Raw genomic sequence first — 55,033 nt, 5'->3', positions numbered from 1 at the left:
CTCGGACGGGTCGTCGGTGTTGTTGTTCGAGGTCGCGCCGAGCGTCACCACGGTGCCGAGCACGGCGGCCAGGAGCGCGCCCGCGCCCGCGGCCGCCAGGTTGCGCCGGGTGCCGCTGACCAGCCGACCCGCGACGCCCGCGACGCCCGCGCGCTTCGACGCGGGACCCGGTTCGGCCCGATGGGTGACCAGCGTCGAGGGCTCACCGCCCGGCTCCTGGAGGGCGAACGCGGACGGTACGCCACCGGGCGGCGACGCCGACTCCTCGTGCCGTGCGTCGGGCACCTCCTCGCCCGCCGCCGTACGGCCGCCCGGCAGCAGCCCGCCGGGCAGCACCGCTCCGGAGCGGTCGGCGACCAGCGCGAGGGCGCGGCGGCCCGCCACGGTGCCGCGCTTGTCGGCGAGGGCGCCGCGCAGCCCGATGGAGGCCTCCAGCTCGGCGCGGGCCCGGTCCAGCTGGCCGCCGCAGAGCGCGAGGATGCCCAACTCGTGGTGGAAGTAGGCCTGTTCGCCGACCTCACCGGCGAGCCGGGAGGCCTCGGCGCCGAAGCGCAGCGCACGCTCCCAGACGCCCCAGTTCAGGCCGGCGGCGAACGCGGGCGCGGCCGTGCGGGCCAGCTGCACGGCGAGGGTCTCGTCCTGCTCGTCGACCGGAGCCGTGGTGAGCGGGACCAGGACGGCGAGCGCGGCGAGCAGGGCGTCGGCCTCGGCGCAGACCCGCTCCGGGGTGACCGAGGGATGTCCGGCCCACCAGGTGTAGTGCTGGGCCGCGGCGCGCGCCTGTTCCGCCAGGTCGTCGGCATAGCCGGCGGCCTCCAGCTGGGCCTGCACACCGGCCGCGAGCCGGTAGCGGGAGCCGACCGGCGAGACCAGCGCGCAGCTCGCCAGCTCGGCGAGCGCGGCGTCGGCGTGGGTGTCGTCCACGAGGGCGGGCAGATGGGTCTGGTGCGGCACCTCGCCGCCCAGCGCGACCGCGAACCGCAGGGTGGCGCGGGCCGACTCGCTGAGCCGGGACGCGAGCAGCGAGGCGGGTGCGGCGCCCTCGGCGAGCGAGGGCAGCGGCACCTCGGGGCCGTCCACGGCGTCGAAGGGCGCGTCCACCGGCATATCGAAGGGCGCGTCCGCGAAGAGGCCGTACTCGTCGACGGCGTTCAACTCGACGCGCTGCTGGTCGCGCTGCCGCAGCAGCGCCCCGGCCTGTACGAAGCGCAGCGGAAGTCCCTCGGACTCGAACCAGAGGTCGGCCGCCCAGTTCGACTCCTCCTCGGTGAGGACGCGTCCGACGGCCCGCTCGAGCAGTTCGAGACCACCGCTGCGGTCGAGTCCGCCGAGGAAGACCTCCTCGAGGAGCGAGTCGGCCGACGGGGCGGGCACGTCGGGTGTCGCGGCGATGACGAAGGCACACTCGGGCGTGGCGTCGAGGAGTTCGTCGAGCGCGCTGCCGCCGATCTCCACGTCGTCGAGGACGACGACCGCGCCGATGCCGTGGACGAATTCGAGCAGTTCGTCCCGATCCGGCCGGTAGAGCGGCGCATTGTGGACGGCGGCGAAGAGGTCGTGGAGCAGGTCGCTCGCCGTGCGCCCGTACCCGCTGAGGCGTACGACACCGTCGGGTGCGAGGTCCGCGCAGTCGTCGGCGACGGCGTCGAGCAGGCTGGTGCGGCCCGAGCCCGCGGGGCCGGTGAGGCGTACGGAGCGCCCGCGCGCCAGGAGGCGGACGAGCCGCTCGCGCTCCTCCTCGCGCTCCAGGAGCGGCAGTCGGGACTGGGCCGGTCCCGGCGGTACGGGCGGGCGGGTGGCGCGGTTCAGTTCGGCGCGCTCGGCGGCGTTGAACTTCGTGGGCCGTGGCGGGCGCTCCCCCGGCGGGCAGACCTCGATCTCACTGCCGTCGACGGGGTTGACGGTGAGCAGGTAGTCGCCCGACACGAGTTGGACGGTGCGGGCGAGTGCGGGTGTGTTCGGGCCCAGGTCGGCCGTGAGCGGGTCGCGCGGCGGGCGCGAGCGGGGCGCCTGGCCGTCGTCGTCATGGCCGTACTCTTCGGGTCCCCGGTTGTTCGGGTCCATGTTCCAAGCCCCCCAAAAGCGTCGTGTGCGGGTGCTGTCGCCGGACTCGCGGCAGACGGGAGTCCGGCGACAGTATCCAGGCCCCTCCCGGCCTTGCTGCACACTGCGCTGTCGCTTCTGGTCCGGTGCCCGCTCGTAGGGTTTCGGGCGGCGGGCAGCCGAACCCTAAACCTTCGCACAGTATCTATGAACGGGCGGGGTGCCGCGCCGTCCGAGACGTCACAGCTTCGTGAGGATTGTGCGTGAGGTGTGTTTGGTACGCCGCTGTGGGCGCGTACGCGGTCACACCCTGGGCAGTGATTCGACCCCGATGCCGCCCTCGATGGCCAGGATCCGGTGCAGTCGGGTGGCCACCAGCAGGCGCTGCATCTGTGGTGGTACGCCGCGCAGCACGAGCCTTCGGCCGCACCGCCCGGCCCGTCGGTGGGCTCCCATGATGACACCGAGGCCGGTGGCGTCCCAGGAGTCCAGTTCGGACAGGTCGAGCACCAGGTCGCCGGCTCCGTCGTCGACGGCCGAGTGCAGGACCGTACGGGCGTCCGCCGCGCTGCGTACGTCGAGGCGGCCCCCGACGACCAGCTCGGCGTGGTCGCCCCTGATGTACATATGCGCTCCCCGAGAGTGCTTCTCGTACTCCGTGTCTGTGGATGTGCAAGGACTGACTGCCTGAGTGGCGGTCAGGTTGCCGTCTGTAAGCGAACCGATACCGAATTCACCCCATGAGGTGACACGCGAGAGGCACGTGCGGTTTCAGTGCTTGTAGAAGCCCTGCCCGCTCTTACGCCCGATGTCACCGGCGTCAACCATCCGGCGCATCAGCTCCGGCGGGGCGAACTTCTCGTCCTGGGTTTCGGTGTAGATGTTGCCGGTGGCGTGCAGGAGGATGTCCACGCCCGTCAGGTCGGCCGTGGCGAGGGGTCCCATGGCATGGCCGAAGCCCAGCTTGCAGGCGAGGTCGATGTCCTCGGCACTCGCCACGCCGGACTCGTACAGCTTCGTCGCCTCGACGACGAGCGCGGAGATGAGGCGGGTGGTCACGAAGCCGGCCACATCACGGTTGACGACGATGCAGGTCTTGCCGACGGATTCGGCGAACTCCCGTGCGGTGGCGAGGGTTTCGTCGCTCGTCTTGTAGCCGCGCACCAGCTCGCACAGCTGCATCATCGGCACCGGCGAGAAGAAGTGCACGCCGACGACCCGCTCCGGGCGCTCGCTGGCCGCCGCGATCTTGGTGATCGGGATCGCGGAGGTGTTGGAGGCGAGCACGGTGTCATCGCGGACGATCTTGTCGAGGGCCCGGAAGATCTCGTGCTTGACCTCGAGCTTCTCGAACACCGCCTCGACGACGATGTCCGCGTCCGCGGCGGCGTCCAGGTCGGTGGTGGCGGAGATACGGGCGAGCGCGGCATCGGCGTCGTGCGCCTCCAGCTTGCCCTTGCTCACGAACTTGTCGTACGAGGCCTTGATGCCGTCGAGGCCGCGGGTCAGCGCCTCGTCGGTGACATCACGCAGAACGACGTCCCAGCCCGCCTGCGCGGACACCTGAGCGATACCGGACCCCATGAGTCCGGCTCCGATGACGGCGAGCTTCCGTGCCACTGTGCGACTCCCCTGACGCGCTGTTTATATCTGTCTCTCGGGCGGACACTAGCGCTCGTGAGGTCCGGTGTGACCGGTAAGTAATGCGCGTCACGTCTCATCTGACGGACGTCACACCGGATGGCTCACCCCTTGTCCCGCACGGCGTAGTTGAGCACCCCCTCACCCAACAGGTCGTCCGTCTCGCGGCCGATGGTGGGCGGACGGCCGGGGCGAAACTACGCTGGAGTCATGGTCAATCTGACGCGCATCTACACCAGGACCGGCGACCAGGGCACCACCGCCCTCGGGGACATGAGCCGGGTCGCCAAGACCGATCTGCGGATCTCGGCGTACGCGGACGCCAACGAGGCGAACGCGGTGATCGGGACGGCGATCGCGCTCGGCGGGCTCGACGAGGAGATCGTCTCGGTCCTCACCCGTGTGCAGAACGACCTCTTCGACGTCGGGGCGGACCTGTCGACGCCGGTGGTCGAGGACCCGAAGTTCCCACCCCTGCGCGTCGAGCAGTTCTACATCGACAAACTGGAGGCGGACTGCGACCGCTTCAACGACGAGCTGGAGAAGCTCCGCTCCTTCATCCTGCCCGGCGGCACACCCGGCGCGGCGCTGCTGCACCAGGCGTGCACGGTCGTACGACGGGCAGAGCGCTCCACGTGGGCGGCTCTCGAGGTCCACGCGGAGGCGATGAACCCCCTGACCGCGACCTACCTCAACCGCCTGTCGGACCTGCTGTTCATCCTGGCCCGCACCGCGAACAAGGAGACGGGCGACGTGCTGTGGGTGCCGGGCGGGGAGCGCTGACCCCGCCCGGCGCCTCTCAGGTACCTCCTGGAGCTCACCGTCCGCGGTGAGCTCCTGCGACCCCGTCAGGGCCTGGTCGCACCCTTCCTCGGCCTGCCGCAGGGTAGCCGTGCGGGAAGCCTCCAAGTCCGGTGTGCCCTGCCCGCACTCCGGCACCTGGGTGCGAAGACGGGGATCGCGGTGGTCACCGTCCCGGCCCGGGGCACCTCCAAACTCTGCCCCGGCTGCCTCAACACCCTCACCCACCACCCGGCCCCCGACCGGCTCGCCGAGCGCGGCTGGAAGTGGGCGCACTGCACGGGCTGCGGGCTGTCCATGGACCGCGATCACGCCGCCGCCCGCCGGATCGTCTCCCGCGGCCTGCTCGCCCAGGCCCACACCACCACCGACCGCACCACCCACGCCCGGACCATCCGCACCACCATCGACGGCACCGTGGCCCTGGTGAGGCGTCCGAAGAAGACCACCCGCCGCCTGCGCCGACAACGCCACACAGAGCACGCCCCGACCCGGCCACGCGGACCGAAGACCACCCCGGGCAAGCAGCGCCCCACCCCCAGCAGGCCGAGGAGCGCCCGGCACCGAGGTGCCCGGCGTGCTGCCCCGGCACAGGCCCCGGGCCACAAGACTTCCCGCCGTATGCCCGATGCGCGTACGGTCCCCGCCACCACCCCCGCCACGGGGGCAGTCCAGCGTCCGGCGGGGCATGACATCCAGGCACCAGCAGCATTCAGGCCGGTGCCAGGTCATGGAGTACCCGCACCCGGCCGGACCGGAGAAGACCTTCTTCGGTCCGGCCGGGTACGGCTCTCACGCAGAACCTGTCGGCGGCGCACCCGCGCCGCCGAGCGGGCCGGCTTCCACCACCTGCACGCCACCGAAGTCCACCCCCTCACCCCGAGGTTCGGACCACCGGACGGCAACCGCACACGGCCACGCCGCGCCCGAAAAGCCTGGAAACCACAGGCACACACAGAGTTCTAGAGACGCTCCGCGACGCCCTTCTCGACATCCAGCGCGGCACGGCGGAGGACAAGCACGGCTGGACGCACCAGCTGGGATGAGCTGTGCGCAGCCGATTCAACTCTCCATGAGAGATCATGAACAGCCGAGATGTTCCGGCTGAGCGAATGAACCGCCCCAGTTGTGGGTCGTTTTCGTGTCGGTCCCGTGCGCCAGGGTTGTGCGGCTACTTGAGTTCAGCGGCAGTGTAGTAGCCGCCCGTGACCAGAATTTCCTCGTAGTTGCTCTTGTCGACAGTCTCCGGCTGCAACAGGTGCGCGGGCACGACCTTCACACCGTTGTTGTAGGAGAATCTGTCGTTGAGCACCGGCCTCCTGTCGTTGAGTATGTCGTCGGCCATGGTCGAGGCCACGTTGGCGAGCTCGCGAAGGTCCTTGTAGACGGTCTGTGACTGCTGGTCCTTGATGATCGACTGCACCGAGGCCAGTTCGGCGTCCTGCCCGGTGACGATCGGTAGGGGCTTGCCGCCGGAGCCGTAGCCGTCTGACTTCAGCGCCGACAGAATGCCGAGGGAGATGCCATCGTACGGCGACAGGACCGCGTCGACCTTCTGGCCGCTGTACGACTGGGTGAGGATGCTGGTCATGCGTCTTTGCGCCGTGGGTCCGTCCCAGCGCAGCGTGGTGACCTGGTCGAGCTGGGTCTGCCCGGACTGGACGACCAGTTGCTTGCTGTCCAGGTACGGCTGCAGGAGGTGCATCGAACCCTCGTAGAAGTACCTGGTGTTGTTGTCGTCGCTTGAGCCGGCGAACAGTTCGATGTTGAAGGGGCCTTTGCCGTCCTCCAGACCGAGCTTTTCGATGATGTAGCGGGCCTGGAGTCGGCCGACCTGCTCGTTGTCGAAGGAGACGTAGTAGTCGACGTTCTTGGTACCGAGGATGAGCCGGTCGTAGGAGATCACCGGGACGTCCGCGTCGGCAGCTTGCTGGAGTACGTCGTTCAGCGACTTGTTGTCGATGGCCGCGATGATCAGTGCATCGACGCCCTGCTTGATCAGGCTCGCGATCTGTGAGGCCTGCTTCTCCGGGTTGTCCTCGCCGTAGACAAGCTTGGTCTTGTAGCCCTTGGCATGCAGATCGTCGATGATGCCCTTGCCGTCGGTGAGCCAGCGCTCGGAAGTCCGGGTCGGCATGGCGACGCCGACAGTGCCCCCCTTGGAGAGACCCTCACCCCCACTGCTCTGGGCGCAGGCGGACAGGATGAGGGCGAGTGAGGCGGATCCGGCGAGGATGGCTCTTCGGCTGTGCATGGTGATCGTTCCTTGTTTTTCTCGTCGTTGAGAGGAGGACGTATCCATTGGAAGGTGGTGAAGGGGTGGACCGGACCTCGAGCAGAGCGGTGCGCCGCTGAGGAGCGGCTCGGCGGCTTCTCGGCCTCACATGTAGCCCCCGAGGTCATCCGGGGTCCTGGTGTACATGCGCTACGGGAAGCGAACCTCCGCCGACATGCACTGAGGTGATGGGTCCTCAGGTTGTCCGCGAGGGTTCCCGAGTCTGTGCTCAGGCGGCGCGCAAGCCCGCAGATTGCCGATCATGGCGCCGATGAGGGCCGGAAGTTGGGTCTCGCCGACTCCGGTGCCCTCCTTACCAGCGTGCACCTGTGTACACGTCTGAGTGTGCTTCGGCATCTCGGCCACGCATGTGCTGATTCCGGGAATGCGCAGGACACTTGCCTCTCGGCCGTTCGAAATCGCGTTACATGATCGGCATGTTGGCGCGAGAATAGAAGGGAGCGTGTCGGGTGTCAACGGGTCGAACGGGAACGGTTTCGGCGAAGAGCCGGGGAGGGCGCGGCCGCCCGGCTCCTTCCGTCCTCGGCGGTCTACGCCGTTGCGACCTGGTCGGTGATCCAGGTGTTGGTGTCTGTCCGGTTGGCGTCGATGGCCGTGGTGCATGGGGCGCAGCCTGCTCTCTGGAGCTGACCGACGAGATCACCGCCGAGCTGACCGTTGTGGCGGGCTTCGACCAGGACCTCGCAGCCGAGGCCACCCGCACCTCCAACCGGATGTGCGGCCTGCTTACCCGGTTCCCCCCTCGCTGGAGCGCGTGCTCGGGCCGCGGCTGGCCCACCAGGCCGTGACCTGGCTGCTGGAACGCTACGACTCCCCGACCGTGCTGCGAAAGGCCGTCTACGCCCAGCGCATCCCGATCGCGGACGACTGCTCCACGCGCTCCGGCGCCAGCGTCGCGGCCCTGCTCCGCTGGTTACCGATCCAGGTCCCGAGCCTGGTGGCCCGCTCCTCCTGGTCCTCGCAGCACGGCCGCTGCGATCTCCCGCACGCGGTCCAGGGTGATCCCCGTGCGCTGTTCGACGGCGAGGGGATGGTCGGTGGGCTCGAGCTCGACGCGGGGGCGCTCACCGACCGGGCGGGTGTGGACATGCGTCTTCAGGTTGAGAGTCGTGGTCGAGTAGACCGGCAGGTCGGTGGTGAGCCAGCCGAAGTACGGCTTCTCAGCCTCACGGATGGGCCTGTCCCAAAGGTCCGCCGCCCGGGAGAAGTTCTCGCGGCTGAGCGAGACCCAGACGCCCCAGGAGAACACGTCGTCGCTGCCGATGACCGGTATCTCGATCAGGCCCTTGACGAAGTAGTGCTGCCCGCGGATCACGCACTGGTCCGACGAGAGCATGCAGTCGTCGGCGCCGGCGAAGGCCGGATCCCACACGGCCGGGGCCTCGGCCGTGTAGTTCATCGGCAGCTCAGGGTGGCGGGCCCCGCAGCACGTGCAGGTGAATCCGGGATCGCTGGTCATGGTGCTGGAGCCTAGTGACGGGCTCCGCTACCACCTCGGGCGGGAGCCCCTGCCGTCCGCTGCCTGGCGGGCCATCTGCTCAGGCGGAGCCGCCCCGGTGCTCCCAGAACCTAACGGCCGACAGTGCTCCAGTCGGCGGGGGCTGGCGGCACCGAGCGGCCTGCGGCGTGATCGTGGAGGCGCCGGGTCAGTTCCGGCAGGTCGGAGGCTGGGAAGCTCACCTGGAGCAGTTGCAGGCGGAACCGCGACGGGAGGTCCTCCTTGAACATGGCCGCGTCCATCGGCTTGATCGTCACGTCCCACGCGTCCGGGGCCGCCCAGTGCGTCATCCGCACGTAGAACGCGTCGCGCGGGCCGGCGTTCGCCACGGCGGAGAGGAAGGCGAGTCCGCTGTCGACCGGGAAGTCGATGAGCATCCAGCCGCGTCGGGACTCCACCCACTCCGCCATGTGCGGCAGCTTCTTTGGCCAGTCCGCGTTGCTCTCCGCGAGGTCCTGACAGCAGGTGAAGGTGTCGAAGCCGCACTCCCAGGCCGCCTGGATCGCGGGTGCGAGTTGTTCGTCGATCTGGGCGTGGCGCTCACCCACCCGGACGAGAACGGTGGGGTGCGTGCCTTCGTAAGATGTCATCGCAGGAGCATAGAAGCGGGGTACGACATTGAGGCAGGCGGCGCCTTTCCGGCCTCCCTGGGGCGCTCACCCGGCCAGTCAGACGCTCACCGACCAACAAGCGTGCTCAGCAGGCACTGTCTGCCAGATGTGGTGAACGGGAAGCGGTGGCACGGCCGGCGCAAGCAGAGCCGTGCACGAGCCCTACAAGGGTTCGCTCCATCCGTGCCTAACCGGGGCTCCTTCCAGCGGCAGGTGGCCGCGGGCACAGTAGTACTCGGACTCCAACCACTGCTCGATCATGAAGAGGGGGCGTGACAGAAGCGCGTCTGCGATCTGCTGGACCCGCAGAAGGAGCCCGAGATCGGTCAGGGCGAGGGAGTGGTCGGGGGTGTACGCCAGGCAGTTGCCGTGCTCGGCAGCGTGATCGAGCAGGTACTGGTGCGCCTGCTCGGGATCACGGCCTGCCAGCGCAAAGCCCGCCAGGAAGACCTGCGGGCCGGTGACGGCATCCAAGGCCACGCATGCCAGTTTGCCCTCGTCGTAGAAAACCTTCACTCCACCGGCGAAGTCTTCCTGCGCATACGGACCACCCACCCGCTTGAGCGGCCCGCAGCCCTGGAGAGCATCCGCGACCACGGCCGGACTCATCCCGAACCGCAGCGGTCCCACACCGAGTGCGGGCAGCAACTCCCAGTGCTGCCGCTCACCGTGCATCCTCACCATCCCCCCTCGTCAGGTCGGCTGATAGCCGTGTAGCCGCCCTTGCCCCGGCAAGGGCCGGCGACCAAAGCGCCAACCAAGCTGCTCAGGCCGACTGAAATGCTCGGTCACAGGGCGTGTGACCGAGCGCGCTACCTGGCTCGTTCGGCCAACTGGCCATCGCGGATGGCGATTTCGGCTACTTTCCGGAGTGCTGCCTGGTACGTCTCGGCGTTGCCCGGTCCCTTCTGCCACGTGCGCATCAGCAGGGCGGTCGCAGGGTTCCTGGCACGATGCCGAGGTGTCGCGCGGCGGAGGCGCCCCGCAGGCCTCGGCCACTTGTCGGGCCGCGAGGGGCGTCGAGCGGTCCGATCAGCCGCTCCGGCCGGACGTCGAACAACCACCCGCCCCCGCCGGGCATCACCGCCAGGAAGTCCGGGGTGTGTCGTGTGCGTACCCCCTCGTGCTCGAAGTCCAGCTCGAACGGCTGGACCAGCCCGTCAACGACCCGGACGAAGTCCAGCGCGAGCAGGAGGCGTTGCTCCTCCAGTGACTCGAAGCCGTGGTGGCGGCCGGTCGACACCATGAACTGCAGCCCCGGCCCGTGCCCCTGCCTCGCCCGCCAGGTGAACCCGCGAACCGGAGACGACGAGCCGACAGGCACCGAGCCGATCTCGCTCACCGGCCAGGCCACTGACCCACCGCCGACCTGCCACGACGTCATCCACCGCCGCTGCCGGCCCTCGGACAGCGCCAGACGGCCCTGTTCCGCCTCGTCACCCGCATGTTCCACGATCAGCATGTCCAGTCCGCATGAGTCGGACCGGACCACCGTCCTGGTCGGAGAAGCCATGCATCCAGAGGAGCAGCCACGGCGCATGCGCCGTGGCGGGATCACCGAAAGTATTCGTAATTGCTCGCCAGCGACGGAGCAGTTCAGTCGTGGCGGGTGACCTTGACCGCAGATACGAGCAGGATCACGGCCAGGGTGGGGATGAGTATCAGCTCTGAAGAACACGATCGAGCGTTGCCCGGCCTGCGGGTCCCCATGTCGGCTTGCCGCCAGGAAGACCCCGGTCTCCGTTCTGGCCCATCAGCATGAGGAACAGGCTTTTCAGAGCAGCCAGCCCGCGGGCGCGCCGGATCGTCGCCTCGTCCGCATGCGCGTACACGGCGAAGAACCGTGAGGCGGCGCCTGCGGGAAGGACCACCCATGCGGCCGCGAGGTCCCACGCCGGATCGCCGGCGAACATGTCACCGAAGTCGATCACACCCGACAGTGTGCCGTCCGAGACGACGACATTCGCGGGATGAAGGTCACCGTGCACCCATACCGGCGGGCCCTCCCACTCGGGGGCCGCAACGGCATCGTCCCAGACGGCCCGGACCTCGTCGGCAATGCCGCCGGGGACAACGGCTTGAAAGAAGTGGTCGAAGCCGTCCGTGCACTTCTTGGGGTGAGCGCCGCGGTCCGAACTGGTCGGCGCCTCGGCGGGCGCCTCTACATGGAGCGCCCTGAGGAAGCCCGCCAGAGTGTCGGCCGCGTGGTCGCCGCGGCTGATCGAGGTGTAGTCCAGTGGCTCGCCGGGAACCCACGTCATGATGGTCCAGGGCTTCGGGAAGCGCGCGGACGGTTCACCGGTCCGCACAGGGTTCGGGACCGGGAGTGGCAGGCGCGGAGCCAGGACGGGCAGCCATCGGCACTCCTTGCGTTGGAGCTCCGGGGCACGTTCTGTACGCGGCATGCGCACGGCCAACTCGTCCCCAAGGCGCCACTGTTGGTTGTCCCATCCGCCCGTTACCTCGTGGATGGCCAGCCCTGCAAGGTCCGGATGCTGCTCCTGCAGCAGGCCGTGGACCAGGTCTGCGGTGATCTGGATCTCGGAGTTGGTCATGCGAAGCACAGTACTGGGGCAGGCGGAGCGGCCCTCGCTCTCCGGAAGATCTAGCCGCTCAACCTTGCCGGTGCTGGCCTGATGCCTCGCAGGCCGCAAGCGTGAGCCGGCCAGCCGCGGCCGTACGGTCTGCCTTGGGGAAGACCGTCTGGGCGGGGGTGGCCCGCGCCCGGCCCGGTAGGCCGGTGTCACAGGCGGCGGCTATGTTGCAGCTCGGTACGTACGCGAGCGGGGAGCGGCAATGGTGGTCGAGGTGGGGTACGCCCAGGCGTGGGACCTGGAGACGCGCGTCCCCTGGCGGCCGATATCCGTGGAGAAGGCCCGTGAGCGGGATGCCGCCGGGCTTCCGTACGTGGTGGTGTACCGGGCGGCGGGCCGGGAGGCTCCGCTGGAGGTCCGGCTGGTCTCCTGGCGGGATCACCATGTCGGGCTGTGGGTCTACGACGCGCAGGGCCGCCGTACCTACGACCTGGACATGCGGTTGCTGGACGACCCGATGCGGCTGCTGCGCCGGTACGCCGTCCGCTGGCACTACACCGGCCCGGAGATGGCGGAATTCGACGAGGCGTGCCCGCGCATCACCGTGGAGCTCTTCCCGGACGGGAGGGGCCGGCGGACGGAGGAGCCCCAGGGCAAGCGCGGAGGCGCCCGCGTCACCGTGCCCAGGGTCCGCGACAACGACCGCTGGACGGACCGGCCTGTGTTCGGCGAGTGGCCGCTGTACTCGGCCCAGTTCCACGGGCTGACAGAGCCGCCGGTCATCGAGATCACCGAGGTGGCCGCGGCAGCCGAGGACGGTAGCGGCCTCGCGCCCGCCACCTGCTGGCGTCCGCCCCGCCCCGCACAGCCCGGACCGATCGGTGAGCTGTTCCGGCCCGGGGTGCGCGTGACCGACGGATACCACCCCGAGATGACGGTCGTGGAGCCACGCCGCATCGGCACCCTGCGCGTCCCCAGCGGGCTGCTCGCCGTCTCCGGCCCGGACATCGACCACGGAGACGGGCCGCACATCACGGTCCCCGTCCCGCCCGGGGAGTACGTACTGGAGGAGGCGCAGGCCAGACACACCTACCACTGCGAGTGGGAGAGGAGCGAGGTCACGCGCACCGACACCATGGCCGTCCGCCTGCTCGTCAGCGAGGCCCCCGCCGTGTCCTGGGAGATGGCGCTCAGGCCCGACGACGACCTCCGGCTGTTCATCGAGAACCAGATCTCCGGTTTCGACACCGACGGCGCCACCGGCTGCTTCGCCGATGCCGGAGCCTGGGAACCCCTCCTCGCGCTCTTCGAGAAAGGGCTGATCCAGGGAGACCTCGACCTGGACCCGGACGTCTACGAGGACATCAGCGACTCCATGTACCTGCTGCGTACCCGGGACCAGGCCTCCGGCGGCGAGCTGGCGGCCTTCGCGACGACAGGGGACGGCACCTATCCCGTCTGGGTCGGCCGTTCCGAGGCCGGCGAAGTGGTCGGGGTCGCAGTGCTGGTGGAGGGGATGCCCGAGCTGCTCCCAGAAGACGGAGCCACCGCCGGTGCCTGACGGGTGACCTGGCAGACGGTCCGCAAAGCACTGGACCTGATCTGGCCCGAGCCGCGCAAGAAGCTGCCCCCCCACGTCCGACCAGGCTGGATCCTTACAAGCCGCTCATCGACGAGATGCTGCGCAGGATCTGGACGCTCCGACGAAGCAGCGGCACACCGCCAAGCGGGTCTTCGACCGGCTGCTGGACGAGTACGCCGCCACGGGGATCTCGTATCAGAGGGTCCGTGGCTATATCTCCACGCGTCGTGTCGCGGTGAGATCCGCCAGGAGGCGGGGCGGGGCCCGTCGGAGGTGTTCGTGATCCGCAAGCCCGGTGCCTTCCCCGGAGCCACCGCCCTCGAACAGGCCCGCTCCGCCGGGAAGTTCACGCCCGTGCATGACGACTGGTGGGACGCGGCCAGGGTGGACGACGGCGACAAGGACGGCACCAAGGCGCTGATCGAGGTCCTGCTGCTGGGCCGCCACATGAACCACGAGCACCTCGTCGCCGGCCTGGCCACGGCCCTGCGGGCCGGCGCCTTCACCGCGGACGCGGTCGCCCTGGAAGCCCGCAAGGCACCGGCGCATGGCCGAAAAGGGCTCTGGGAGTCAACTCGAATGACTCCCACGCCTTGGGGTCCGGTGGTGGGGCGGGGAGCGGTCAAGTCCTTACTGAGGGCGGCAGCTCGCTGACGACTCCGCCAGGGTCGTCGGGCAGAACACGGATTCACCTGCACTCCACAGCATGTAAGCGATATAACACCAAAAGTAGTGATGCGACCAACGGCAGGACGAGAAGATGTGCACTGAATCGCTCCATTGCGCCGGGCTCTTTCGGCTGGCTCACCCGGCAGGGCGCTGATGGGCGGCCGCAGGCCTTGGGGCGAGGCGGCGTTCAGCGTTGGGCTTCTTCCGGTGGTCGTCGACGCCGAGTCTGAGTGGTACTCCAGCCGCCTTCCGGACTCCTACTACCAACCTGAGGTGCTCACCAACCTCGCGCCGGATGCGCAGCTCTACTACTCCTGCCCGGCTTGCGGGCGGCATTGGCGGGTCAACCCCAGCCTGCGTGGCGACCCGCCCGCAGGGTTTGCCTGCCCGTGTGCTCCACGCAATGTGCTCGACCCGATGAGGCTGCGCCCGAGGGTGGTGTTCCTATGCAGGGACTGCAGTGCGGAGTACGCGAACTTCGCCAACCCGTGGGATCGGCCCGGGCGTTGCCCGCGATGCCTCTCCCGCAAGAGCATGTTCTGGTCGGCTAAGTCCGGCCGTCGCATCCCGGACGTGTTCTTCAGCGCCCCTCCTTTGTATGGAGCTTCCAAAGCTATCCACCGGTGGAATGCCGACGCTGCCGCGGATCTGGGTTGGCTTGCGGCGGAGCTGGAGCTGATCCTCGACCTGCCCGAAGCCGAGCGTCACCTCATTCCGACGGCGCTGTTTGCCGCCCGCTTGCGCGCCGTTGCGGGGACTGATCCGGACCGAGTGGCCCTGATGAACTTCGAAGCGACGGCGCTTCGGGAAAGCTACAAGTTGACGACGGACATCACGGCCGGATGGACTGCGCTGCGGCTCTACTTGGATGCGGCTGCGATGGTCCGGGGGAAGCCGTTGGCGGAAGCGCGGATTACTCTCAACGTCGCGCGCGCGGCCTACAGCCTCCTCGCGATCAAGCAACCGCTTGTCCTTGCCGCAACTGAGGAGGGCGAACTGCTGCGCGTCATCGGGCTCAGCGCGGCGGAACGGTCCATCGTTCTGCGCGGTCGGGGGATCGACGACTCGGACGCGGCGGACGCGCCGGCGAGGGTCTGGCATCTGATGGGAGACATCTGCGCCACGGGCTCGAGCCAGGAGACGCTGGTTGAGGCTTCGCAGCACTACGACGAGGCGCTCGCGAGGCCAGGCTTGCCCGTCGCTATCCGAGAGTCAATCGTCGCGAGCCAGAAGCGGGTCAAAGCGCAGCTGGCTCGATCGTGCGGCACGGATGGCGTCTGATGCCGAGTCAACGACAGGTCACTTCGCTCTTCTGGGCCCAAATGGACAGGGCCCAGGCGCACCTGTCCGCGCAGCGTTGGGATGCCGCGATCGCTGTTCTGGAGCCGACGCTGGGGGAGATCGCGACGAACCGAGTGCATTTCCGCGCCATTCGGCTATCCATTCAGCACCGGCAGGCTGCTCAAGCACTGGCCGTGGCGTACGCCTGCACTGGACGGTACGACGACGCGTGGCGCGCGCTGGAGGAACTGCCAGGCCACGACCTGCTGGGCAACCCGCCGCCCATGGTGCGTCACCAGGACGCCGAGTTCGAAGGGGCAGGCATCCTGACGTCGCTGATTGCACGAGTGCTCGGTGAGGTCGGCGCCGATCCGGTCAGCGCTGGGGAGCCGGAGCCGGAGCCGGACCGGGCGCTTCACGATGGCGGGGCCGGGACTGGCCTGCTGCAGATTCTGAGTCACGGCACCACGATGGTGCTGCTGCTGCGAGCACTTGGCGAGGACGGCACGGTAACCACCAGCGGGGTGCGGCGTGAGGTCGAAACTGACGAGATCACTGATGCGTTCGCGACGTTCAGGGGCACCACATCCACCGATGCATTGAACTACCTGAAGTCATGGGATTCGGGGGTGGTTGAGACAGCTGCCGCGCGAGCGCGCATGTCTGCGGCCTTTGCCCAGGTGGCACCGTTTTTGCTGGAGCCCTTGCAGATCCTGCTAGGAGGGCGGCGTTTGCGCTCTCTTGGGATCTGCGACGACGGCGGGCTCAATCACTTCCCCTTCGAAGCGCTGCCGTGGCCGGACCCGGCGGCACCAGGGCAGGTGCTGGGTGACCGGTACGACGTGTGCTTCCTGCCCTCGGCGGCGAGCGGGCTGCCCCACCGGGCCTGGCAGCGCAGGGAGAGGCCGCGGGTGTTGTTCATTGCATACGACGGAGCTGATCTGAACACGGAGCGGGACGTCGCGCGAATGCGCGAGTTTACCGGGCTGGACGTGACCGTCATGCACACTGCCGATTGCGCCAAACGGGAGATCCTCACCGAGCTATCGAAAGACTACGCTGTAGTGCATTTTGCCTGCCATGGCCGGTTCGACATCTTCCAGCCGAGCAGATCCGTCCTGCTGCTCAGCAAAAAGGCCTTGGATGTCCGGCACTTTGATGACCAGGGCAGGTTGGAGGTAGAGCCGGGCGACCAGCGGTACCAGTTGAGCAGCGAGGACCTCTACGGGATTCACGTGCGGGGAGCCCCGATGGTGAGCTTGTTCGCCTGCTCGTCGGCCGCATCGAGGCCACCGGTGAGCTTCGGGTTCGCCGGGTTGCCTGGTGCGTTCCTTCGGGCTGGCGCCTCGGCTGTTATCGGCAGCCGTTGGAGCGCCTCCAACGATCTCTGCTTCACCCTGCTGTCCACTATGTATTCGGCCATCAACGACGGCATGCTGCCTGGGGCGGCATTCTTCGCAGCGAGGCGAGCACTGCCGTTGATGCCGGAACGCACCGTGTTTCACCAAGGATTGTTCTGCTACATCGGCGCTCCAGTTGAGGAGACCCTGTGATGCCACCCACCCTCGTCGAAGCGCACATCTACGGGGCGGATGAGGAGATCGCCGATCTTTTCACTACCGAGCTGCCTGGCGTCCAGGTAACCCCGGCGCCGGGCGTACGGAGCATCGGCGCTCAGGTGCTGGAGCTGTCGGGTAACGCGGCCAGCATTGTCGCGGTGCTGCTCGCCATCAAGGCGACACTCTGGCCGCCGAGGCCCCCGGTGCCTCCGCGCTCGGTCACCATCGTCCTGCGGAATCTGGCGGGGGAGTCGATTGAGCTGCAGGACGCATCCGAGGAGGAACTGCGGGCAGCAATCGATCCGCCGCCCGAGACCACAGAGTGATCCGCCAGGCACCGTAGCGGGCCCAGTCGCGACCAGAGCTCGAGTATGCCAGCGTTGTCGGGCCGCCGCGCCACCCGCCGGTGGAGCGGCGGGCTCGGTTCCGGAAATGTGTGGTGGCGGCCCACGCCCGGCAGGCCCGGAAGAACGCCAGCACCACGGCGAGCGTCAATGGCGCTGTACCGGGGCAGCCCCTAAGCACACTCCAGCTCGATGTTCCTAGTACTCCAGTTGTAGATCATGATCTTGCCGGTGGGGCGGGGCTGCGGCCATGGGCACGGAGCGAAATCGGATCGCGTGACGCGGTCGGGGGCTGGCACGCTGCCTCCCATGGATCATCCGGAAGTACTGCTCATCGGTGGGCGTGCCGGTGTCGGCAAGACGACGGTGGGGTGGGAGGTTTCGGCGCGACTGCGCGCCGCGGCGGTCTCGCACGCGATCGTCGAGGGTGACTTCATGGGCCAGGTGCATCCGGCCCCGGAGGGAGATCCTCACCGCTCGGAGATCACTGAGAGCAATCTGACGGCCGTCTGGGCGAATTTCGCCCGGCTCGGCTACCGCCGCCTGGTCTATACGAACACCGTGAGTGTGCTGCCCGAGGCGACGGGCATGTTCGAGCGCGCCATGGGGGCGGGCGTGCGGATCGTACGGGTGCTGCTCACTGCCTCCGATGTCACCACCGGCGAGCGTCTGGCAGGCCGGGAACTCGGCTCGGAGCTGGAGCAGGAGCTGAAGGGCAGCGCCCGCAAGGCGCGGCTCCTGGATGAGCGGGCACCCGCGGACACGGTGCGGGTGGCGACCGACGGGCGGCCTGTCGTGGACATCGCGCGTGAAGTGGTGGCCGCCACCGGCTGGATCGGGCGGCACTCCACCGGGCGATCCTGATCTTGCTGGTCGGGGCCGGTCCGGAAACGGGCGTGGCCACCGGTGATCATCAGTGTGTGAAGACAGAAGATCAGTCGGTGGTTGCAGGTCACAGCATAGATCCCGCCCGGTGGCAGGAAACGTTCGAGGTCCTGATGGGCGAAGCGGGCGACCTCTGTGGCTCTCTGTCTCTTGGCGCCGCTTGTGGGAGCGGCCCTCACCGGCCAGGTCGCCTGGCGCCGGGCGGTTCGCTCCCGCCTTCCTCCGAGGAGCGGCCGCGGACGGTCGCGCGGAAGGCAAGGGGAGACTGGTCGGTGCGCTGGTGGAAGAACTTGCTGAAGTTGGTGGCGCTGGTGAAGCCCAGTTGAGCCGCGACACGGGAGGCCGGCTGGTCGCCGTGCGCAAGAAGGCGTTTGGCTTCCAGGATCACCCGCCGGTCGATGAATTCCTTCGCCCCCACTCCGGCTCCGGCCAGGGTGGCCCGGGAGAGGGTGCGGGGCGAGTAGCCCAGAGCCTGGGCGTAGTCCTCCAGGCGGCGTGTGCGGGTGAAGTCGCGTTCGACCGCGTCACGGAAGTGGAGGAATGTCTCCCCGGGGTCCGGGGCCGGACTGCCAGCGGGCGCGGTGCGCTGCGAAAGGCGCAGCACGAGGACCGCCAGCAGGTGACGCAGCACCACCACATGCGATTCCAGGGAGATGCCACGCAGCGCCTGGAACTCCAGCGCAAGATGGTTCAAGGCCATCTCCAGTGCGTGACGGTCCTCGGGGCCGGGAACATGGAGCACGCGGGCGTACGGGTCGTCCATCCGCGCCGCGGCCACGGTGGCCGGATCCAGGAAGTCGCCCTCGAAGAGGACCAGGGTGCCCTCGGCCTCGTGGAGATCACCCCATTGCTGCACCTGACCGGGCCGGATCCACAGCCAGGAGCCCGGCTCGAGGGCGTAGCCGGTGAAGTCCACCGTGTGCCACAAGGAGCCGCTGGTGAGGGCGATCAGGTGGTGGAACGTCGGCCGCTGTGGCGCCCGTAGCCCTGCCCTGCCCATGCGGACGGCGGCCCGCTCCCGCAGTTTCGCCAGGGACATGATTTCGACGCCGGCCGGTGTGCCGACCGCGGGAGCAAAGCCGATGTCCGCGATCTCGCGCGGTTTACTCTGTCGTTTTCTCACCGTCACCAGTCGTCACGTCACGCAAGAAATCTGGCTGATGCCAGCGTAACCAAGAGGAGCCGTCACCTACCCATCACCCCAGGTGTCGGATTTTTACCATGAGCAGTCCGCCTCCTACCTCGTTCGTCTCCGAGGACGCCAATAGGTTGAATCTCGAAGCTTTCATTTTCAAGCGTAGGAGGTAGTTGTGACTTCGCCCGTCGTGTCCATCGCCTATCACTCCGGCTACGGCCACACCGCCGTCATCGCCGAGGCTGTCCAGCGTGGCGCCAAGGAGGCCGGCGCCGTCGTGAACCTGATCGCCGTCGGTGAGATCACCGACGCCCAGTGGAGTCAGCTGGACGCCTCGGATGCGATCATCTTTGGTTCCCCCACCTATATGGGAACCGCTGCCACCGCTTTCCACGGTTTCGCGGAGGCCAGCTCCAAGCGTTGGTTCGGGCAGGCTTGGAAGGACAAGCTGGCGGCCGGATTCACCAACTCGGCTTCCAAGGCGGGCGACAAGCAGTCGACCCTCCAGTACTTCGCGACGCTGGCGGCGCAGCACGGCATGCACTGGATCGCGCTCGGCCTGCAGGGTGGCTGGAACTCGTCCCAGGGGAGCGAGAACGATCTCAACCGGCTGGGCTTCTTCCTGGGTGCCGCCGCTCAGTCCAACTCGGATCAGGGGGTCGAAGGGGTGACGGCCAGCGACATCGCCACCGCCGAGGCGCTGGGGGGTCGTGTCGCGGATGCCGCCGCCACGTGGGTGGCCGGCCGCACCGCACGCGCCGCCTGATCGCGGGCCCTTCGCTCCGGCCAGGGGGTTCCCGTACGGCGCCGGGGGCACGCGGCAGATCCTTGGCTGGGCTGCCGACCATGCGAGCCGACGGGGTCTCCACAGGAGGAGACCCCGTCGAGTTTCGTGTGCGTGGTGGGCTGCGCGACGCATACGCACCCAGCGGCATCGGGATCGACCTGGTGACGGCGTCGCCGTCATCGACACGGCGACCGACACGGACGCCACGGGCAGGGTGGCGGAAGAGACAGTGTGCACGATCCTGGTCGACAACGACTTCTCCGACCTGGACCACTACCTGGCGGGCGAGTCCTGCATCCGGCACAACCCCCGCTTCGCCGACGGCATCAGCGGACTGGCAGCCGCACTGGGGAGTTGGCGAAGGCCAGCCAGTCCCTCAAGTACTCCGCCGTGCTGGACGTCGTCAAGTACTCCGCCGTACTGGACGTCGTCGCCGAAGGGAACTTCGCCTACGTCCGTTCGGTGGGCGTCTTCGCCGACGCCGACTTCGTGTGACGACCTGTGTCCCCGTACTCGTGTGAGTGGCCCTGGCAAGATTTCCGTGAAGCGGGGATGTGCCACCGTGCGCCGGTGACGCTCCGTCACGGGTGGCGGCACTGTCGGCGAGTGTGATGACCTCGTACGGATCGTGTCTCCGCACCTGGATGCGGTGCGGGTGGAACGAGTGTTGGTGACGGGGGGGGCGTGGTCCGTATCGCGGCCTGCACTCACGAGTTGACGGTGGCGTGTCTGGACTGCGGTCGCGGCTCTGCGCGGGTGCACAGCCGCTATTGCCGCACGCTGGCCGATGTCGCTGTGGGCGGCCGCCCGGTGGTGATCGGGCTGTCGGTGCGGCGGTTGTTCTGTGACAGTCGGGGCTGTGCTCGTCGGACGTTTGCCGAGCAGGTCCAGGGGCTGACAGTGCGCTATCAGCGCCGCAGCCCGCTGTTGCAGCACCTGGTGGAGATGGCCAGGGTGCTTCTCGCTGGCCGGGGCGGTGCCCGGCTGCTGCAGATCCTGAGGGTGCCGCTGTCGCGGACCAGCGTGCTGTTCCACTTGATGCGCTTGCCGCTTTCGCCGGCAGCGACCCCGCGGGTGCTGGGCGTGGACGACTTCGCGCCCTACGCAGACATCTACGGCACCCTGCTGGTGGATGTCGACACCTGGCTGCCTATCGAGCAACGCCGAGCAGTTGGCTGCCTGGCTGCGCACGCACCCCGGTGTTGAGGTTGTCTGCCGGGACGGCTCGCTGGTCTACCGCCAGGGCATCGCTGAAGGCGCCCCGGACGCGGTACAGGTCAGCGACCGCTTTCATCTGTGGCAGGGGCTGTCAAAGCGTGTCGGCGATGTTGCCGCCGCCCACCGAGAATGCTTGTCCGCTGCGGTCCCCGAGCCCGCAGCGGCGCCGCCGACGACGAGCCCGGCGGGACTGTCCGACGAGGCCGATACTCCCGCCCGCCGACACGCGAAGCGGCTGTTCGAGGTGATGCACGCGGTGACCGGCGAGGGAGTAGAGCATCGGCCGGCCTTTCAAGGGCAGGTGACGACCTGGCCGGCCCAGGAGAGGCCGCCGCCGAAGGTGAAAAGCAGCATCGGGGCGCCGGAGGGTGCTTCGCCGCGTTCGACGAGCTTGGACAGCGCGATCGGGACGGAGGCGGCGGATGTGTTGCCGGAGTCGACGACGTCCCGGGCAATGACGACGTCATCCCTCAGGTCGAGGCGTCGGGTCAGTGCCTCGATGATCCGCAGATTGGCCTGGTGGGTGACTACTGCGGCGAGGTCGGTGGTGGCGATGCCGGCCCGGTGGCAGGCGTTCTCGGCGATGGCAGGCAGCTCGGTAGTGGCCCAGCGGAAGACCGTCTGGCCCTCCTGCGCGAACTTCGGCTGCCAGGCGTGCTGCAGTCGCACCGCGTCCCCGCGGGTCGGGTCGGAGCCCCAGACGACGGGGCCTATGCCCTCGTGGTCCGTCTCCGTCGCACTGATCAGGGCGGCGCCTGCGCCGTCGCCAAGGAGGACGCAGGTGCTGCGGTCGCTCCAGTCGGTGACGTCGGACATCTTCTCGGCGCCGATGACGAGCGCGTGCCGGGCCGCTCCCGCCTTGAGTGAGTGATCCGCGCAGGCCAGGGCGGTGGTAAAGCCGGCGCAGCCATTGTTCAGATCGAAGCAGACTGCGGCCGGGATTCCCAGGCGAGCGGCGACCTGGGCGGCGATGGAGGGGCAGCGGTCGATGGCGGTGCAGGTCGCGACGGTGACCAGGCCGATCTCCGCTGGTGCAAGGCCGGATGCGGCCAGGGCCTTCGCCGCGGCGGCTGCGGCCATGTCGGTGACGGACTCGTCCTCGTCCGCGATCCTGCGGGTGGCGATCCCGGTGCGCTGGCGGATCCAGGCGAGGTCCGCATTGGTCAGCACACGGGACGGCTGATAGTGCCCAAGGGCGGCGATACGAGTTCCGGGCATGACGATCTCCCTCGGTTGGGCTGCGCGGCGGGACGGGCGGGGTGTCCCGCCGGAATATAGCAACCGATCGGTCGGAAGCTAAAGAGGTGGTGAGCGGCTACCATGCCATGTCATGAGTCCTCGCAACTCCGTCCTTGAGGCCGGCCGCACCCGTCAGCGCATCGTCGACCGTGGTCTGACTCTCGCGTCCGTGGACGGCCTGGAGGGGCTGACTATCGGCCGACTGGCAACCGGGCTGGGGATGAGTAAAGCCGGCGTGCTCGGCCACTTCGGCACGAAGGAGAGCCTGCAACTCGCCGTCGTCGACGCCGCGGCGGAGATGTTCGCCCGCGAGGTGCCGCAGCGAGCCCGGGGCGTACTGCCGGGACTGGCGCATCTGCGCGCGCTGTGTGAGGCGTGGGTGTCGTATCTGGAGCGGCAGCTGCTGCCCGGCGGCTGCTTCTTCACCGCAGCGGCGGCGGAGTTCGACGGCCGCGGCGGACCGGTGCGCGATGCCCTCGCCGGCCTGGACTCACTCTGGCGCCGCAACCTGAGTATCCACATCCGTCGCGCCATCAACGTTGGCGACCTGCCGCCGGAGACCGACCCCGACCAACTGGTGTATGAGCTGGTCGGGATCATGCTGGCTCTCAACCACTCCCTGCAGCTCCATCGCGACAAGCAAGCATCTGGACGCGCCCGCTGTGCAGTGCAACGGCTTCTGGAAGCCCACTGACGAAACGTCACGTGCCTACGCCTCAGTCGCTGGGCGTAAAGGTCTTTGGCCACCGGCGCGATCCACGGGTGCGCCCCATTACCCAGGGACTGCCTCCCGCCTATGCCACGCGCCTCTTCGACGCACACACCGCTGGGGCTACCCGAGCAACAGCTCATGGACATCGTGGCCGAAGGCCTCCAGGAGATCTGCTTCAAGGATCGCGGATGCAGCGCACACGGTCTGCTGGTCGGGCTCACCGACATCGACTACCTGGACGTCGACTACTGACAATGCAGCCAAGCCGGAAGACACCCCCTAACCGACTGAACTGCGGAATGCCCGCCGGTACGCCTGCGGGCTCGTCCCGACGACCCTGCGGAACCGCTCCCGGAACGCCGTCGGCGAGCCGAAGCCGGCCTGGGCGGCGATGCGCTCGACGGGGTGGCCGGTGGTCTCCAGGAGGTGCTGGGCGAGAATGTTCCCGCCCGCAGCCCGCCGCGTTATCGAGGCGCCGGACGACGTCCGGGCCGCCGAGACCCTTCAGTTGCTGCACCGGATCTGCAAGGTGTACGCCGTCGTGGGCGTCGTCGTCCCCGCGTCCGGGTTCGCCACGGCCGGCAACATGCACGTGCTCGGCAGTGCCTGGCTGATCACGTCGATCGCACTCACCGCGCTCGCAGCCCTCGTGCTCATCGCGCTGGTGCTGCCCCGGCAGAGTGCGCTGGTGGAGGGCGGCACGGGTGGTGCCACGCGGCAGGCCACCGTCCAACTGGCCATGCTCACCGGGGTGTTCAATCTGCTGTGGGCCGCCGTGACGGTTCTGATGATCGTGCGGCCGGGGTCGACGACCGGCGCCTGAGCGCCTTCGCGGGTTTCTGTTATCGCGGGGCGTGCCGGTTCGTCTCCGGGGTAGGCACACGGCTCGACAGATCAGCCGCCGAAGCATGCTGAAGGCCTCGGGAGTGGCGGTGGGGGCCGCCGCCGGGATCGCCGCGGCGGGCGGCCCCGCGACCGCCGTCTGAGCCGAGGCCTTCTCCCATCCCGGCCTGCTGCACACCCGTACCGATCTCGACCGCATGGCCGCCAAGGTGAAGGCGGCGCCGCGCCCTACACGGCTGGGGTGCGCCAGGCTGACCGCCAACCGGCACGCGCAGAGAACGAGCAAAAGCGACGCTCCACGGCTCATCGGGTGGAGAGGAGTTGCTCGGCCCAGATGGTCTTGCCGGTGGAGGTGTAGCGGGTGCCCCAGCGCTCGGTCAGCTGAGCGACGAGGAGCAGGCCGCGGCCGCCCTCGTCGAAGACGCGGGCGCGCCGAAGGTGAGGGCTGGTGGCGCTTGTGTCGGAGACCTCGCAGATGAGGCTCCGATCGCGGATCAGCCGCAGCTTTATGGGGGGTCGGCCGTATCGGATGGCGTTGGTGATCAGTTCACTGACGACGAGTTCTGTCACGAAGACCTCCTCCTCCAAACCCCAGTCGGCGAGGCATTCGCAGGCCCGCTTGCGCGTCTCGGGGACGACGGCGGGATCGCTGTCGAGGTCCCAGGAGACCACCTGGTTCTGGTCGAAGACTCTGGTGCGGGCGAGGACGAGGGCAATATCGTCGGCGTACGGTCCCGGGCCAGTGTTCAGAACGCTGTCAGCCAGCGCGTCGAGGGACGAAGCAGGCTGGGTGAGAGCACGGCGCAGGTCGGAGACGGCCTGCTCGACGTCGCGGCCGCGAGTGTCGAGGAGCCCGTCGGTGAAGAGGGCGAGAAGACTGCCTTCGGGCAAGGTGAGCTCGGTCGCCTCGAACGGCAGACTGCCCAGGCCCAGCGGCGGGCCGGGAGGCAGGTCGATGACGCTGCTGGTGCCATCCGGGTGGACCAGCACAGGGGCCGGGTGACCCGCCCGGGCCAGAGAACAGGTGCCCGAGACTGGGTCGTAGACGGCGTACACACAGGTGGCGCCGATTTCGCCAGGGATCTCACCGGTGGCGCCCGCCTCTCCGCTCTGCTCGCCCTCGTCGTGGGTGACTATGTCGTCGAGGTGGGTGAGGAGTTCGTCCGGCGGAAGGTCGATGTCGGCAAGGGTGCGTACGGCCGTGCGCAGCCGGCCCATGGTCGCCGCGGCGTTGATCCCATGGCCGACGACGTCACCGATGACAAGGCCGACCCGCGCCCCGGGCAGGGGGATCACATCGAACCAGTCTCCGCCCGCTTCCGTCCCGTCACCGGCCGGCACATAGCGGACAGCGGTCTCGATGGCCGGATGCATGGTCGGCCCGTGCGGCAGCAGGTTTCGCTGCAGTGCCAGCGAGATGCCGCGCTCGCGCGTGAATCGTCGGGCGTTGTCCAGGCAGAGCGCGGCCCGGGCGACCAGGTTCTCCGTGACGGTCAGATCGTCGCGGCCGAAAGGCTCGCGGGACGCTGTCCGGACGAACAGGGCTGCGCCGAGGGGGAGGACACCCGGAGCACGGATGGGTACGGCAATCACGGAGCGTGTTCCGAATGCGTCGGCGAGCGCGGCGGGGGCGGGGTCCTCGGCCAGCCAGCGGACGATCTCAGGAGCTTCGGCGTTGTACATGACAGCCCGATCGTCGGCCAGGCACTGGGCGATCGGTGACGACTGCGGAGGGGTGTGTGACTCTCCGGGGTTCGGCAGACCAGCGAACAGCGAATGCTCGAACGCCGATCGATGCGCTGCCCGACGCAGTGCGTCGGGACCGGGAAGAGACGGCGAGGGCATCTTGCCCTCAAATGCCGGATTCAGAACGTCGATGCTGACGAAGTCAGCGAAACGGGGAACAGCGACCTCGGTGATCTCCTGGGCGGTTCGCATGATGTCCAGGCTGGTTCCGATATGGGACCTGGCCTCGCTCAGAAGGGCGAGTCGCTCCCGAGAGTCGTACTGCTGGGAGTAGTCGGACACCGCGAAGCCCACGGCGCGCACCTGGCCTGCCGAGTCCTTGAGCGGAAAGATGTCGACCGCCCAGGCGTGTGCCTTGGCATCGCCCGGGAGCTTGACGAGGTGTTCGAGGGTCTCCGCCTTTCCGGTCTCCGTCACTCTGAGGATGCCCCGCTCCGCCTCCTCGAACGCGGGGCCGCACAGGAATTCGGTCTGGCGTAGGCCATGAGCTTCGTGCTCTGTCAATCCGGTCATCTGTTGTATCGCTTCGTTCTTGCGCAGCACTCGTGCCTCAAGGTCGAAGATCGCGAGGGCGAGAGGCTGCTGCTCGAACATCCACCCGGTGAGCGCGCTGTCCGGGCATGCGCCCGTCATTGTTCCGTGTGCGATCGTCAGCAAAAAGCCGGCGTTGCGCTCGGCGTCCAGCAGCGGGGACAGACGAATCTGCGTCTTCAGGAGATGGCCGTCCCGGTGCCGTGGTGTGCCATCGGAGGCGAGGAGTGCGGTGACAGGCTTCCCGGCCGCCTCGGCGGGGGTGTATCCGAACACGGCTTCCGCGTCGCTGCTCCAATAGGCGATGTTGCCGTCACGGTCTGTCACGGCGATACCGGTGTTTCCGCTCAGCGGGGGCGTGGGTCGGCCTGTCTGCTGACCCCATTGGTTCATGGTATGTACCTGACCCTCCTGCGCAGGTGCAGGACATGCATCCACGATGATCCCCTCGCGGCGAGATGACAAGGTGGGCGATCTGCGTCCTTGCGACCTGTGGCCGACGCCTGGCCCTCTCGGTAGGCGGCCCGGCCGATCGACCTTGGACGGCCGGGCGCCGACCGGAGCCTCCGATTGCGCGGTCTGCGGTTCGGGTGGTGGTCGCAGCCGTCTGACGCCTTCTGCGCAGACAGGCCCCCGCGACGCACGGCCAGGAGGAGTGGCTCTCGTGGGCATCGCCGTCATGGCTCCGAGCGGGCCGTTGGTGGGTTTCCGCTGAGGGCGTCGTCCGTCACCAGCACCCGCGTGGCGGCCACCTTGTCTCACCGACCGAAGCCGTATCCGGCACTGAAGGGGATCTTCAGGACGTTCAGCGGATCTTCAGCGGCCGGGAGCAAGAGTTGCCCTCGTACTCGATCCCGGGGGGACCGGGGCCGGAACGAGACCGGCACCTCTGTGTTCCTCCCGCTCACGAAGGAGCTGATCAGATGAACGCGCCATGGAGTGGCATCTCGCGCCGTCAGGGCATCGTGATGGCCGGCGTGGTGACCGCACTGCTCGCCTCGGGCGGGGTTGCCGCGGCAGCGGCCTCGGCCGATGGCGGCACCGCCAAGCACGACGGCGTCACGGTCTCCGAGGCGCCCGGCAACCCGCACCCGCAGCACGTCAAGCCGGGCACCGCCGAGGAGCTGGGTGACGTCACGGTCGGCGAGGGCGGCCCCGTCACGGAGGAGGAGCCCTCCGTCGTCGAGGTGCCCGGCGCGAAGCCGGACAAGTGGGAGCCTGCCGAGGCCACTCCGGTGGAGGGCGCCCCCGTCGTCGTCGGCGACGAAGGCAACACGGACACCCCGGACACGGTGACCAAGCCGGGGCACTAGCCAGAAGGCACAGGCACCCGCAGGATGCCGAGCCACCTTCGGACCGCCCGGCCGACACTCCCCGGCCGGGCGTTCTGCGTTCCAGGTGGCCGGCTCCGCTTCCGTCTTCGCCCTCGAACTGTCGCAGAGCCTGCGTGTTGTCGACCCCCGAGCGGGAGGTCGTAGTGATCAGGCCGGGCCCGGACTACGTGCCACACGTGATTCCAAGAGCCGGTGGTGCAGGGACGCTGGTGACCGCGTGTCTCGTCGCCCGCGTCTCCAGGGGTCGTCGATCGTCCCCGCCTCCTTGGAGAGAGTTGCGGCATGACCGGCAACCCGGTCACCGGAAACGCTCCGCCGCACCCCGTACGCCCACCAGCCGCGTACGGCCCACGCGGCGACTCAGGGACGCACCTGCGGCGGGTGCGTGCCGCCCACCACGGACAGGTCCTCGAACCGGATCTCCTCCCCGCATGCGGCGCAGTCCGCCCGGGTGTGCAGGACGGCACCGCATCGGTGCTGGAACTCCGCTGTGGCCATGCCGTCCCGGCAGTACGTGTCGCCCCATTCCTTCAGGGCGGCGAGCACGGGGAGCAGAGCCCGGCCTGCCTCCGTGAGGACGTATTCATCGCGCGGTGGATGCTCGCTGTAGCGCCGTCGCTCCACGACGCCGGCTGCCTCCAGCCGACGCAGGCGCGCGGACAGCAGTGTTCGCGAGAGCCCGACCGCGTCGGCGATCTCGGAGAAACGCCGGTTGCCGTACAGCAACTCGCGCACGATCGGCAGCGAATGACGTTCACCGACGACGGCCACCGCGTCGGTCACGGAACAGACACGAGGTGTCGGTGCAGATCTAGTACTCACTGTGCTAGATTAGCCTCAACAAGTGAGTACAGATTTTGTACCTACTTCTCCGGGGCGGTCCCACCCTTCAGGGGTCCGGCGAGACCACTCGGCAGCCACATTCCCGATCACGGAACGGCAGACGGTTAACGCCATGAGCAACGAAGCCAACAAGCGGGTCGTCCTCGCGGCCATCGACGACACCACGGGGCGCACGAACCAGGTGCACCGGGTGCTGGCCCAAGGCGACTTCGTCGTGACACACGCCACGACCACCCTCCCCGACGGCGGCCGGGCCGCCGCCTTCGATCTCTGGCAGATCGAGGACGGCCGGATCGCCGGCCACTGGGGTGACCGGGAGCCGATCGTGCAGCAGACGGCCAACGGCCACACCCAGGTCGACGGCACCGTCGTCATCGACGCGGCAGCCGACACGGAAGCCACGCGCAAGGTGGCGGAAGAGACGGTGCGCACGATTCTGGTGGACAACGACTTCTCCGACCTGGACCACTACCTCGCGGGCGAGTCCTATGTCCAGCACAATCCCCGCTTCGCCGACGGCATCAGCGGACTGGCGGCCGCGCTAGGTGAACTGGCGAAGTCGGGCCACTCCCTCAAGTACTCCGACGTACTCCACGTCGTAGCCGAGGGAAACTTCGCCTACGTCCGTTCGGTGGGCGTCTTCGCGGGCACCGACTTCGTTTTCCACGACCTGTTCCGGGTGGCGGAAGGGCGCGCCGTCGAGCACTGGGACGTCATGGTCCCGCGGTGAGAGAGTCCCGTTCTGCCGAGTTGCGAACCGGAAATCATCGTACGAAAAAGGACGTGGAAGAAATGGTCTCCCAGACCGAGTTGGCGTACGACGTCTTCATTTCCGATCCGATCCCCACAAGCGTCACGGATCCCATTCCGAACGGAGACCTGTTTTCCTGGTCGCCGATGTCGACGACGCTGATCTACGGGCAAGAGAACGCGGTGCTGGTCGATCCCCCGCTGACGATCGAGCAGGCACAGCGAGTGGGTGACTGGGTCGAGCAGTCGGGCAAGAACCTGGAGCACATCTACATCACGCACGGCCACGGTGATCACTGGTTCGCCGCCGGCCCTCTGGTCGAACGCTTCCCCGGCGCCGTGGTCCTCGCCGGCGAGGACAGCATCCGTCTCATGCGGAAGCAGGGCTCGGCGGAGTTCAGGAAGGAGATGTGGGACGAGCTGTTCCCTGGTCAGATCCCCCCGACCCCCGTGCTCGCACAGCCCGTACCGCCGGAAGGTTTCCTCCTGGAGGGCAACGTCCTGCGCTCCGTCGAAGTCGGCCACAGCGACACCGACGGCACCACCGTTCTCCACGTTCCCTCGATCGGGCTCGTCGTGGCCGGTGATGTCGTCTACAACGGCGTGCACTCGTACCTCTCCGAATCCGCGGGCGGCGGGCGCGAGCAGTGGCTGAACGCTCTCGACACGGTCGAGAGCCTCGCACCGCGCCACGTCGTCAGCGGACACAAGAACAAGGAACTTCCGGACAGCCCGGCCACCATCGAGGAAACCCGGCAGTACATCCGCGACGCGGACCGGCTCCTGAAGGAGACATCGAGCCGGATCGAGTTCTTCGAGGCCATGTGCGCCCTTCATCCCGAACGCCTCAACCCGGCGGTCGTGTGGCTCACGGCCAACGCGCTCATGGACAAGCAGGGATGAGCCTCAGCGATCCGGGCGGGACCGGGTTCGGGGCCGGCGAGCCCCCGAGGCACGGTCCTCCGCCCCGCCGAACGGGGGCCCCGTCCGTCGGGGCGCCCCCGGGGAGACTCAGCCGAGTCCGTCCGCGCCGACCTGGACGGCCGACTCGTCCAGCAGGGCGTCGGAGACGGGAAGCGGCCGCCCGTCGAGGCCGAGGACCGGGGTCGCCTTTTTGTACCAGGACTCGATCACCGCGTTGCCCCAGAAATCACGGCGGCGGTCGTCGCGCACGTTCCAGCGGTACGTCTCGTGGTCCGGGTCACCGGTGTAGTAGTCGGAGGTGTAGATCTCGACCCGGTGACCGTCCGGGTCGCGCAGGTAGAGGTAGAAGGCATTGGAAACCCCGTGCCGACCGGGACCGCGCTCGATGTGGTGCTCCTTGTGCAGCGCGCCGAAGATGTCGGCGCAGCGCAGGACCTGGTGGGATTCGTGGGTGGCGACCCCGAGGTGGTGCAGCCGCGGCCCGGCGCCGCCGGTGAAGGCGACGTCATGGACGGTCTGCTTGCGGTACATCCAGGCCGCGTACAGCTCGTGCTCGTCGCCCTCGATGGTCTCCGAGCAGCCGAAGCCGAGGGACTTGTAGTGGTCGTAGGCGGCGGGGATGTCCGGGGTGCAGATGTTGAAGTGGTCCAGGCGGGCGATCTCGGCGCCGCGGTGGAGGTCGTAGCGCTGGATCAGGCGCTCGGCGCGTTCGATCTCGTGGAAGAACTCGACGGGGAAGCCGAGCGGGTCGATGACGCGGACGGCGTCACCGACTCCGTGCGCACCCTCGCCCCGCTTCAACCGCTTGACCGGGCAGCCGAGTTGGCGGAAGTACCGCTCCGCCTTGTCGACGTCCTCGGGCGTGCGGACGCGGTAGGCGATGTGGTCGAGGGCCGCGATCTCGCCCTTGCGCAGGACCAGTGAATGGTGGGTGAGCTCGTCGGTGCCGCGCAGATAGAGGGAGTCCGCGTCCTCGTACTGGATGTGGAAGCCGAGCATGTCGGCCCAGAACCAGCGGGCGGCACCGAGGTCGGTGACGGCGAGCTGGGCGTAGGCGGAGCGGATGACGTCCGGGGCGTCCGGGTGCGGATGCGTGCTCATGACGAGGCTCCGAAGCGGGGGGTGTGGACGTCGCCCAGGGCGACGTGGACGATCTTCGACTCGGTGAAGAAGTCGATCGAGTGCGCCCCGCCCTCGCGGCCGACGCCGGACGCCTTGACTCCGCCGAAGGGGGTGCGCAGGTCGCGGATGTTGTGGGAGTTGATCCAGACCATGCCGGACTCCACAGCGTGCGCGATACGGTGGCCGCGCTTGAGGTTCGAGGTCCAGATGTAGGCGGCCAGACCGAACTGGGTGGCGTTGGCCAGCTCGATCGCCTCAGCCTCGTCGTCGAAGGGCGCGACCGCCACGACCGGGCCGAAGATCTCCTCCTGGAAGATGCGGGCGTCGCGCTCGACGTCGGCGAAGACGGTGGGCTGGAGGTAGTTTCCGTCACTCAGGTGGGCGGGACGGGCGCCGCCCGCGACCAGCCGGGCCTCCTTCTTGCCGATCTCGACGTAGTCGAGGACGCGTGCGTAGTGTTCGGGGTGGACCAGTGCGCCGACCTCGGTGGCCGGGTCGGAGGGAAGCCCGACGCGTACGTTCGTGGCTCGCTCGGCCAGGCGGCGGGTGAACTCCTCGTACACCGGCCGCTCGACCAGCACGCGCGAACCGGCCGTGCACCGCTCGCCGTTGAGGGAGAACACCCCGAACACGACCGAGTTCAGGGCGGCTTCCAGGTCGGCGTCGGCGAAGACGACGGCCGGGGACTTGCCGCCCAGTTCCATCGAGGTGGTCTTCAGGTGCTGCGCGGAGGAGCGGATGATGTGCCGGCCGGTGTCGGTGGAGCCGGTGAAGGAGATCAGCGGCACGTCCGGGTGGTCGACCAGGGCCTGTCCGGCCTCCTCGCCGATGCCGTGCACGATGTTCACCACTCCGGCGGGCACGCCGGCCTCTTCGAAGATTTCCTGCCACAGACTGGCCGACAGGGGCGTCCACTCGGCCGGCTTCAGCACCAGCGTGCAGCCGGAGGCCAGCGCGGGCGCCAGCTTCCAGCTCTCCAGCATGAAGGGGGTGTTCCAGGGGGTGATCAGCCCGGCGACCCCGACCGGCGTGCGCCGGACGTAGGAGAACTGTTCCTCGCCCTGCCGGAACGCCTCCTCGCCGAGCGCGACGATGACGTCCGCGAAGTAACGGAAGTTCTCCGCCGCGCGCCTCGCCTGGCCCTTCGCCTGGGTGATCGGCAGGCCGGAGTCGTACGTCTCGAAAGCGGCGAGCCGGTCGTGGCGGGCCTCCACGGCGTCCGCGACGCGGTACAGGGTGTTCGCGCGGTCCCGGTTGGACAGACCCGCCCAGCCGGGGAAGGCGGCGCGGGCCGTGGCCACCGCCCGGTCGACGTCCGCCGAACCTCCTCGCGCGGCTTGGGCGTAAACGGCGTTGGTGGCGGGCTCGCAGACGTCGAACGTCCGCCCGTCGGCGGCGTCGACGAGCTCGCCGCCGATCCAGTGCCGAATGGTCGAAGGCAGGTTCTCGGGCGTCACTTGTCGATTCCTATCTGTGCGGTGAGGCCGCCGCCCTCGGCGAGCAGCGCACGAATCTTCGTCAGCCCCTGCTCGGTGGGCGTCACCAGCGGCGGACGTACGAAGTCGGAGGCAATACGTCCCTGCTGAGCGAGGACCCACTTGGCGGGAGCCGGGTTGGTCTCGACGAACAGCAGGTCGACGAGCGGGTGCAGGCGGTAGTGCAGGTCACGGGCGGCGTCGAATTCGCCGGCCTCCCACAGCTCGTACATCCGGGCCACCGCCGCGGGTGCGAGGTTGGCCACCGCCGAGACGAACCCGGCTCCGCCCAGTGCGAGCAGAGGCAGGCACAGCAGCTCGATGCCGGACCACACCAGCAGCGAGCGGCCGCAGGCGTGCAGGACGCGCGAGAAGTGCTCGAAGTCCTTCGTCGTCTCCTTCACCCCGACGAAGTTCTCGAAGTCGGTGAACAGCCGCTTCACCGTCTCGGGGGCGATGTCGACCGCGGTGCGGGAGGGGACGTTGTAGGCGACGATCGGCAGGTCCGGGAACTCCCGGGCCACCGTCGCGTACCACTGGTACAGCGCCTCCTGGGTGGGCCGCGCGTAGTAGGGCGTGATGACGAGCGCCGCGTCCGCGCCCAGTTCCTGTGCGGCGGCGGTGATTTCGAGGGTCTCGTCGAGCTTGTGGGAGCCGGTGCCGGGCAGGAACGGTACCCGGTCGTCGATCTCCTTTGCCGTCGTACGCATCGCCGCGATGCGCTCGGCGACGCTCTGAGCGCTGGGTTCGCCGGTGGAACCGCCCAGCGAGATGCCGTGCGAACCGGACTCCAACTGCCAACGCACCAGAGCGCGCAGGCTGTCATGGTCGACGGCGCCGTCCGCGGTGAACGGCGTGACGACCGGCGCGATGGACCCGCGGATGGCCGACGGGTCGCTGCGGAACTTCACTGTGACTCTCCCTTGCACCAGGTCTCGTACGCGGCCCGCCAGGCCGGTCCCGGCGGATACAGGCCGTCGACACTCTCGCCGGCGGCCACCTGCTCGGTGATGAAGCGCTCCTGCCGCTCCTGCTCCCGGCAGTCGGCGACCAACTCGTCGGCGAGGTCGGGCGGTACGACCACCACGCCGTCCGCGTCGCCGACGATGAGGTCGCCGGGCTGGACGAGAGCCCCGCCGCAGGCGATCGGCACACCGGTGTCCCAGGGGACGTGCCGACGCCCGAGGACGGAAGGATGGGCGCCGGCCGCGTACACCGGCAGGCCCAGGTCCGCGATGGTGGCGCTGTCACGGACCGCGCCGTCGCTGACGACTCCGGCCGCGCCCCGCTTGTGCGCACGCAGCGCGAGGATGTCACCGAGCGTTCCGGCGGTCGGATCCCGTCGGGCGTCCATCACCAGCACATGCCCGGGACGCAGCTCCTCGATGGCCCGCTTCTGCGCGTTCATGCCCGTGCCGTACCGCTTGAACAGGTCCTCGCGCAGGGGCAGATAGCGCAGTGTGTGCGCTGCGCCCACCATCGGCCCGCCGCCTGCGGCGCCCACCGGCCGCACGCCGTCGATCGACATGTGCGGCAGACCGCGTGAGCGCAACTGGGCGCTGAGCGTCGCCACGGCGACGGACTTCAGCCCTTCGGCGAGGCGCGGATGGAGCAGCGGCTCGGGCTCGTAGGCCGTCCCGTAGGCGGCCTCTCGTTCGGCCTGGTCCGCCCTGGGCAGCGCACCGTACGCCTCCAGGGCGGGCCCCTCGGCGATCGGATTGCGCAGCCGTCCGCTCGACAGCTCTCCGGAGGTGACCTCCACCTCGACGAGGTCACCGGGACGGACGACGGAGGCGCCCGCCGGGGTACCGGTGAGGATCACGTCACCGGGTTCCAGCGTGACCAGCCGCGACAGATCGGCGACGAGTTGGCCGAAGGGGAAGAGAAGCGTGTCGGTGGTGTCGTCCTGCACGAGCTCGCCGTTCACCCACGTCCGTAGCCGCAGTGCGGACGGGTCGAGCCGGCGTGCGTCGAGCAGACGCGGCCCGAGCGGGGTGTAGCCGTCGGCGCCCTTCGAGCGGAGGTTGGAGCCGCGGTCGGCGTACCGCAGGTCGTACACGCCCGCGTCGTTGGCGGCCGTCACCCAGCGGACATGGGACCAGCCGTCCTCGGGCCGCACCCGCTGGGCACGGGAACCGATGACGAGCGCGATCTCGCCCTCGAAGCCCAGCAGTTCGCAGCCGGCCGGCCGGACGATCGCCTCCTTGGTGCCCGCCAGTGACGACGGCGGCTTGAGGAAGTACGACGGCTGTGCGGGGATGCGCCCGCGTTCCCTGGCCCGGCTGGGGTAGTTGAGGTGAACCGCGATGATCTTCGTCGGCGGGTTCCCGAGCGGATGGGTCATCAGGCACGCTCCAGGCTGTGCTGATTCAAGAAGTCCTGCACCCTGGCCTTGTAGGGCTCGCGGTCGTACGACTTGACGTAGGCGCCGGCCATGCGGACCGGGTCGCCGAAGAAGTAGTACTCGTACAGGGCCTGGCGGCTGGAGAAGGCGGAGATGCAGGTGTCCCATACGAGGCGGAACAGCTTCACGCGTTCGGGGCCGGTCAGGGTCGCGGACTGCAGGTAGGCCTCGATGTCGGCGGCGGCCGGGCCGGTGATGTCGAGTTCGGTCGGGGTGGCCATCAGGCCGGAGGCGCCGAGCTTGCGCAGGATCTGCGGGAAGCGCTGGTAGAGCTTGGGGTAGAGGTTGCGGGCGGCGTTGAGCGGGGCGAAGGCCGGGGTGAGGACGCCGTACTCGTTGATCTCGGCGTCGGCCTCGGCGGCGCGCAGGAAGGCGCGCAGCATCTCCAGCGTGGTGATGATCTCGGCGATGTCCTCCTGGACGTGCTGGAACTGCTCGATGCCGATGGCCTCGGTCAGCAGCGACACCAGGCCGAGGATGTACTCGGTCTTGGCGGTGGTGCGGGTGACGACCTGGTGGGTCATGTGGTTGACCGAATTGGTCTGCGAGTAGAAGCCGTTGCACAGCTCGGCGTCGCCCATGGCGAAGACGCGCTCGTACGGCACGTGCACGTTGTCGAAGACGACCACGCAGTCCGACTCCTCGAAGCGGGAGGAGAGGGGGTGGTCGTGCCGGGGCCGGTCGTGGTCCAGCGGCTCGCGGGCGATGTAGCGCAGGCCCGGGGTGTCGTTGGGGATGGCGAAGGCGTAGGAGTACGGCTTGTCCTCCGGGGTGCCGCGCAGCACGGTCGAGGGGAAGACGAGCATCTCGTCGGCGAACGGCGCGATGGTGGCGAGCATCCGCGCGCCGTGGACGACGATGCCGTTGTCGTCCTCCTTCACGATGCGCGCCGCGAGTTTGCCGCCCGCCTGCTGGGTGCCGGCTACCGCGCGGTTGACCTGCGGCGGGATCAGGGTGTGCGTGGCGAGGAGGTCCTCTTCGCGGGCCTTCTCGTAGTAGCGGCGGATGTTTTCGCCGAAGGCGGGGTTGGCCTGGGCGAACCAGTCGGCGGCCGAGTTGAGGGCCATCAGGGAGGCGTTCATGTAGTCGCCGGTGCGGCCGAGCATGCCGTTGCTGTGGTCGGCCCACACCTTGTACGCGTTGCGGCGCTTGACCAGGTCTTCCGGGGTCTTCGGGGTGAGGAAGGAGGTGCCGACGGGCTCGCCGGACGTGGGCGAGGCGTAGGTGAGGGTGTCCTTGTGCTCGGCGCTGTGCTGGAGGTCGTACAGCTCGGCGTAGGTGCGCACCACGTTGCGGAAGGCCGGGTGGTCCTGGATGCCTCCGGTGACCGTCTCGCCCTGGATGTGGACGGTGGGGCGGGAGGCGGAGAGTCGCTCGAGGTATTCCTTGCCGGTGCGTGCGGCCATGGTGGTGCTCCTGAAGAGGGTGAGAGGCGTCAGATGAGGTGCTCGATGCCGTTGGAGACTTCGCCGGCCGTGCCGAAGCGGCTCCATGCGTAGGTGAGGGCGTCGCCGTCGCGGTGGCCCAGGTCGGTGACCCGGCCGAGGACGAGGGTGTGATCGCCGCCGTCGTACGCACGCCAGGGATCGCACTCGACCCAGGCGAGCGGGTGGGCCAGGCGCGGGATGCGGGCGCCGGCGACCCAGCGGGGCTCGGCTGCGTCCCGCGCTCCGGCGAACTGCCGGGCCAGCGGCTCCTGTTCGGCGCCGAGGATGTTGACGCAGAAGGGCCGGTCGAGCAGTTGGTCGTGGCAGCGGGCTCGGCGGGCGACGCTGATCAGCACCAGCGGGGGATCGGCCGACACCGAGGTGAAGGAGTTCATGGTGGTCCCACGCGGGCCGTCGTCCCCCTCGTACGTCACGACGGTGACGCCGGTGAGGAACCGGGACATGCAGGCGCGTAGCGCGCCGGGGGCGGGCGGGGCGAGGGCTTCGGGCATGGCTGGCTCCCTTGGCCGGGAGGATCTGCCCCTGCCTGCCGGGTGAACAGACAGCAAGGGGACAGAAGGGTGGATATGAAGACCAAAGCAAGTAATAAAAGCTTTGATTAATTGGGGACCGTACCCCCGGGACCGAGGCTTGGGAACCCCTCCGGGGAGAAAGACCTGCTACTCGCCGGAAACCTCGCGCCCAGGCCCGGGCCTACACTCCCCGTGTGACCCAGGAACAGCCCGATGCCGAGCATCTGCACTTCTGGTCGTTCATCGACCACGCCGTCGAGCGGGTCGGCCGGGAACTGTCCGGTGTCGATCCGCTTGCGATGCGACTGGTGCTCACCCTGCACCGGGCCGCCAGCATGGTCGTCTACGACCTGGAGTCGACCGTGCACCGGCCGCGCGGCTGGTCGTGGCCCGGGTTCCGGGTGCTGTTCGCGATCTGGCTGGCGGGGCCCGTCGAGGCGAAGAAGGTCGCGGAGCTGTCCGGCATGAGCCGCGCGGCCGTATCGGCCCTGGTGAACACGCTCGAGCGAGACGGCCTGGTCAGCAAGGAGCGCGCGCCGTACGACGGACGCGCGGTCCAGCTGAGCCTCACCGACGCCGGCCGGGAGTCGATCACCTCCGCCTTCCAGGTGCACAACGAGCGCGAACAGGAATGGGCGGGCTCGCTCAGCCAGGACGAGCTGCACACCCTGATCGACCTGCTGGGCAAACTGACCGCCCACTCCACCCACTTCGGCGCCCGGCACCGGGAGTGACCGATGCCGGACACAGCCGCGGAGGCCCCCGACGGTCCCGGGGGCCGTGGCCTCTGCGGTTGAGGCGTTGACACCGGCGAGCATCCGCCGCGCATACTCGGGCGTATGGGAGTCCTCGTCGCCAAGAGTCCGGACGAATGGGCCCAGGTCATCACCAAGAGCTTCGTGCCGCTGTCACTGGGCTCCATGTCCGGGTCCTTCCGCGGTTCGGTGCGCTCCAGCATTCTGGGATCCGCAGTCACACTCACCGAGGTGCGCACACAGGGGGCCTCCGTCGTGCTGCGGTCGGCCCACCTGGTGCGCCGTGAGCCGAGCGACGACTTCCTGTTCTCGCTGCACCTCGAGGGCGACGGGGCTGTCCTCCAGGAGGAGCGCGAGGCCGGGCTGCCGTGTGGCGGCGGCGCGCTGTACGACGCCTCGCGGCCGTACGAGCTGCGGTTCCCGACCGACACGCGGCAGCTGGTTCTGCAGATGCCCCGAAACCAGCTGCGCGAGCGGGTCGGCAGGCTGGAGGACCTGTGCGGGCGAGCGCTGCCCGCGCGGCACCCCACGGTTAGGGTCCTGGCCGCGTACGTGCGGGAACTGGCCGAGGCCTGCGACGACCTCAGAGGCGACCAGCGGACCGAAATGGGCCTGACAGCCGTCGACCTCCTGGCCACCGCATTGCGTGCGGTGGCGGGTGAGGGATTCGGCGTGCCCTCCGGACGTGCGGCCCTGCTCGCCTCCATGCAGGCCTACGCAAGGCAACACCTGGCCGATCCCGGGCTGACCCGTGAGTCCCTCGCTCGCCATCACCGGGTCTCGGTGCGCTACGTCGCCGAGCTGTTCGCCGCCGCCGGCACCTCGCCCGCCGCTTTCATCCGCGACGAGCGCCTGCACGCCGCCCATCGCGCCCTGACCGACCCCCGGTACGCCGGCATGACGGTGTCCGCGGTCGCGGCCCGCTGCGGCTTCACCGACCGCACCACATTCACCCGTGCTTTCGCCCGCGCCTACGGACGTACTCCCGCCGAGGTGCGAGCGGCGTACAGCCGTGAGCCCTGACGCCCCGCCGCTTCGGTCGGCCCGGCGCAACCGCCGGGCGAGCGCTCTGGAGGCGACGACTGCAGAAAACGCCGCCCACCAGTGCACGCAACGCCGCATCCCCCCATGCCCGGCCTCCTAATGTCAGGGCACTTCGCGCATCGCCCACCGACCAGGAGGCCCCCGTGCCGACCACGTATCGTGTCGCCGCCGTCCAGGCAGAGCCCGTGTGGCTCGACGCCGGCGCCACCGTCGAGAAGACCATCGGCCTCATCGAGGAGGCCGCTGACCAGGACGTCTCTCTGGTGGCCTTCCCCGAGACCTGGATCCCGGGCTACCCGCTGTTCCTCTGGCTCGGCCCGGTCGCCGGTCAGATGCCGTACATCGCCCGCTACCACGCGAACTCCCCGGCCGTGGACGGCAAACACATCACCGCCATCCGCCAGGCCGCCCGCCGCACCGGCGTCACCGTCGCCCTCGGCTACAGCGAGAAGGACTACGGCAGCCTTTACATGGCCCAGACCCTGATCGGGCCGGACGGTTCCGTGCTCCTGCACCGCCGCAAGCTCAAGCCCACCCACGTCGAGCGCAGTCTCTTCGGGGAAAGCGACGGCAGCGATCTCAAGGTCGTCCAAACCCCGCTCGGCCGTATCGGTGCGCTCAACTGCTGGGAGCACCTACAGCCGCTCAACAAGTACGCGCTGTACGCCCAGCACGAGCAGGTACACATCGCCGCGTGGCCCGCCTTCGGCCTCTACAAGGGCATCGCCTACGCGCTGGGCGCCGAGGCGAACATGGCCGTCACCCAGACCTACGCCCTGGAGGGCGGCTGCTTCGTCATCGCTCCGACCCAGGTGCTCAGCGAGCGCGGCATCGAGACCTTCGCGACCACCGACGAGCAACGCGCCCTGCTCACGGCCGGGGCCGGCAGCGCCCGCATCTTCGGTCCCGACGGCAGTCCCCTGGGCAAGCCGCTCGACGAGCACGCCGAGGGCTTCGTCGTCGCCGACATCGACCTCTCCCTGATCGACCTGGCCAAGAATGCCGCCGACCCCGCCGGGCACTACGCGAAGACCGACGCCACCCGACTGCTGCACGATGATCGGCCCAAGTCCGCCGTGGTGCGGCCGGGCGAGATCGCAGGCCCCTACTTCCCCGACCTGGACGAGCCCTCGGTGGAAGACACCGCCGCCTGAGGCAGAACCGATCGGCACTCTCGCGAATCCTGCCCGCCGTACGGACAGCACGCCGCCCGCACGGCGGGCAGGGCCGGTGTCCAATCGCCTGAATGCCGGGCCGTGCCAGCTGCACAGGGTCCGGCTCCAGCACGTCGGGTACCTGGCTGAGCGGAGGTCAGGCAGCAGGGATGCGGGCGTGAGCGCCGCCCGGAGGCCCTCGTGAGCGTGAAGTCTGTGCGGCGACTGTTTCTTCGGGTGGCTGAGGGGCCGCTGAACCTGGTGATGGACGATGACGCCCCGGCTTGTGGAGCTGCTGCAACTGGGGCTTCGCGCGGAGGGTTTCGCTGTGGATGTCGCGAGTGACGGCCTGGAGGGGCTGGCCAGAGCGGCGGCGACAACTACGACGTGATCGTCGTGGATGTGATGATGCCGGGCCTGAACGGCTACAAGGTCTGCGCCCACCTGCGCGCGGTCGGCGACAGCACTCCCATTCTGATGCTGACGGCGAAGGACGGGGAGTACGACGAGGCAGAGGGGCTGGAAACCGGTGCCGACGACTATCTGACGAAGCCGTTCTCGTTCATCGTCCTCACTGCCCGGCTGCGTGCCCTGATACGCCGGGCCCGGCCCGACCGGCAGCATCGCCCTGCACTTCGGTGACCTGGAACTCGACGCTGGTGCCCGCCGCCTGCGCCGTGCGGGGAAGGACATTGCCCTGACCGCCCGGGTCTGCACCTCTTCGGGGACGGTCCTGGTGCAGCCTTCCCCAGCCCTTCTCCGGCCCGCACCGCCGTAACCACGCCGGCCTGGGCCCTGTTGCCCTGCACCGGACTGCAGGTCGGGCTGGTCGCTCTCCTGACCTGGCATGCCATGGGCCGGGCGCTGCGACCGGTCGAGGACATCCGGACCGAATTCGCCGACATCACCGCCCACAGTCTCCATGAGCGTCGACGTGCGCGACACCGGACACGAGTGGGTCGTCGAGGTCATCGACGACGGTCCGGGCCTCCCCGCACCGATCGAGAGAAGGTCTTCGACCGCTTCACCCGTTTGGACAACGCCCGTACCCGCGACCAGGGCGGCACCGGACGCGGCCTGGCCGTCGCCCGCGACATCGCCACCGCCCACGGAGGGACGCTCACCGCTCAAGCACCTCGCGCCACCGACCGCGGTGCCCGAATGGTCCTCACCCAGCCCTTGCCCACCACACAGCAACCGCGCAGCACGTCGTGCTCCCGCGGCGGATGACGCGCACTACGCGACGGAGGACGGCGTCGGCCATGAGGCGCTGGGTGGTGGCCTGCAGGGGAGGAGCGGCGCGTGACAGCAGTTGGATCAGGGCGATGTACAGCAGGCCGTAATCGGGGTCGCCCCAGAACCAGGTACCCGCGGCGCCGTCCCACACGCAGGTATCCGCGGCCGACCGGGAGTGTGGCGAGCTGCGGGTCGTGCACCAGCAGACTGATGACCCGTTAGGTCCAGGTCCCGCGCCACCGGCGATCAGACGCCTTCGTCACAGGATGCCCTTGCAGAACCATCGCGTGGGTGGGGTCCTTCGAGAGTCCCTGCCGGTCTGGCCCAGTGCGCGGTCGAATAACGGGTGCAGCGGCCTCTTGCGTCACTTCTTCGCCGAGAAGGCCCTGGCCGTGCATGCGGGTGCTTCACGTGTGCAGGTGTCGAACGCGGCCTTGGCCAAGGACGGAACGGTGTCGTGACGTTCGATGCTGCTGACCGGGCGGAACCCGGTCAGCAGCACCTTGGAGGTGGCTGTGCCGACGTGGCCGAAGGCGTCCAGCCCGTAACCCGTCGCGACACCGGGCACGCTGCGTGACGACGTCCGCGTGCCCGGTGTCCGCGACCGGCTGCACTGGTTTCGCAGGACCGCCTGGAAGCGGTGACCAAGGCGGCCGCAACCCGTGCGTGATGGACGAGAGACGGCGCCCTCGGGAATTCCGACACGGTCGCTGGCCCGACGACACGTGGTCGCGACAGCCGGCCGCGGCCACCGGAGACGTCCACCGCCTGAACAAAGCGGTCGCCCGGTGCACCCGCTTGGCGGCGCCCCGACCATGGTTCAGCCCGCCGTCCCAGGCCCCGCGGCCCGGCGGTATTCGGGCACGAGCGCGAAATCCACCACGAGTACAACTCCGACCGGAAGTCGAACATTTGGTGCGTCGGCTCGAATTCCGCGTACCCGCCTGCTGCCGCCGCGTCAGTCGGGAATTACGGGGCCGGCGACGAGATCGACCAGTCCGGGGAACGGATTGTCCGGCCGGTGCTGGCGATACACGAGGTCGACGAACGACACCGGCGCCCACTTCGACGGCTGCTCGTCGATCTGGTGCACCACCTGTGCGTGGATCTTGCTCCGCAGATCCAGATAGGGGAACGCCTCGTGCGCCGCGTCAAGCACAGCCCGGTCCACTTCCTCGACACCGAATGCGAACATGTCGGCGCCGATACCGAAATGCGCGAGGGCGACGTTCAGATGCTTGTGGGCCGCGATCCCCGCGGAGGTGTGCAGCGCCACCGCATCCCAGATCTGGTCGACCGCGGTATCGGAGAGGCCGTGCTCGCGGGCGAGGCGGGCGGCCCGGAACGCACCGTCCACCTCGAACCGGTTCGGACCCTGCCCCTCGTCGGTCAGGCCGATGTCGTGCAGCACCGTGCCGATGAAGAGCGTCTCGTCGTCGTAGTCCGTCCCTGCGACAAGGTTCTTGGTGGCGGCGATACTACGCGCGTAGAAGTAACTGCGCACGCAGTGGTTGAGCAGCCAGTCCGGGGCGTGCTCGGCGGCGAGCTCGATGGCGGCCTCCGTGGCAGCCGTACGCGGCCACCCTCCGATGGCGTCCGGCAGATTCTCGAGCGGGTTGAGCGACTTCACTTTGCTTCGACCTCCAGGGCTACGTGCTCAGCGGCGACGGCCTCGACGGACCGCAGTTCACCTACGACATTGGACTGCTCAAAGTAGGTGTACCAGCCAGATTTCTCGACGCCGTCGAGAAACGCGTCGGCCAGTTCCTTCGAAGGGGCCTGCCAGGCCGCGAACCACTCATAGGAAGTGGAGTGCGATGCCGGTTCCGCCCTGCCCCAGCCGAGCGTCACGACGCCGATCTCCGCGAGCTGCTTGATGGCTTCCTGAATACCTGCGAACAGATTGTTCCGCGTCTCCTTGTCGGCGGCGAAGAACGCGGGTTTCGGGGTCCACGTCTCGATCACCATGTACATGTTGCGACCTCTCCTTGCTCATCGGTCATTGACGTGATGCACCCAGCCTAGAAAGGTCGAGGTCACCGTTACGATGGCCAGATGGACAATTACACCAAAGATCTGGCCAAGGTGGCGTTGGTGGTGCAGCCGGGCTTCGTCCCGCTGGACGTCGCCGTTCCTCAACAGGTGTTCGGCTACTGGCCGACCTACACGACCGCCCTCTGGCCCGGCGGCGTCCCCTACGAGCTGACCTTGGTGAGTGCGGTTCCCGCGGAGGATCCGGCGGTGCCCCGTGAGGTCGAGCCGCTCGACCGGCTGGACGCCGCGGACACCGTGATCGTCGCCGGAGTGCAGGACCCCACCGGGCCGCCGGACGCCGAACTGGTCGGACGACTGCGGGACGCCCACAGTCGGGGCAGCCGGATGGTGTCCATCTGCACGGGCGCCTTCGCCCTGGCGGCGGCCGGGATCCTGGACGGCCGCATGGCCACCACCCACTGGCGCTGGGCCGGGCTGCTGAGAGACCGCCACCCGTCGGTCACGGTCCGAGAGGCGGAGCTCTACGTCGAGGACACCGGCGTCTTCACCTCCGCGGGAGTCCTCGCCGGAACCGACCTGTGCCTCCACCTGTTGCGGCTCGACCACGGCCAGGCCGCCGCGAACACCATGGCCCGGTACCTGGTCAGCCCGCCCCACCGCGAAGGAGGGCAGGCCCAGTACATCGACCCCCTTCCGCCTCGCGGCGACCAGGTGATCACCGAGGTGATCACCTGGATCCTGGAACACCTCGACGAGCCGCTCACCCTGGAGTCGGTCAGCCGTCACAGCCACATGAGCACCCGGACCCTGCGCCGCAGGTTCCGGGCCGCGACCGGAACCAGTGTCATGAACTGGGTGGCCGTCCAACGCGTGGCCCGCGCCCGCAACCTCCTCGAGACCACACGCCTCGGCGTCGACGACATCGCACACCGCTGCGGCTTCGGCTCCGCGGAGTCGCTGCGCATCCACTTCACCGCGCTGACCCGGACCAGCCCGTCGAGGTACCGGCGCACCTTCGCCGGCTGACACCTGTCTCAGAACAGGGAGTCGACGTAGGTCCGGAGTGGGACTCAGCCGTACCCCAGGGGGGTACATTGGCGGCGCCCGATGTCACCGCGCGTCTACGCCGAGTTGAAGCAGGCATGGGCGGGCATGGACATGAGCGGCGGAATGGGGGTTTCCGTCCTCCTCGCCGTCTGGCGGCGGATCCATCAAGCTCACAACACGCCTGGTCAGAGGGGGCCCCAGGCGTCCATGGGCTCGGTCGGCGACTCCTTCGACCATGCCTTGGCGGAGAACCTGTGGACGCTGGTCAAGACCGAGTGCATCCGCGGCCGCGTCTTCGCGACCAGGGCCGAGGCGAACCTCGTGCTCTTCGAGTACATCGACGGCTTCCACAACCCCGCCGCATCCAGAAGCGGCGCGCGTCCGTATCCGTCTGATCAAACGCCGGAGGTGAGCTTCCCTCGCTGTGTGGGAGGGGCTGACTAGCTGGTCAGGGTGGGTTGACGTGGTTGCCGGGCTTGCCCCGGAAGACCTGCGGGTCAGCCTGTACGCGTATATCGCGTGCCGTGGTCGGCATGGTGGACGAGTTCGCCGGGGGCGACCTCGCGGCTGGCCAGCGCGTACTCGAGCGAAGTGAGGACCAGGTCGGCGTCCGCGTGGGCGGACGTCTCCCAGGCCGCGACTCTGCGGGAGAAGGCATCCCGGATCGGGGACGGCCAAAGCGGCCCCTCCAGGGTGGGGATCATGGTCAGGTCGGTGACCCACAGCCGGTTCGGTGCGGGTGCTCTGAAGTCGCGTTGCACCAGGTCAGGGGCGAGGTCAGCGTCTGGGTCGCGGCGGGTGAAGCCCTTACTCCTGCGGGGGCTGATCCCGGCAAGGCCGGCCTCACGCACGAGCCGCTCGACCCGCTTGCGGCCGACGCGGACGCCCTCGCGCTTCAGGACGGCATGGACCCTGGGCTGTCCGTAGATCCCGCCGGAGTCCTGGTGAGTCTGCCGGATCTGTCCGGTCAGCTCGATGTCCTGGCGGCGCCGCTCACAGGGTTCCGCCTCGGACCGGCGCCAGCGGTAGTAGGTGGAGGAGAGGATGTGCAGTTCCCGGAGTACGGGCTCGACCCCCAGGTGCGGGTGCTCGTCGAGGAGCGCAGTCACCTGGAAAGTGCCCCCGACGGTGGCGGGAACAAGGACCTCAGCAATCCTCATTCTCGCTGGTCAGAGACACTTTCTGCCCTCGCGATCACCAGCCGGACAGCCCACCTCGTGAAAGCGCGAGGTTAGGCCGTTTTCCTTCAGATCATCGGATCGCTGGTTGATGTGTGTCGTTGACTGACGCCCAGTGGGCACGCATCGAGCCGCTGCTGCCGGACCGGACGCCGAAGCGGGGAGGTCGGTGGCGCGATCACCAGCAGGTGATCGACGGCACCTGGGAGAAGGTCTTCACCGCCCTGCTCGCCCAGGCCGACGCCGAAGGCGACCTCGACTGGGTCGTCGCCGTCGACTCCACATCGTCCGCGCCCACCAGCACGCCGCCGGGGCCCGTCAAAAGGGGCCCCGGCCGACCACGCCCTCGGACGATCCGGTGGCGGACTGACCACCAAGATCCACCTCGCCGCCGACAGCCGCTGCAGGCCGGTGGCGTTCGTTCTCACGCCTGGCCAGACCGGTGACGCACCCGCATTCGAGCAGGTCATGGCCCGGTTACGGGTGCCCCGGCGGATCGGCCGCCCGAGGGTCACGCCAGATGTGGTCCTGGCCGACAAGGCATATTCGGCCCGGGCGATCCGCCGTCATCTGCGACGGCGCGGGATCCGGGCGGTAATCCCGCAGCCAGCCGACCAGGCCGCCAACCGCAAGCGGCTCGGCCGGCGCGACGGCCGCCCGCCGGCCTTCGACTGCCAGGCCTACAAACTGCGGAACACCGTCGAGCGGTGCATCAACAAGCTCAAGCAGTGGCGCGGACTGGCCACTCGTTACGACAAGACAGCCACCATCTACCTCGCCGGAGCCCGCCTCGCCGCCATCTTCATCTGGTCAGCGACGTGATCCGAAGGAAAGGCCCAAACACCGCGTACACGATGTCGCACATGTCTGTGGTGTCGCGCAGGAAGACGACGGCCTCGGCCGCGCGTGGAGCTCCAGGCCGGGAAGCCGTCCCAGCGCTCGCGTGCGGCACGCAGCTACGCGGGGGAGATGCCAACGCCGAACGGACACACCCGGCGCGGCGAAGTGAACGGCGTTGCCGGCCTTGCTGCAGCCGAGGTCCAGCACCCGACCACCAGGGGCGAGGGCGAGCAGTTCGTCAGCCTGGCCCGTGATCTTCGAACGTGGCAGTAGTCGCTTCAAACTGCATCTCCCGTGACATGCAGCAATCAGGCTTCTACTGGGGTTCCGCTCTTGGCAGGTCTCGGCGAACGGTTCAGCAAGGGCAATGCAATCAGGGGAAACACAATCACGGACAAGAGCCCCGCCGCTACCAACGCCGCCGCGTTGGCCGGCTGGATTGCGTCCAGTTTCAATCCGATCGTCGCCGCCACCACGATCACGGGCAGGGAAGTGGCCTGCAGGAGGCCGCTGGCCATCACCTCCGCGTGCGAGAGGCCAGCCCTGCGGTAGACCAGTGCTGGCAGGCCGCGTACGAGGAGGAGTGCTGCGAGGAACATCGGGACGCGCAGGAGCGAACCCGTGTCCGCGAACAGAGCCCCGAGGTCGAACTGGATACCGCTGGTGACAAAGAAGACCGGAACGAGGAATCCGTAACCGATTCCCTGGAGCTTCACGTGAAACTGCGGATGCTTTTGGTCGGCGTCGGGCGTGACCAGCCGCACTACGGCCCCGGCGATGAAGGCGCCCAGAACGGCCTCGAATCCAAGATGCATCGCGACCGCGGCCAGGCCGACTATCAGGACCATCGTGAGGCGGACGCGGATTTGGGCGCTGGTGTCCGCCAGATTCACCAGTGTCTTGGACAACCACATGGAGCGCTTCGCGCGTATCGACGTCACCACGATGAGCGCCGCCAGACAGGCGAGGCCGATCAGAAGAAGGATTCTGGAGGCAGGGCTGGATGAATGCTCGGAGAAGAAGAGGGACAGCAACACCACCGCGCTGATCTCCCCAGCGGATGCGCCGCCGATGGACAGTTGGCCGACCGGGCGCGCGACCGCGTCGGCGTCCTTCAGGATCGGGACCAGCAGCCCCAAGGACGTGGCCACCAGCGCGATGCCGATGAGCAGGGGGCTCTCGACCAGCCCGGCTATGTTTAGCCCCCAGCCGACGATCCCGGCCAGCGCGATCGAAGCCACCAGTCCGATGGCGACGAGATTTGCGAGTGGCCCGCGCAACTGCTCGAAGTCGATCTCCAGTCCGGCAAGGAACAGCAGGAAGCTCAGTCCGATGACCGACAACGCCTGAACCGTGGCGTCCGGCTGCACCAGGTTCAGCACCGCGGGACCCAGCACGATGCCAGCCACGATTTCCAGGACGGGTCCCGGGAGCGGAACCCGGGGCACCAAGGCGAGGAGGAACGGGACGCTGGCAGCCACCGCGAGCACGATGACTAGATTGTTGTACACCATGGTGGCTCCTGTGACCGGTGTGGGGAGTGTGCAAAGGGAGCGCCGTTTTCATCCCGCGCCTTCCAGATCGGCCGGGTTACGGCGGATGTCTTGTCGACCCGCACTTGGTTCAGGTGGCCAGGGCGGCGGCCAGGTGCTGGTCCAGGGCGCGGGTGAGCGCGTCGGCCGAGGAGACCGGGCTGCCCAGCCGGTCGGTGCCGTGTGCGGTGTGCAGCAGCAGCGTCGGGTAGCTGTCGACGCCCAGACGGCGCACCTGGAGGAAGTCGGCCTCCGCCTCGGTGCGGGCGGCGGGCGAGGCATACGCGGCTGCCACGGCGTCGGCGTCCAGGCCCAGCTCGGCCGCGAGGTCCCGGTAGACCTGGGTGTCGGAGAGGCTGCGGCCGTCGACGTACCAGGCACGCTGCATCGCGGCTGCGGCATCCAGCGCGTTCGCGCCCGGTTGGCTGCGCAGCGCGACCAGGCCCGTGGCGGCATCGGCGGAGTCCATCACGACCGTGCCGTCCGCCAGCGCGGCACGGTAGCCGTCGCCGAAGGTGACGCCGGTCAGCTGGGCGATGCGCTCGTTGGCGCCCGGGATGTGCGGGTAGGCCGCCACCGGCAGTGCGCGGGGGCCGGTGAACAGACCGCCGGACAGCACCCGCAGCTCGATCCGGTCGGCGTTGGCGGCGGCGAACTCGTGCAGGGCCGGGCCGAAGCCGTAGCACCAGCCGCAGTAGGCGTCGAAGGCGTAGGTCAGTCGACTGCGCTCCACGGAGCTCATCACGTAGCGTCCTTTTCTTATTCCGTCACCCGGATCACCGGTTAGGTCGGGCTGACACACTCAAAGCTATGGTCAGAACGTGGGCCGCCTTGGATACGCAGACGACGCACCATGGTGAAAAACGGACAGTCTTGTGAGCCTCTTCGCTGTGAGTCCCGCCAGAAGGCCGCCGTCCCGCCCCCGGGGCTCGCTACCTTCTCAAGACGGATTGGTCGCCCGCCGTACTGATCAGGAACGGCTGATGCAGGGCGAGTCGAGGTGGCCCAAGTGACTGCGAAGGGGTGCCGGTCACCTATTGGGGCGGTCTGTCCGATGGTGACGGCTCGGCGGCGGGGTCTGGGCCTTCCGGAGACGGCCGGAGCCCACCGGGCAGCCCTGGCCCCGAGGCGCCATCGTTCACGCCCCGTCACGATCATCGGCGCAGGCAGCTGCGTCCGGCGCCGCCGGCTGAACCAAAGCCACCGTCAGGTCCTGCCACGACCCGAAGGTCCGGTCCGAAAACCCGTGGTCAGGCCGCGTCCTTTTCCTTGGTGCGCAGGCGTCCCCGGGCCATGAGGCGGTCGAGCCGTCGCTGCTCCTCGGTCGCCCAGCGGCCCACCCGCTCGGGGTCGAGGGGCGTGCCGTGGCCGACGTGGAGCTTGGTGGGGCCGAGAGCCAGCATCTGGCGCAGGCTCGCCAGGTTGGCGAGCCGGTCGTCGTGGAAGGGCGGGTTGGCGGGCCGCCCCTTGACGATGCCCATCAACGGGGTCGCCACGAGGTCTCCGGCCACCAGGTCGCCGTCGTCGGTGAGGACGGAGACGGAGCCGGCGGTGTGGCCGGGAGTGGGCATGATGCGGGCCTCGACGCCGAAGTCCGACAGGTGGGTCTCGCCACGGATGAGCACGTCCGGTTCGAACGGCTCGGTGGTTTCGCGCACCATCGAGGTGCGGGCGAAGAGCCGCCCCAGCAGCCCGGTGGGCAGGTACGGCTCACTGACCCGGCCCGCTTGGTAGATACCGAGGTCGGCGATGTGGCCGGCGATCGGTGCGCCGGTGAGTCGGCTGAGTTCCGCGGCGGAGCCGAAGTGGTCGATGTGTCCATGGGTGACGACGATCAGCCGGACGTCCTTGGGGTCCACGCGGTGGGCGGCGACCTGGTCGTAGATCAGTTTGGCGCTGCCGGGTGTTCCCGCGTCGACGATGATCGGTTGCCTGCCCAGCAGCAGGTAGGCGTTGACGGCGTGCTTGCCGAGCACGGGAATGGGGACGACCTTGGTATTGGACATTGAGGGTTCCTCGGCAGGCGTGGGATGGGGTGGCTGGTCGTCGGGTGATGAGGCGGGGGACATGGCTGGTCCGCAGCTGACATCGCACTCACGACAGCCTGAGCATTGCTCAGGTGTCCTCTGGGCACTGGGGCGGGCGGGCGGCCTGTGCGTTGGTACCCAGGCCGCCCGAAGTGGGTCAGCTGAAGAACGGGTCGTCCACGACGTGGGCCCAGCCGCCGTCCGGCTGGCGTCGGAGGATCTCGGTGGTGGTGGAGATCACCGGCTCCGGTGCGACCCCGGTGAGGGTGGCGTTGTTCGACACTAGGGCGACGTCGCCGACATGACGGATGTCGCGCACTTCGAGCTTGAGGCGGGCGCCGCTGTCGACCAGGTGCCGCATTGCCCCGCGGATGGCGTCCGTGCCCACCAGGTGGTTTCCGGGAGTGGGGACGAAGTGGGCGTTCGGCTCGTAGAGCGACACCAGTCCCTCGATGTCACCGGCCTCCAGGTACTCCATGAACAAGGCCCCCACCTGCTCGGGCGTCTTGGCGCGACGCCGGGCGGTCACGCCGACCGGCTTGTCGCCCCAGCCTGACGCGGCGATCAGGTCGTGCCAGCTGGGACGGGCGCCGTGGGGCAGATGACGGGACAGCAGTTCGCCCGGGAAGGTCGTCGGGAACGCCTTGTGGGGCTTGGCCGCGGCCTGGGCGATGATGGCGTCGCTGAGCCCGTAGCCCACGTCGTGACGCGGGAGCAGGGCGTGCGCTTCGTCGGCGAGGCCGGGCGGAAGGCTCTCACGCTGGATTCCGAGGATGTCGGTGGCGATGCCCGCGTGCGCCAGCGCCACCTCCGTGCCCTTGCGCGAGGCGATGCCGGGCGAGGTGTGCAGGGCGATGGCGTCCCAGGCGATGGCGATGCGCCGTTCCTCGACACCGCGCGCACGGAGGAATGCCGCTGCGACGTCAGCACCGTCGACCTCGAAGCGCTGGTCGCCGTTGCCCTCCTCGCTCAGTCCCATGTCGTGCAGGACGCAGATGACGAACAGCAGCTCGTCGTCGTAGTCGGCACCGGCGCGCAGGCCCTGGTTCTGGGCATGGGCGCGGGCGAAGACGTAGCTGCGGACGCTGTGATGGTGGACGGAGGCGGCCGTGGCCTGTGCCGCATAGGCGTAGGCGTCCTGGGCGAGGCTCGTGTCGGGGAGGTCGAGCTGCTCGAAGACGGACAGTTGTGCGTCGGTCATGATGTGTCTCTTTCGTCGGGGCCCCGTTCCGGGGCAGACCGGCACGGTGGCCGGGCGGCGCGCTCACGCGAGCCGGGTATGGGGGTGCGTCGCACGGCACGTGGAGCGAGGGCCGGTCGCCCCACGAGGGGATGTGCGGCTGGAGTGGAGTGTGGTGAGGCGGTTACAGCTGGGCGACGAACGCGCTGATGCGTGCGGCCACCTGGTCGGGCACCTCGAGGGGCGAGAGATGGCCGGTGTCCTTCAGGACGGTCAGCGTGGCGGTCGGGATCAGCGGCAGCAGGTGGTCGGCGAGCACGGTCGGCGGGTCGACCTTGTCGTGGCTGCCCGCGAGAACCAGCACCGGCACCTCGATGGCCCCCACGCCGGCCGACATGTCCTGGACCAGGCCCTGGCGCGGCCACGTGAGACGGGCCTCGTCACCGCCGCGCAGACTGTCCTCGACCACCTGCCGGCGCAGCTCGTCAGTCAGCCCGCCGCGGGTCAGCATCAGGTCGATGCTCTGCAGAACCGCCTCCTCGCTGTCGTAGGCGTGGGAAACCGTCTCCTGCATCTGATCGGTCACCCCGACCGGCGCGGGCGGCGCGGGCGCCACGAGGACGACGCCCCTCAGACCAGCGGGCTTGCGTGCGGCCAGCATCTGGGCCACCTTGCCGCCCATGGAATGCCCGACGAGCACGTAGCCGGAGTGCCCGAGGGCGTCGATGACGCGCTGCGCGTCGTCCGCGAGCTGCTCGAGGTCGTAAGGTCCCGGCACGCTCGCGGAGTCGCCCCATCCGCGGTGGTCGTAGGCCACGAAGCTCTGGCCAGCGTCCAGACGCTGCAGTACCGGGATCCAGGTGCGCCGTGAGCCTCCCCAGTAGTGCAGGAAGATCAGTGCCGGGCCGTCACCCTCGCGGACGTGGGCGTACAGCTGGCCGCCCTGCACGTCGAAGAAGCGGCCCACCACATTCTCCGCGGTCATGATCAGTTCTCCTCGTCCACGGCCGGGGCTCTCGGACCGCTCCACCGGTGTGTGGAGTCGGCTGCCCCTTGCTCGCTCTTCGATCCTGCTCCGGAACCTCCCTTCCGGGCCACGGCTCATCTGCCAGCATGCGTATTTTTTGGGCTAGAACGGTGCGGGTGGGCCCTTGCTTTCCGGTCACCCGATCAGCGGCTTGACCTGGGGATTTATCTCGAGAACAGTTCTGGGTCAGGACACGGCGACTCTCTGGCCCTCCTTGCGACATGGGTGTCGGACGTAATATTGCGGCCATGAACACGCATCGGGTCATGGTCCTGGCGGTGGACGGCGTGCTGCCCATGGATCTGGGGATCCCCACGCAGATCTTCAACGCCCGTTCAAACACCCCGTATGAGCTGACCGTGTGCGGGGACACCGAGGAGGGCGTGACCACGAGCGCCGGTTTCACCCTCGGGCTGACCGCGGGACTCGAGGCGCTCGCCGACGCGGACACGATCATCGTCCCGGGCTTCGAGGACTTCCGGCGCCCTCCGCGCCCACGGGTGAGGGCCGCGCTCAAGCTCGCCGGCCGCGCCGGAATTCGCATCGCTTCCATCTGCACCGGCGCCTTCGCCGTCGCCTCGGCCGGACTGCTCGAGGACCGCACCGTCACCACCCACTGGGCCAGCGCGGACGACCTCGAAGAGCTCTACCCCCGGCTGCGCGTCGACCGCAACGTCCTCTACATCGACAACGACACCATCCTGACCTCCGCGGGGTTCACGGCCGGCATCGATCTGTGTCTGCACCTGGTCCGCAAAGACCTCGGCGCGGCCGTCGCGAACGACATCGCCAGGGACATCGTCGCCGCCCCACACCGTGATGGCGGACAGGCCCAATACATCACGAGGAGCCTCCCCACCCCTCAGGCCACCACCCTCGGCGACACTCGCGAGTGGGCCCTGCACAGCCTCGAAGAAGACCTCAGGATCCCCAAACTCGCCGACCATGCCGGCGTCTCCCCACGCACCCTGACCCGCCTTTGGCGCCAGGAAACCGGTGTCAGCCCCCACCAATGGCTCCTGACCGCCCGCATCAACCGTGCCCGAGAACTCCTGGAGACCACCGACCTTCAGGTGGAACAGATCGCCACCCGGTGCGGCCTCGGCAGCGGCGCCAACATGCGCGCCCGATTCCGTGACGCCATCGGCATCACGCCCACGGCCTATCGCCGCACATTCCACCACCAGGCCGCCTGACGGCGCGGGTCGGGCGGGCGTCGCAGGGAGGTAGTAGTCGAGGTGGGGCGGGGTGATCTGAGTGATGCTGAGCAGGAACGGCTGCGGCCGTTCCTGCCGGTCAGCAACAGGCGTTGTGGCCGGTGGTGGGACCACCGGCAGGTGATCGACGGGATTCCGCACCGGGTGCGGACCGGAGTGCAGTGGCGTGACCTGCCCCAACGGTTCGGGCCTTGGAGGACGGTTTACGAACGGCACCGGCTGTGGCACGGAGATCCGGGTGTTGCTGGCGTACTGGCACGGCAACGCCTCCGCGGTCCACCGCCAGCTCTGGCAAATCCGCCAGAGATCACTGAGGTTTTCTCAGTGGCGCGATTCTTCCCATCCCGTTTGGCGCTGATCGTCGCGATGACAGCTCCGTCGCTGACTGGGAGCGACATGTCAACGAGCAGCGCCCCTGCCATCGGGCAGGACGTTGCGCGAGATGGTCTGTTTCAGGATGCCTTTTGGTCGGCGGGCTTCTCGATCTCGGTGGTCACTCGTGCCCCTCGGAAGAGCACCGGGAGCCACAGGAGACATGCCAGCAGGGGGACCGCGGCGTAGGTGGCCATGCCCACACTGGAGCCCAACCCGTCCATGAGCGCGCCGAGGACGAGATAGCCGATGCCGATGAGCGCCGACTCCACGAATGCGATCATCGACAGCAGGCTCGCCCGGTGGCGCGACGGCACTGCCTCGTTGAACACGTTGTCCACGATCACGGCGGTGATCTCGGGAATCCCGGCCAGGACCAGGAACGCGGCGATGGTGACCCAGACAAGGCCGAGGCCGCTCAGGCCGAGCGCCACGGCGAGCGTCAGGAGAGACACCGGGACGATGACCCGATACCCGATGCGCCGGTCCGAGCGGTCCGACAGCAATGGAGTGAGCCCGCCGGCGAAGAATCCCGCCGCTATGACCACGCTGACCAATGCGGTGCCCGCTCCCTGATCGGAGAGGGTCTTCTGCGTAAAAATGATGTACGGCGTCAAAGTCGCATGCATCAATCCGGACACCACGACAAGCGTCACGAGCGCCGGCGTGGCGACCCGAAGCATCGCCCGCCATGCTGTGGCGTCGCCGTGCTCCTCGGCTCCGTCCTGCTCGTCCACCGCGTCCGCGCCGCGGATCTCGGGCACCCCTGACATCAGCACCACCACGGCCAGGACGAGGCACGCCGCCGAACCGACGTAGACGACTCCCCAGGAAATCTGCTGCAGTTGGCCGCCGAAGACGATGGCGGCTCCCGAGGTGACCGTCCCGAGCATGGTGAACCGGGACTTGATCTTGACGTAGCTGGCCGTTGCACCACGACGCACGAGCAGGTCGTACAGCAGGGCGGTGTCCGAACCGGACACACATGCCATGCCCACGCCCTGCCCGATGAACAGCGCCAGGAACACCCAGTAGTTGGAGAACGCCACCTGACCGAGCAGACATCCAGCTATCAGCACCTGGCCGATCACGATGCTGGCACGCCTGCCGATTCGGTCGGCGATGACTCCCGTCGGCAACTCCGCAAGTCCACTGACCAGGTAGAGCAGTGTCTGCAGTAGGGCCACTTGCCCGACGGAGAAGCCGCGCTGATAAAGGAAGAGGACGAATACGCCGCGCTGGAACAGCGTGTTGGCGAGCACGGCGTATACGTAGAACGGGCGCGTGACACTTCGTACTGCATCGTCGACTGCAGCCGACCCGCCAAGGGCCTCCGTGGTGCCGGTCATGCTGCGGGCTCCCCTGGTGGCTCCGGTGATCATTAGTGTTGGGTCTCCGCCGCCGACCGGAACCTCCAGTCCATACTTCGCGCAGGATATCGGGCCGGCCATCCGGGAACCGTTGCCAGCGCCGCGGCCATCCTCGGTGGAGGTGTCAAATGCTGGGAGCAGTAGCGTGCATCTTCTGGAAACGGTTGCGTACATCTTGGAGCCAGCGTGGGCGTGAACCTCGATTCGTCAGCGGTCTGATCGGTCTCGCTGATTCGGCGCCTTGCCCCGGTTTGTCCGACTGGTCGGTATAGGGGCCTTCGCATGCGCTGCG

The 55,033-nt window shown here is 68.6% G+C and carries 51 protein-coding genes and 8 pseudogenes (1 of these 59 cut by a window edge); 29 read left to right on the top strand and 30 right to left on the bottom strand.

Annotated features, from left to right (window positions below):
* The 3 genes from AB0D57_RS30945 to AB0D57_RS30935 all read right to left on the bottom strand — a co-directional run.
* Nucleotides 1-2,064 carry the 5' portion of an ATP-binding protein gene (locus AB0D57_RS30945; RefSeq protein WP_362080284.1) on the bottom strand. The gene continues 522 nt to the left of window position 1, outside the view, so 2,064 of the gene's 2,586 nt are visible here — the first part of the coding sequence; its start codon is at nt 2,062-2,064; its stop codon lies beyond the left edge, outside the window.
* Nucleotides 2,065-2,346: 282 nt separating this feature from the next.
* Nucleotides 2,347-2,670, bottom strand: coding sequence for an STAS domain-containing protein (locus tag AB0D57_RS30940; RefSeq protein ID WP_261707178.1), 324 nt, complete (start codon nt 2,668-2,670; stop codon nt 2,347-2,349).
* Between the two features lie 144 nt (nt 2,671-2,814).
* Nucleotides 2,815-3,663 (bottom strand): 3-hydroxyacyl-CoA dehydrogenase family protein, encoded by an 849-nt coding sequence (locus tag AB0D57_RS30935; RefSeq protein WP_362080280.1) that lies wholly within the window; start codon nt 3,661-3,663, stop codon nt 2,815-2,817.
* Nucleotides 3,664-3,894: 231 nt separating this feature from the next.
* Between AB0D57_RS30935 and AB0D57_RS30930 the strand changes: the two genes are divergently transcribed.
* Entirely contained in the window at nt 3,895-4,467 is a 573-nt protein-coding gene (locus AB0D57_RS30930; protein ID WP_362080277.1) for a cob(I)yrinic acid a,c-diamide adenosyltransferase, read from the top strand.
* A 27-nt stretch (nt 4,468-4,494) separates the two neighbouring features.
* On the top strand, nt 4,495-5,451 hold the full coding sequence (locus AB0D57_RS30925; RefSeq protein ID WP_362080304.1) for a zinc ribbon domain-containing protein: 957 nt from the start codon (nt 4,495-4,497) through the stop codon (nt 5,449-5,451).
* Between the two features lie 205 nt (nt 5,452-5,656).
* Here the strand turns inward: AB0D57_RS30925 and chvE are convergent, their stop codons facing one another.
* The gene (chvE, locus tag AB0D57_RS30920) at nt 5,657-6,739 is read right to left on the bottom strand and encodes a multiple monosaccharide ABC transporter substrate-binding protein (protein WP_362080274.1); all 1,083 of its coding nucleotides are present in this window, start codon (nt 6,737-6,739) and stop codon (nt 5,657-5,659) included.
* Between the two features lie 659 nt (nt 6,740-7,398).
* Between chvE and AB0D57_RS30915 the strand changes: the two are divergent.
* Nucleotides 7,399-7,616, top strand: a pseudogene (locus tag AB0D57_RS30915) (IS110 family transposase); the annotation flags it as partial.
* A 78-nt stretch (nt 7,617-7,694) separates the two neighbouring features.
* Here AB0D57_RS30915 and AB0D57_RS30910 read toward each other — a convergent pair.
* From AB0D57_RS30910 to AB0D57_RS30890, 5 genes are all read right to left on the bottom strand, one after another.
* Complete coding sequence (locus AB0D57_RS30910) at nt 7,695-8,180, bottom strand: DUF2199 domain-containing protein (RefSeq protein WP_362080301.1); 486 nt, start codon at nt 8,178-8,180, stop codon at nt 7,695-7,697.
* Between the two features lie 170 nt (nt 8,181-8,350).
* The gene (locus tag AB0D57_RS30905) at nt 8,351-8,869 is read right to left on the bottom strand and encodes a hypothetical protein (RefSeq protein WP_362080271.1); all 519 of its coding nucleotides are present in this window, start codon (nt 8,867-8,869) and stop codon (nt 8,351-8,353) included.
* A 183-nt stretch (nt 8,870-9,052) separates the two neighbouring features.
* Nucleotides 9,053-9,565, bottom strand: a complete 513-nt coding sequence (locus tag AB0D57_RS30900) for a hypothetical protein (RefSeq protein ID WP_362080268.1) — start codon at nt 9,563-9,565, stop codon at nt 9,053-9,055.
* A gap of 247 nt (nt 9,566-9,812) precedes the next feature.
* Nucleotides 9,813-10,403 (bottom strand): hypothetical protein, encoded by a 591-nt coding sequence (locus AB0D57_RS30895; RefSeq protein ID WP_362080265.1) that lies wholly within the window; start codon nt 10,401-10,403, stop codon nt 9,813-9,815.
* A gap of 148 nt (nt 10,404-10,551) precedes the next feature.
* Nucleotides 10,552-11,445 carry an aminoglycoside phosphotransferase family protein gene (locus AB0D57_RS30890; protein ID WP_362080262.1) on the bottom strand — a complete coding sequence of 298 codons (894 nt, stop codon included), beginning with the start codon at nt 11,443-11,445 and terminating at the stop codon, nt 10,552-10,554.
* Nucleotides 11,446-11,686: 241 nt separating this feature from the next.
* On the opposite strand from AB0D57_RS30890, the gene AB0D57_RS30885 reads away from it, so the two are divergent.
* From AB0D57_RS30885 to AB0D57_RS30860, 6 genes are all read left to right on the top strand, one after another.
* The gene (locus AB0D57_RS30885; protein ID WP_362080259.1) at nt 11,687-12,985 is read left to right on the top strand and encodes a DUF4241 domain-containing protein; all 1,299 of its coding nucleotides are present in this window, start codon (nt 11,687-11,689) and stop codon (nt 12,983-12,985) included.
* A gap of 300 nt (nt 12,986-13,285) precedes the next feature.
* A complete protein-coding gene (locus AB0D57_RS30880; RefSeq protein ID WP_362080256.1) occupies nt 13,286-13,660 on the top strand; it encodes a hypothetical protein in 375 nt (124 codons plus the stop codon).
* Nucleotides 13,661-13,882: 222 nt separating this feature from the next.
* Complete coding sequence (locus AB0D57_RS30875; RefSeq protein ID WP_362080253.1) at nt 13,883-14,956, top strand: hypothetical protein; 1,074 nt, start codon at nt 13,883-13,885, stop codon at nt 14,954-14,956.
* Nucleotides 14,957-14,997: 41 nt separating this feature from the next.
* Entirely contained in the window at nt 14,998-16,509 is a 1,512-nt protein-coding gene (locus AB0D57_RS30870; RefSeq protein ID WP_362080250.1) for a CHAT domain-containing protein, read from the top strand.
* Nucleotides 16,509-16,841, top strand: a complete 333-nt coding sequence (locus tag AB0D57_RS30865; RefSeq protein WP_362080247.1) for a hypothetical protein — start codon at nt 16,509-16,511, stop codon at nt 16,839-16,841. The genes AB0D57_RS30870 and AB0D57_RS30865 overlap by 1 nt, the downstream gene beginning before the upstream one ends.
* A gap of 327 nt (nt 16,842-17,168) precedes the next feature.
* On the top strand, nt 17,169-17,723 hold the full coding sequence (locus AB0D57_RS30860; protein ID WP_362080243.1) for a hypothetical protein: 555 nt from the start codon (nt 17,169-17,171) through the stop codon (nt 17,721-17,723).
* 196 nt (nt 17,724-17,919) lie between these two features.
* Here AB0D57_RS30860 and AB0D57_RS30855 read toward each other — a convergent pair whose 3' ends face one another.
* Nucleotides 17,920-18,873 (bottom strand): AraC family transcriptional regulator, encoded by a 954-nt coding sequence (locus AB0D57_RS30855; protein ID WP_362080239.1) that lies wholly within the window; start codon nt 18,871-18,873, stop codon nt 17,920-17,922.
* A gap of 181 nt (nt 18,874-19,054) precedes the next feature.
* Between AB0D57_RS30855 and AB0D57_RS30850 the strand changes: the two genes are divergently transcribed.
* The 4 genes and pseudogenes from AB0D57_RS30850 to AB0D57_RS30835 form a co-directional block, all read left to right on the top strand.
* On the top strand, nt 19,055-19,645 hold the full coding sequence (locus AB0D57_RS30850) for a flavodoxin family protein (RefSeq protein ID WP_362080236.1): 591 nt from the start codon (nt 19,055-19,057) through the stop codon (nt 19,643-19,645).
* Between the two features lie 375 nt (nt 19,646-20,020).
* Nucleotides 20,021-20,161 carry a hypothetical protein gene (locus AB0D57_RS30845; protein ID WP_362080233.1) on the top strand — a complete coding sequence of 47 codons (141 nt, stop codon included), beginning with the start codon at nt 20,021-20,023 and terminating at the stop codon, nt 20,159-20,161.
* 189 nt (nt 20,162-20,350) lie between these two features.
* Complete coding sequence (locus tag AB0D57_RS30840) at nt 20,351-20,872, top strand: transposase family protein (RefSeq protein ID WP_362080230.1); 522 nt, start codon at nt 20,351-20,353, stop codon at nt 20,870-20,872.
* Nucleotides 20,799-20,948: pseudogene (locus AB0D57_RS30835) on the top strand (hypothetical protein); the annotation flags it as partial. The gene AB0D57_RS30840 and the pseudogene AB0D57_RS30835, both read left to right, overlap by 74 nt.
* A gap of 227 nt (nt 20,949-21,175) precedes the next feature.
* On the opposite strand, the gene AB0D57_RS30830 reads toward AB0D57_RS30835, so the two are convergent.
* Nucleotides 21,176-22,102, bottom strand: coding sequence for a beta-ketoacyl-ACP synthase III (locus tag AB0D57_RS30830; protein WP_362080227.1), 927 nt, complete (start codon nt 22,100-22,102; stop codon nt 21,176-21,178).
* Between the two features lie 112 nt (nt 22,103-22,214).
* Here AB0D57_RS30830 and AB0D57_RS30825 point away from each other — a divergent pair, with 112 nt between their 5' ends.
* Together AB0D57_RS30825 and AB0D57_RS30820 are read left to right on the top strand one after the other, a co-directional pair.
* Nucleotides 22,215-22,817: a TetR/AcrR family transcriptional regulator gene (locus AB0D57_RS30825; protein ID WP_362080224.1), complete on the top strand. Its 603-nt coding sequence runs from the start codon at nt 22,215-22,217 to the stop codon at nt 22,815-22,817.
* A gap of 102 nt (nt 22,818-22,919) precedes the next feature.
* Nucleotides 22,920-23,087: a hypothetical protein gene (locus AB0D57_RS30820; protein ID WP_362080221.1), complete on the top strand. Its 168-nt coding sequence runs from the start codon at nt 22,920-22,922 to the stop codon at nt 23,085-23,087.
* Between the two features lie 27 nt (nt 23,088-23,114).
* Here the strand turns inward: AB0D57_RS30820 and AB0D57_RS30815 are convergent.
* Nucleotides 23,115-23,270, bottom strand: a pseudogene (locus AB0D57_RS30815) (helix-turn-helix domain-containing protein); the annotation flags it as partial.
* Here AB0D57_RS30815 and AB0D57_RS30810 point away from each other — a divergent pair.
* A pseudogene (locus tag AB0D57_RS30810) lies at nt 23,269-23,658 on the top strand (hypothetical protein); the annotation flags it as partial. The pseudogenes AB0D57_RS30815 and AB0D57_RS30810 sit on opposite strands and share 2 nt — an antisense overlap.
* Before the next feature lie 323 nt (nt 23,659-23,981).
* Here AB0D57_RS30810 and AB0D57_RS30805 read toward each other — a convergent pair.
* Nucleotides 23,982-26,282, bottom strand: coding sequence for a SpoIIE family protein phosphatase (locus AB0D57_RS30805; protein WP_362080218.1), 2,301 nt, complete (start codon nt 26,280-26,282; stop codon nt 23,982-23,984).
* A gap of 596 nt (nt 26,283-26,878) precedes the next feature.
* Here AB0D57_RS30805 and AB0D57_RS30800 point away from each other — a divergent pair.
* Nucleotides 26,879-27,268: a hypothetical protein gene (locus tag AB0D57_RS30800; protein WP_362080215.1), complete on the top strand. Its 390-nt coding sequence runs from the start codon at nt 26,879-26,881 to the stop codon at nt 27,266-27,268.
* A 381-nt stretch (nt 27,269-27,649) separates the two neighbouring features.
* Here AB0D57_RS30800 and AB0D57_RS30795 read toward each other — a convergent pair whose 3' ends face one another.
* Nucleotides 27,650-28,072, bottom strand: a complete 423-nt coding sequence (locus AB0D57_RS30795) for a helix-turn-helix domain-containing protein (RefSeq protein ID WP_362080212.1) — start codon at nt 28,070-28,072, stop codon at nt 27,650-27,652.
* Between the two features lie 172 nt (nt 28,073-28,244).
* Between AB0D57_RS30795 and AB0D57_RS30790 the strand changes: the two genes are divergently transcribed.
* Together AB0D57_RS30790 and AB0D57_RS30785 are read left to right on the top strand one after the other, a co-directional pair.
* The gene (locus AB0D57_RS30790; protein WP_362080209.1) at nt 28,245-28,862 is read left to right on the top strand and encodes a nuclear transport factor 2 family protein; all 618 of its coding nucleotides are present in this window, start codon (nt 28,245-28,247) and stop codon (nt 28,860-28,862) included.
* A 62-nt stretch (nt 28,863-28,924) separates the two neighbouring features.
* Entirely contained in the window at nt 28,925-29,785 is an 861-nt protein-coding gene (locus AB0D57_RS30785) for an MBL fold metallo-hydrolase (protein WP_362080206.1), read from the top strand.
* 108 nt (nt 29,786-29,893) lie between these two features.
* Here the strand turns inward: AB0D57_RS30785 and hpaD are convergent, their stop codons facing one another.
* The 6 genes from hpaD to AB0D57_RS30755 are packed head-to-tail and all read right to left on the bottom strand — an operon-like array spanning nt 29,894 to nt 36,746.
* Nucleotides 29,894-30,907, bottom strand: a complete 1,014-nt coding sequence (hpaD, locus tag AB0D57_RS30780) for a 3,4-dihydroxyphenylacetate 2,3-dioxygenase (RefSeq protein WP_362080203.1) — start codon at nt 30,905-30,907, stop codon at nt 29,894-29,896.
* On the bottom strand, nt 30,904-32,385 hold the full coding sequence (hpaE, locus tag AB0D57_RS30775; protein ID WP_362080200.1) for a 5-carboxymethyl-2-hydroxymuconate semialdehyde dehydrogenase: 1,482 nt from the start codon (nt 32,383-32,385) through the stop codon (nt 30,904-30,906). Before hpaE ends, hpaD begins: the two co-directional genes overlap by 4 nt.
* Complete coding sequence (dapA, locus tag AB0D57_RS30770) at nt 32,382-33,314, bottom strand: 4-hydroxy-tetrahydrodipicolinate synthase (RefSeq protein WP_362080197.1); 933 nt, start codon at nt 33,312-33,314, stop codon at nt 32,382-32,384. The genes hpaE and dapA overlap by 4 nt, the downstream gene beginning before the upstream one ends.
* Complete coding sequence (locus AB0D57_RS30765; protein WP_362080194.1) at nt 33,311-34,747, bottom strand: fumarylacetoacetate hydrolase family protein; 1,437 nt, start codon at nt 34,745-34,747, stop codon at nt 33,311-33,313. The genes dapA and AB0D57_RS30765 overlap by 4 nt, the downstream gene beginning before the upstream one ends.
* Nucleotides 34,747-36,213: a 4-hydroxyphenylacetate 3-monooxygenase, oxygenase component gene (hpaB, locus tag AB0D57_RS30760; RefSeq protein WP_362080191.1), complete on the bottom strand. Its 1,467-nt coding sequence runs from the start codon at nt 36,211-36,213 to the stop codon at nt 34,747-34,749. Before hpaB ends, AB0D57_RS30765 begins: the two co-directional genes overlap by 1 nt.
* A gap of 29 nt (nt 36,214-36,242) precedes the next feature.
* A complete protein-coding gene (locus tag AB0D57_RS30755) occupies nt 36,243-36,746 on the bottom strand; it encodes a flavin reductase family protein (RefSeq protein ID WP_362080188.1) in 504 nt (167 codons plus the stop codon).
* A 215-nt stretch (nt 36,747-36,961) separates the two neighbouring features.
* Between AB0D57_RS30755 and AB0D57_RS30750 the strand changes: the two genes are divergently transcribed.
* The 5 genes and pseudogenes from AB0D57_RS30750 to AB0D57_RS30730 all read left to right on the top strand — a co-directional run.
* Nucleotides 36,962-37,501, top strand: a complete 540-nt coding sequence (locus AB0D57_RS30750; protein ID WP_362080184.1) for a MarR family transcriptional regulator — start codon at nt 36,962-36,964, stop codon at nt 37,499-37,501.
* A gap of 105 nt (nt 37,502-37,606) precedes the next feature.
* A complete protein-coding gene (locus AB0D57_RS30745; RefSeq protein ID WP_362080181.1) occupies nt 37,607-38,545 on the top strand; it encodes a helix-turn-helix domain-containing protein in 939 nt (312 codons plus the stop codon).
* A gap of 164 nt (nt 38,546-38,709) precedes the next feature.
* Nucleotides 38,710-39,720 carry a carbon-nitrogen hydrolase family protein gene (locus AB0D57_RS30740; protein WP_362080178.1) on the top strand — a complete coding sequence of 337 codons (1,011 nt, stop codon included), beginning with the start codon at nt 38,710-38,712 and terminating at the stop codon, nt 39,718-39,720.
* A gap of 271 nt (nt 39,721-39,991) precedes the next feature.
* A pseudogene (locus AB0D57_RS30735) lies at nt 39,992-40,423 on the top strand (response regulator); the annotation flags it as partial.
* A gap of 258 nt (nt 40,424-40,681) precedes the next feature.
* Nucleotides 40,682-40,950, top strand: a pseudogene (locus AB0D57_RS30730) (ATP-binding protein); the annotation flags it as partial.
* A gap of 370 nt (nt 40,951-41,320) precedes the next feature.
* On the opposite strand, the gene AB0D57_RS30725 reads toward AB0D57_RS30730, so the two are convergent.
* From AB0D57_RS30725 to AB0D57_RS30715, 3 genes are all read right to left on the bottom strand, one after another.
* Entirely contained in the window at nt 41,321-41,524 is a 204-nt protein-coding gene (locus AB0D57_RS30725) for a hypothetical protein (protein WP_362080175.1), read from the bottom strand.
* 390 nt (nt 41,525-41,914) lie between these two features.
* Nucleotides 41,915-42,586 (bottom strand): HD domain-containing protein, encoded by a 672-nt coding sequence (locus AB0D57_RS30720; protein WP_362080172.1) that lies wholly within the window; start codon nt 42,584-42,586, stop codon nt 41,915-41,917.
* Nucleotides 42,583-42,930 carry a DUF6616 family protein gene (locus AB0D57_RS30715; RefSeq protein WP_362080169.1) on the bottom strand — a complete coding sequence of 116 codons (348 nt, stop codon included), beginning with the start codon at nt 42,928-42,930 and terminating at the stop codon, nt 42,583-42,585. Before AB0D57_RS30715 ends, AB0D57_RS30720 begins: the two co-directional genes overlap by 4 nt.
* Nucleotides 42,931-43,011: 81 nt before the next feature.
* On the opposite strand from AB0D57_RS30715, the gene AB0D57_RS30710 reads away from it, so the two are divergent.
* Nucleotides 43,012-43,977 carry a helix-turn-helix domain-containing protein gene (locus AB0D57_RS30710; RefSeq protein ID WP_362080166.1) on the top strand — a complete coding sequence of 322 codons (966 nt, stop codon included), beginning with the start codon at nt 43,012-43,014 and terminating at the stop codon, nt 43,975-43,977.
* 81 nt (nt 43,978-44,058) lie between these two features.
* Nucleotides 44,059-44,442: an IS3 family transposase gene (locus AB0D57_RS30705; RefSeq protein ID WP_362080163.1), complete on the top strand. Its 384-nt coding sequence runs from the start codon at nt 44,059-44,061 to the stop codon at nt 44,440-44,442.
* Between the two features lie 53 nt (nt 44,443-44,495).
* On the opposite strand, the gene AB0D57_RS30700 is transcribed toward AB0D57_RS30705, so the two are convergent.
* Nucleotides 44,496-45,107, bottom strand: a complete 612-nt coding sequence (locus tag AB0D57_RS30700) for an IS3 family transposase (RefSeq protein ID WP_362080160.1) — start codon at nt 45,105-45,107, stop codon at nt 44,496-44,498.
* A gap of 164 nt (nt 45,108-45,271) precedes the next feature.
* Between AB0D57_RS30700 and AB0D57_RS30695 the strand changes: the two are divergent.
* Nucleotides 45,272-45,998, top strand: a pseudogene (locus AB0D57_RS30695) (IS5 family transposase).
* Between the two features lie 326 nt (nt 45,999-46,324).
* Here the strand turns inward: AB0D57_RS30695 and AB0D57_RS30690 are convergent.
* The 5 genes from AB0D57_RS30690 to AB0D57_RS30670 form a co-directional block, all read right to left on the bottom strand.
* Entirely contained in the window at nt 46,325-47,530 is a 1,206-nt protein-coding gene (locus AB0D57_RS30690; RefSeq protein WP_362080157.1) for a cation:proton antiporter, read from the bottom strand.
* 109 nt (nt 47,531-47,639) lie between these two features.
* Nucleotides 47,640-48,290, bottom strand: coding sequence for a DsbA family protein (locus tag AB0D57_RS30685; protein WP_362080154.1), 651 nt, complete (start codon nt 48,288-48,290; stop codon nt 47,640-47,642).
* A gap of 508 nt (nt 48,291-48,798) precedes the next feature.
* Nucleotides 48,799-49,554, bottom strand: coding sequence for an MBL fold metallo-hydrolase (locus AB0D57_RS30680; protein ID WP_362080151.1), 756 nt, complete (start codon nt 49,552-49,554; stop codon nt 48,799-48,801).
* 178 nt (nt 49,555-49,732) lie between these two features.
* Nucleotides 49,733-50,776, bottom strand: a complete 1,044-nt coding sequence (locus AB0D57_RS30675; protein WP_362080148.1) for a nuclear transport factor 2 family protein — start codon at nt 50,774-50,776, stop codon at nt 49,733-49,735.
* Nucleotides 50,777-50,939: 163 nt separating this feature from the next.
* Nucleotides 50,940-51,740: an alpha/beta hydrolase gene (locus tag AB0D57_RS30670; RefSeq protein ID WP_362080145.1), complete on the bottom strand. Its 801-nt coding sequence runs from the start codon at nt 51,738-51,740 to the stop codon at nt 50,940-50,942.
* 290 nt (nt 51,741-52,030) lie between these two features.
* On the opposite strand from AB0D57_RS30670, the gene AB0D57_RS30665 reads away from it, so the two are divergent.
* Nucleotides 52,031-52,978 (top strand): helix-turn-helix domain-containing protein, encoded by a 948-nt coding sequence (locus AB0D57_RS30665; protein WP_362080142.1) that lies wholly within the window; start codon nt 52,031-52,033, stop codon nt 52,976-52,978.
* 42 nt (nt 52,979-53,020) lie between these two features.
* Nucleotides 53,021-53,224, top strand: a pseudogene (locus tag AB0D57_RS30660) (transposase); the annotation flags it as partial.
* Between the two features lie 227 nt (nt 53,225-53,451).
* Here the strand turns inward: AB0D57_RS30660 and AB0D57_RS30655 are convergent.
* Nucleotides 53,452-54,720, bottom strand: a complete 1,269-nt coding sequence (locus AB0D57_RS30655) for an MFS transporter (protein ID WP_362080298.1) — start codon at nt 54,718-54,720, stop codon at nt 53,452-53,454.
* Nucleotides 54,721-55,033: the final 313 nt, after the last annotated feature.

This window comes from Streptomyces sp. NPDC048275 (assembly GCF_040652275.1).
Lineage (GTDB): Bacteria > Actinomycetota > Actinomycetes > Streptomycetales > Streptomycetaceae > Streptomyces.
The sequence above is the reverse complement of the archived record's forward strand: the minus strand, read 5'-3'. Positions and strand labels throughout refer to the sequence as shown.

Excerpts from the sequence above, each read along its gene's own strand:
- AB0D57_RS30860 (WP_362080243.1), top strand. The coding sequence starts at position 17,169 with ATGGATCATCCGGAAGTACTGCTCATCGGTGGGCGTGCCGGTGTCGGC.
- AB0D57_RS30905 (WP_362080271.1), bottom strand. The coding sequence starts at position 8,869 with ATGACATCTTACGAAGGCACGCACCCCACCGTTCTCGTCCGGGTGGGT.
- hpaD (WP_362080203.1), bottom strand. The coding sequence starts at position 30,907 with ATGAGCACGCATCCGCACCCGGACGCCCCGGACGTCATCCGCTCCGCC.
- AB0D57_RS30755 (WP_362080188.1), bottom strand. The coding sequence starts at position 36,746 with ATGCCCGAAGCCCTCGCCCCGCCCGCCCCCGGCGCGCTACGCGCCTGC.
- AB0D57_RS30820 (WP_362080221.1), top strand. The coding sequence starts at position 22,920 with ATGCCACGCGCCTCTTCGACGCACACACCGCTGGGGCTACCCGAGCAA.
- AB0D57_RS30690 (WP_362080157.1), bottom strand. The coding sequence starts at position 47,530 with ATGGTGTACAACAATCTAGTCATCGTGCTCGCGGTGGCTGCCAGCGTC.
- AB0D57_RS30900 (WP_362080268.1), bottom strand. The coding sequence starts at position 9,565 with ATGCACGGTGAGCGGCAGCACTGGGAGTTGCTGCCCGCACTCGGTGTG.
- AB0D57_RS30745 (WP_362080181.1), top strand. The coding sequence starts at position 37,607 with ATGGGAGTCCTCGTCGCCAAGAGTCCGGACGAATGGGCCCAGGTCATC.
- AB0D57_RS30785 (WP_362080206.1), top strand. The coding sequence starts at position 28,925 with ATGGTCTCCCAGACCGAGTTGGCGTACGACGTCTTCATTTCCGATCCG.
- AB0D57_RS30675 (WP_362080148.1), bottom strand. The coding sequence starts at position 50,776 with ATGACCGACGCACAACTGTCCGTCTTCGAGCAGCTCGACCTCCCCGAC.
- AB0D57_RS30670 (WP_362080145.1), bottom strand. The coding sequence starts at position 51,740 with ATGACCGCGGAGAATGTGGTGGGCCGCTTCTTCGACGTGCAGGGCGGC.
- AB0D57_RS30715 (WP_362080169.1), bottom strand. The coding sequence starts at position 42,930 with ATGTACATGGTGATCGAGACGTGGACCCCGAAACCCGCGTTCTTCGCC.
- AB0D57_RS30800 (WP_362080215.1), top strand. The coding sequence starts at position 26,879 with ATGAACGCGCCATGGAGTGGCATCTCGCGCCGTCAGGGCATCGTGATG.
- AB0D57_RS30940 (WP_261707178.1), bottom strand. The coding sequence starts at position 2,670 with ATGTACATCAGGGGCGACCACGCCGAGCTGGTCGTCGGGGGCCGCCTC.
- AB0D57_RS30825 (WP_362080224.1), top strand. The coding sequence starts at position 22,215 with ATGAGTCCTCGCAACTCCGTCCTTGAGGCCGGCCGCACCCGTCAGCGC.
- AB0D57_RS30680 (WP_362080151.1), bottom strand. The coding sequence starts at position 49,554 with ATGTCCAATACCAAGGTCGTCCCCATTCCCGTGCTCGGCAAGCACGCC.
- AB0D57_RS30890 (WP_362080262.1), bottom strand. The coding sequence starts at position 11,445 with ATGACCAACTCCGAGATCCAGATCACCGCAGACCTGGTCCACGGCCTG.
- AB0D57_RS30655 (WP_362080298.1), bottom strand. The coding sequence starts at position 54,720 with ATGACCGGCACCACGGAGGCCCTTGGCGGGTCGGCTGCAGTCGACGAT.
- AB0D57_RS30895 (WP_362080265.1), bottom strand. The coding sequence starts at position 10,403 with ATGGCTTCTCCGACCAGGACGGTGGTCCGGTCCGACTCATGCGGACTG.
- AB0D57_RS30790 (WP_362080209.1), top strand. The coding sequence starts at position 28,245 with ATGAGCAACGAAGCCAACAAGCGGGTCGTCCTCGCGGCCATCGACGAC.
- AB0D57_RS30910 (WP_362080301.1), bottom strand. The coding sequence starts at position 8,180 with ATGAACTACACGGCCGAGGCCCCGGCCGTGTGGGATCCGGCCTTCGCC.
- AB0D57_RS30685 (WP_362080154.1), bottom strand. The coding sequence starts at position 48,290 with ATGAGCTCCGTGGAGCGCAGTCGACTGACCTACGCCTTCGACGCCTAC.
- AB0D57_RS30865 (WP_362080247.1), top strand. The coding sequence starts at position 16,509 with ATGCCACCCACCCTCGTCGAAGCGCACATCTACGGGGCGGATGAGGAG.
- AB0D57_RS30705 (WP_362080163.1), top strand. The coding sequence starts at position 44,059 with ATGTCACCGCGCGTCTACGCCGAGTTGAAGCAGGCATGGGCGGGCATG.
- AB0D57_RS30930 (WP_362080277.1), top strand. The coding sequence starts at position 3,895 with ATGGTCAATCTGACGCGCATCTACACCAGGACCGGCGACCAGGGCACC.
- AB0D57_RS30765 (WP_362080194.1), bottom strand. The coding sequence starts at position 34,747 with ATGACCCATCCGCTCGGGAACCCGCCGACGAAGATCATCGCGGTTCAC.
- AB0D57_RS30870 (WP_362080250.1), top strand. The coding sequence starts at position 14,998 with ATGGACAGGGCCCAGGCGCACCTGTCCGCGCAGCGTTGGGATGCCGCG.
- AB0D57_RS30710 (WP_362080166.1), top strand. The coding sequence starts at position 43,012 with ATGGACAATTACACCAAAGATCTGGCCAAGGTGGCGTTGGTGGTGCAG.
- hpaB (WP_362080191.1), bottom strand. The coding sequence starts at position 36,213 with ATGGCCGCACGCACCGGCAAGGAATACCTCGAGCGACTCTCCGCCTCC.
- AB0D57_RS30665 (WP_362080142.1), top strand. The coding sequence starts at position 52,031 with ATGAACACGCATCGGGTCATGGTCCTGGCGGTGGACGGCGTGCTGCCC.
- AB0D57_RS30830 (WP_362080227.1), bottom strand. The coding sequence starts at position 22,102 with ATGCCCGGAACTCGTATCGCCGCCCTTGGGCACTATCAGCCGTCCCGT.
- AB0D57_RS30885 (WP_362080259.1), top strand. The coding sequence starts at position 11,687 with ATGGTGGTCGAGGTGGGGTACGCCCAGGCGTGGGACCTGGAGACGCGC.
- chvE (WP_362080274.1), bottom strand. The coding sequence starts at position 6,739 with ATGCACAGCCGAAGAGCCATCCTCGCCGGATCCGCCTCACTCGCCCTC.